Consider the following 57,671-nt stretch of genomic DNA (forward strand, 5'->3'; position numbering starts at 1 on the left):
CTGATTAATTCACACTGCGCGTCCTGACGGAGCTTTTTCCGCCTGGCTGCGTCAGCAAACCTTGAAATAGGGGCCGCTATTCCTGCGGTTTTACTTCCTTGCCAGACGAAAAAATCTCTCGCCAAGCCGACAGGTTCATTTAATCAGTGGTTACCTAGACTATTTTCGTAGTCCAGTCCTCCACGTTCCATACATGGGTAACCCAATCCTCATAAAAGTCAGGTTCGTGCGACACTAACAGCACCGTCCCCTTAAATTCCTTAATTGCCTTTTTCAGTTCCGCTTTGGCCTCCACATCCAAATGGTTGGTCGGTTCGTCCAGCACCAGCCAGTTTACTTCTTTCAGCATCAGCTTGCAGAGCCGTACCTTGGCGCTTTCGCCACCGCTTAGCACCATCATCTGGCTGGTGATGTGCTCATTGGTCAGACCGCAGCGGGCTAATGCGGCCCGCACTTCAAAGTTGGTCATACCGGGGTACTCGTTCCATATTTCCTCCATCGCCGTATTGGTGTTATTGCGGCTGGATTCCTGTTCAAAATAGCCGGGAAAGAGATAGTCCCCCAGTTCCACCTTGCCGGCAATGGATGGAATTTGCCCGAGCAGCGTCTTTAACAGAGTGGATTTGCCCAGCCCGTTTACGCCCCGGATAGCCACCTTCTGTCCCCGTTCCAGGGTAATATCGACCGGCCGGGTTAACGGCTCGTCATAGCCAAGCACCAGACCGGCGGCTTCCACAATAAACCGTCCCGGCGTCCGGGCTTCCCGGAATTGAAAAGAAGGCTTGGGTTTTTCCCGCGGCTTCTCCAGCATCTCCATCTTGTCCAGCCGTTTCTGCCGGCTGTTGGCCATGCCGCGGGTGGCCACCCGCGCTTTATTGCGGGCGATGAAATCCTCCATCCGCTCCACTTCCTGCTGCTGCCGTTCATACGCCTTCTGCTCCTGGCTTTTCTTCATGGCATACATCTGCTGGAACTGCTCATAATCGCCGGTATAGCGGGTCAGTACGGTATTTTCCACATGATAAATCACGTTGACCACTTCATTCAGGAACGGAATATCATGGGATACTAAAATAAAGCTGTTCTCATAATTTTTCAGATACCGCTTCAGCCATTCAATGTGGTCAACATCCAGATAGTTGGTCGGCTCGTCCAGAATCAGAATGGTCGGATTGGTAAGCAGCAATTTGGTGAGCAGCACCTTGGTCCGCTGACCACCGCTCAAATCGGTGACGTCCCGGTCGAGGCCGATATCACCCAGCCCCAGCCCGTTGGCCACCTCTTCAATTTTAGCGTCGATCATATAAAAGCCGCCATGCTCCAGCATGTCCTGAATCTCGCCCACATCGGCCATCATTTTATCCAATTCCTCCGACGAGGCTTCACCCATTTTGTCGTATAGGCCCAGCATCTCCGCCTCCAGGTCGAACATGCCCTGGAAAGCTTCGCGCAGAATATCGCGGATGGTTTTTCCCTTCACCAACACAGCGTGCTGGTCCAGATAGCCCACCGTCACCCGGTTGGACCATTCTACCTTGCCTTCATCGGGCGTAAGCTGACCGGTAATAATATTTAAAAAGCTGGATTTTCCTTCTCCATTGGCTCCGATCAGCCCGACGTGCTCCCCCTTTAACAGCCGGAAAGAAGCATTCGCCAAAATTTGCCGGGCCCCAAAGCCATGGGTAACGTTTTCAACAGTTAATACGCTCATTCACCAAACTCCTGTCTTCTTTTACAATGCTTTTTTCATTTTAGCGCGAGATCCATAAACCTGTCAAAGAAAATAGTTCCTATTCTGCGTCACTTAAATCATTCGGAAAGATGGCAAGAATTCTTTTGTCCTGCCAGGCGGCGAAGCCGCACACATCGGACATAGTAAGCGACGACAACGAAGCGGGGCGAAAAAAGACTGCCCGGTTATCCGTGTATTTAGTTGACGCAGAGTACCGGGCGGTAGGAAAACCGTGCCGCCAGCTAGAATGCCCTTAATAGGATTAACAATAAAAAGGGAGGCATTCTTATGTTGCAGGATTTAATCGAAGCGGGATTTGGCAATAAAGAGGACCTGAACTGCGCAGAAAAAATTTTATACGGTGCCAACGAGGCATACCACCTTGGCCTGAGCCCGGAGGCGCTTAAACTATCCGCCGGCTTTGGCGGCGGCATGGCCATCGGCAGCGTCTGCGGTGCCCTGACGGCATCAATCATGGTGCTGAGCCATTTGTTCGTAAAAAACAATGCCCATGCCAGTCCGGTCATTAAGGACTTGTCCCAGGAGCTGTTTGCCGCCTATGAGCAGGAAATGGGCGATATCCACTGTACGCCCTTAAAGGATAAGCACCGCACGCCGGAATTGAAATGCCATAAGGTCATCGCCAAAGCGGCCGAAATTTTGGATACCATTGTCCGGCGGGAACGGGAAAAAGGAACGATGCAATAAGGGGCCGGACAAAATCCTGTCACCTGTGCTGTTCTCAGTACCGCGGGCCAGTCAGTATAGTAAAAGAGAAGCCTTGCGGTCTATGGCCGACGGCTTCTCTTTCTTTTACGGGGCAAAATCGAACAGTTCTTTGTCAGCCCTGATTCAATGAATACGGGCAGCTTATTTCCTGCTGCTTTAAAACTGACAAGCTGCTAGTTACCCGCTTGCAGGGCAACGGCTTTAATGACTTTGGCCTTATTTACGTTATAATCATACAGAGCTTGCGTGTAATTGGTTTTCGCCTGGGTCAGCGCCACCTGGGCGTCAATCACATCAAGGTTGGTCCCGGCACCGGCACCGTATTTCACTTTGGCAATACTTAAATCTTCCTCTGCTTTGTTGACCGCTACCTGCGAAGTTTCAATCCGCTCTTTGGCCTCTTGCATGGATGAATAGTTTTGCCGCACTTCCAGTTCGATGCTGCTGCGGGTTTGGGCATCCTGTTCCTCGGCTTTGTCCAGCGCCGCCTGGGCACCCTTAACCTGCGCATTAGTCAGACCCGAGTCAAACACATTCCAGTTGGCGGCTACGCCGACCGACCAGTTTTTATTGTCGCCAGGGAAATCCGAACCGCTCCAACCCTGGCTGCCGCTCATGCTGACCGTAGGTCTGTTGCCGCTTTTGGCAATCTCAATCCCGGCTTTGCCGGCAGCTATATTGTACTGCGATTGAATAATCTCCGGCCGTTTAGCCAGAGCCATGGCGATGCTGTCATCCAGTGAGGTGTCGTAGGGCGCATATTGCAGGCTGTCCTTGTATACATGCTCGGTGGCCAGCGGTACGCCAATAATATTGTTCAGACTGGAAACGGCAACGTCGTAATTATTTTTAGCTTTCGTAAGATTTTGTTTGGCATTGGCCAGCTCCACTTCCGAACGCAATACGTCCGCCTTGGCTACCGTACCAACTTCATATTGAGCTTGTACCGTTTTCAGGTGCTCCTCCAGACTGGTCACGGTTTCTTCGTTTACCTGGACCAGATTTTGCGATTGCAATACGGTATAGTAAGCAGTGGCCGCATCGAGCCGCAGCTGTTCCTGGGCCTTGACTACTCCTTGCTGCGCTGATTCGGCGTTAATTTTAGCCTGATCAATCGTGTTTTCCAACTTGCCGCCTGTGTATAACGGCATGCTCAGTTTCAAAGATGTACTAAAGCTGTCGCCCACCTGCCCAGCAGGGGTGTCGCCATGTGTTCCGGAAGTACCTAAACTCAGTGATGGCATTTTGCCTGCTTTGGCTTGATCGATTCCATAACCGGCTTTCTCCTGATCTTTTACGGCCATCTTTATGGAAGGGTTATTCTGTAGAGCCATCGCAATACTGTCATCTAAAGAGAGTTCAGTTGAATCCGCGAATGCAGTGGCGGCAGACAGCATTATAACACTGCTGCTAAGCGCTGCAACCAAATAATTCTTCCAAACCCTTTGCTTTGCCATTTTTCTTGCTCCTTTGCACTATTTTATGACCGACTAGTCAGTCAAATCATATCATATTTTTGTTTTATTGACAACTTGTTCTGTAAACTAAATAGCCCTTTAGGGTTGGCAAAGAATAGAAACGCCGGACATAAAAAAACCGAACCCCGCATTCGCATGCTGGTCCGGTTGATCTGCGGTTTTCTATTAGATTCCATCGCCATACATGCATTCCTCCTCTAAAAATCGAATCATGTGCTCAAACTTGATTACGTTGCCATTCCGGATAGTCATATTTACCTCACTGACCCCTTCCTTACGGGCTTTGCCATAAGGCTCCGGTGTTTCTTTTTTCGCCGCTGCCTGTTTAACCATCTATACAGTCATCCTCCCTGCCCTGCCGGGCAAACACTAAGCGTAAGCCACCCAGCCTAAGCCGCCTTACACGGCTTTAGCTCATCCGCCGCAAACAATCCGCCTGTTACAGCATACAAAAAAAACCCTTTCGAGGAAAGGGTTTTATACTTTCCTCTTATCTTTCAGGATTTCTCCTGCTGGAATTAGCACCACTGCATTGCTGCGGGTTGCCGGGTGTCATCGGGCCAGTCCCTCGACCACTCTGGATAAGAGCTTACGTTTTATTTTGTTGTTATCTATTTTACCGCGAGAACGTTATCCTGTCAATAAAAAATACCGGCGCCAACCGGCGACCGGCAGCAGGAATTTTTCTCTTGGCCTATAATCTTTGTAGCATATGTCTGTTATATCATTATATCCGTTAAGGGGGATCTGATTATGAGTGAATTCAATCAAGTGAGCATAGTAAAAGAAGCCAACATCTATTTTGACGGCAACGTAACCAGCCGCACTGTTTTATTTGCCGACGGCACTAAAAAGACGCTGGGCATCATGCTGCCCGGCGAATATGAATTTGGCACGGCGGCGGCTGAAGTTATGGAAATCCTTGCCGGTGAACTGACCGTCCTGTTGCCCGGCGAAACCGAGTGGAAGCAGTTTACCGCCAACACAACCTTTCAGGTGCCGGCCAATTCCAGCTTCCGCCTGAAAGTGACCCAAGTAACCGACTATTGCTGCTCCTACCTGCCCTAACCGGGAGACGAATATTAAGCAAAATAAACTAAGATAAACGATATGGCTGAACACCACCAGGGTTCAGCCATATCGTTTTACTCGTCCTGTTTTTTCTTATTTTGAGTTTTTTCCTGCTGACATTGATAGATAAACGTATTAAAAGCATCCACCGTCTCCACCGGCGGTTGAGCGGCAGGGTCCATTTTCTTAATTTTATAAGTTAGCTTGCTTTCCTTATTTTCTTTTTTAGTCACACCTAACACCCCAAATATCGCTATCATCTCTCAATAATGGCTAATATTTCTTCTACTATATCGTTTTATGATTATAAATTATATTGCGTTTTCCGCTAAATGTAAACGGTATGTAGTAAGAAAAACAATAAATTCCTCACATTACCTGTCGTAATATGTTAAGTACCATATCTACCCGGTTAAAAGGGGTGATAAAGTAGAAGCCGTCGACGAAAGGCTTAATTTTCCGGGCAAGCTCCATCGCCAGTTGAATACCGGCCGTTTCAGCCTGGGCGCGGTCCATGGCCGGGGTAAACCGCCGGATATGCTCTTCCGGTATGGAAATACCCGGAATCTCGTTATTTAAAAACATGGCATTCCGGTAGCTGACCAGCGGCATAATGCCTCCCAGGATTTTCGTAGCGCCGGCCCGCTTAACCTCCGGCAAAAAGGCAATGACTTCATCGGCGAAAATTGGCTGCGTCAAAAAAAAGGCAGCGCCCCGTTCGGCCTTTTTGGCCATCCTGCCAAGTTCAACCCGCTTATTGGCTACATTCAGATTGAGCGCTCCGCCAACATAAAAGGGATCCTCCTTAAACAGCTCACGGTTCATTTCAGCGATTAGTTCCATAAAGCTAAGGGATGTCCGGTTGAACACACTTTTTATTTCGTTTTTGTCGGCACTGGCAATCGCATCGCCCGTAACCGCCAGAACATTGCGCAGGTTTTCAATATGTCCGGCCAGCAGACTGGATTTTAGAGCATTGACATTCTTATCCCGGCAGCAGATATGGGGCATCGTAGCAATGCCCGCCTCCCGCTGGATTTTGGCGGCCAGCATCACCGAATCCACCCTGGCTTTAGCCATGGGGGAATCGGCCACCGTGATTAGATCAACTCCGGCTTCACGGCAAAGGTGGGCGTTATGCAAAATTTTATCAACTGAGGTGTCAAAGGGCGGGTCCAACTCCACGGCAACTACGAATTCGCCACGCGACAGTTTGTCACGCAACCGGTTAGGCGCAGCCTTGACCGGGAGCACCTCCCGCACCGACACCGGCCTGTCTTCCACCGGCGAAACGGCCGACTGATTCAGCCGCTGAGCCGTCTTTCTAATATGTTCCGGCGTTGTACCGCAGCAGCCGCCTAAAATCCGTACGCCCAAAGCACTGATTTGTTCCATGACTTCGGCAAAGTAATCGGGATTCTGGGCATACACCGTACGTTCATTGACAATCTCCGGATAGCCGGCATTAGGCAGGACTGAGACAATATCGCCGCGATCGCGTCCGGTCAGGTTCTTCAGCGCATTATATAAATGCGTCGGCCCAACGCCGCAGTTAAACCCGTAGGCGTCAATAGCGGCAATCTGTTTAACCTCCCGGACAATCCGTTCGTTACTGATGCCCCGGCGGGTAAAACCGTCCGGCGTAGTGGCAAACTGGGTCCAGATAAAGGCTTCCGGCCGCTGCCGCTTGATATAAGCGGCCACCTCAGCCAGATAGTCGGTGCTGCTAAAGGTCTCAAAGACAAACAGGTCAGCACCTTCCGCTAAAAAGGTATCGGCCAGGAACAGATATTCCGCTAAAATCCGGCTGCGATCCCCCTCGGCCGTGCCGGAAACAATTTCGGGGACCGGACCGATGTCGGCAGCCACCCAGACGTTCTTCCCGGCGGCTGCCTGCCGGGCAATATGATACCCGGCCTTGATGATTTCTTTCACTTCTTCCTGAGGCAATTGCAGCGAAAAAGAATTGGCGGAAAACGTATTGGTCCGGATCAGCCTGGCGCCGGCCTCGATATACTGGCAATGGATAGCTTGAATCTGAGCCGGTTCGGTCAGATTGGCCAGTTCGGCGAAGACGGTATCACGGCCGGTTAGAGCCGCATAGTAGGTTCCCATTGCCCCGTCGACCAGGACGCTGTGTTTCTGTAAATATGCCTTAAACAAATGATACAACCCCTTATTCTAAGTCAACAGCCTGTGGCTAGCCTTCATGCAGCAGCGGCAATACCTTACGGTAAAGCAGCAGGGTAAATACGGCAATCACAAGGCCCTTAATGGCGTTAAACGGCGCAATCGCCAGGGTAACAAAGGTTTTTAAATCAACAATATGCGGATTGGCCGCCGACCCCATGGCGATGACTTGTTCCAGTGGAAAATGCAGCACCGCCTCATACAACGGGATCAAGACAAAATAGTTAAGTAACGAAGCCGCCGCCACCATGGTTACCGAACCGGCCGCCAGCGCCAGCAGGGCTCCCTGGTAGCAGCTATGCCGGCGATAAACCAGTCCGGCCGGGACTAAAAAGGCTACGCCCACCAGAAAGTTGGCCAGTTCGCCGATACCGGCCGTCTGGGTTCCTGCAATGTGGAGCATATTTTTGATCAAATCGACCAGCACACCGGCCACCGGTCCCAGAGAAAAAACAGCAATGACCGCCGGCAATTCGCTGATATCCAGTTTCAAAAAGGCCGGCAACATCGGAACAGGCACCTCAAAAAACATCAGCAAAGTGGCCACCGCTGCCAATAGACCAATCTTTGCCAGATACTGGGTCTTATACATGACAAGTCCTCCCTCTCTCCGGGAAAAGCAAAAGCCCGGAAAATCTCCGGGCTGAAAAGATCCTCTTTTATCTTCTTTCATCCAGACTGTACTGTCGGCCTTGGAATCACACCAAGTCTGCCTTATATTACTCTCCCATGAAAACCATCACGCTTTATGGGAAAGTAGTATTACGGCTCGTGGGCTTGCAGCGAAAAAAACTGCTTACCACCGGTTGGGAATTTCACCCTGCCCCGAAGATATCGTTTTATTTTTTTTATCATATCAGATTTGCCACCAATACTCAAGTAGTCGTTATCCCGTTGCCGGCGCCGGCAACAAAGTAGTTTTCAGTGATTTGCGCAATATCCGGCGGCAGTCCCAGGGCCCCTAAATTATTGACAACAGGGATTCGCAGGATAATGTCGAGGCCGGCAGGCACCACTATCGGCTCATTATTGACAATACTGCTCAAATTACTAAAAACAAACACTCTTAGCACGTCGTTAATATCGTTGGCCAGAGCCACAACCATCACATCCTCCATCCGTGCTTCAACCGCTGTTAAAGGCAGCGGTTCACTGCCAGTATATGCCCTGTTTTTACCAGCGGCTACAAAACTAATCAGCTTCAGCCCGGCGGCCTGTAATAAAGAAAGAAAAGAACGCCCCGCACAAACAAAGAAGGGACAGGGCAAAAAACACATCCTCAAAGGACAATACACTGGCATGTTGCTGCAGCATTTGCCCCAGTAACAGCTTGAATTGAGCGTACTGTTCCGGCAGGAATCCCCGTCCGGTGCTCCAGCCGTGCAAGGCCTCGGACAGCAGTTGGTTATCCATACCCTTATCGCCCCATAACGTCCGCAGCAGCTCATACAGTTGCTGCGACGACCGGACCGCCGGATTCAGGTAGGCGTTCAATACCTGGGAATGGTGGATTTCCCGGTTGGTCAGCAGGGTTTCGACAAAGACAACACCAATACTGCCGCCGATAATTTTGGCCAGATTAAATACGCCCGACCCGACCCCGATCTTGTCCTTGGGCAACGACGCAATGGCACAGTTGCTTAACGGCGACATGGTAAAGCCCAGACCGATTCCCAGCATAACCAGACGGATGAAAAAATTCCGGGATGAAAAATCAGGATTGATCTGGCTCAACAGATAAATGGCCAGCGAGATGAGCAAAATACCGCAAGCGGTAGGCAGCCGTGACCCGAAACGGTCGGCCAGCCGGCCGCCGACCGGGGCGAACACCACCATGGTGGCCGTCATGGGCAGCAGCATAATGCCTGCCGTCATGGAACTGTAATTTAAGATGGTCTTTAAAAAGAACGGCAGCAAAAACATGGCGCCATACATGGCGACAAAGGACAGAAAGCCAATGATATTGGCAATGGCAAAATCTTTGTTCTTAAACAGTGACAGCTCAATCATCGGCTGCTTTACATACAGCTCGACCATGATGAACAGTACCATGGCGGCACCAGCCGTATAGAACAGCGAAACAATATATAAAGAATCCCAGCCTTCCTTCTGTCCCTGATTAAGCGCAATCAGCAGCGAACTGATGCTGAGAATCAAAAAGCCTGCGCCGAGGTAATCGGCCCCCGTCTTTTGATTGCGCTCGAATTTTGGAATGATGATAAAAGCCAGCATAATACAGAGAATACACAGGGGAACCACCGAGAAAAAGATGGACCGCCAGCTAAAATGCTCGATCAAATAGCCGCCGATGGTTGGTCCCATTGCGCTGCCCGCCGCCGCCATGGCGCTCCAGATACCCAGCGCCTGCCCCCGCTCATAGGGTTCAAAGGTAGCCGCCACAATAGCCATTGCGTTGGGCAGCAGCATGCCGGCGCCCACCCCCTGAATGACCCGCACGATAATCATAAAGGTGGAATTGGAGGCAACGCCGCACAGCAGCGACGCTACTGTAAAAATCGTCATTCCCGCAATGTAGGTTTCCTTTGTGCCAAACTGGTCCCCCAGTTTTCCCGTCAGCGGCAGGGTGGAGCCGTAGGGCAAGAGATAGCTCAACGAAACCCACACAATAGAGTCCATATTAAAGTTCAGTTCCTGCATCATATTCGGCAGGGCAATATTGACACAGCTACTGACATACGCGCTGAGCACTGTTCCCAGGCATACGGCAAATAAGACGGAATATTTTTTCATCATAACTGTTTTACCTTCTCCCGGTCAGCGCACATGAATCTCAATGATCGCCGACATGCCCGGTTTTAATTCCCCGTCCGCCGCATTTTCGGCCTGGATTTTTATCGGCAGCCGCTGTGTTACTTTCGTAAAGTTTCCCGAGGTATTCTCGTTAGGCAGCAGGGCAAACTGCGACCCGGCCGCCGGTCCTACTTCCTTTACCTTGCCGGTAAAGGTTTTGCCCGGATAGGCGTCTATCGTAAAGCTGACCTCCTGGCCGGCTTTGACCTTGCCGATGTAGGTTTCCTCAATATTTGCGGCAATCCAGACATCCGACAGATTGGCGATGCTTACCAGCGGCTGACCGGCGGACACCACTTCACCGTCTTCCACCGACTTTAAGGCCAGTGTGCCGCTGACCGGTGCTTTAATGACCGTGTCATCCAATTGCACCTGGGCGCTTTTTACTGCCGCCTGGGCTTGCTGTACCTGGGCCTGCAGCATTTTTATATCTTCCGGCCGGGAGCCCTCATTAGTCACACTGTAAGAGTTCTGTGCCGCCTCACATTGGGCCTTGGCTACTTCCCAGGCTGTTTTTGCCGCATCCCGTTGCTGGGCCGAGATACCGCCCTGACGATAGAGCGCTTCCACCCGTTCATATTCCTTCCGGGCATTTTCCAACGTCGCCTGTGCCTGTGTTACCGAAGCGCCTGCTTCGGCGATTTCCTGCGGCCGGTTACCGGCTTCGGCCAGTGCCAGTTTGGCCTGCGCTGCCGCCAGAGCAGCCTGGGCCTGCTCCAGTTGCGCCTGGAACTCCCGTTGTTCAATGGTGGCAACCACCTGGCCGGCTGTTACGGCATCCCCCTCCTGCACCAGCAGTTTTTCCACCCGGCCGGTCACTTTGGCACTGATATTGACAATTGTCCCTTTCACCCGGGCATCATCTGTCGAGACAATCCGGCTGCTGCGAATCCACCACCATACGCCGCCGCTGACAGCAATTAAAACAATCAGCCCCACGATCATTCCCATCGTTCTTTTACTTAGTCTATTTGTTGCCTGACCCATTGTCCACTCTCCCTAATTACAGTAAATCACTTCGAATAATTTGTATGTTCCGTTCTACTTCGTTCAATCGTGCAGTCACCTTTTTCACCAGCTCGGGAATATAGGCATGCCCATGCTCGGTAATCGAATAAATACGTTTGCTGCGCTTATCGTTATCTTCCCAGTGCCCTACCACATAACCCCGCTCTTCCATGACCCGCAGCAATGGATAGAGCGCATTGGGATTTGGTGTAATCGCCCCCTGGGTTCGCCGTTTGATTTCCTCCGCCATTTTGTTGCCATAAGCCGGTCCCTTGGCTAAGAAGGTAAGCAAATACAACGCCATAATAATCTTGGTCCAGGTTTTCTGCTCACTTTTTTGCACCACTTCTATCACCGCCCAATTTTAACATTAGTAATCAGAACATTATTAATCTTAATATGATTTTTATTAATAAGCAATCCCGCTACGTTGCGATAATTCCAGAAATTAGCCTGTTTTTTTGCAATTATCCGCTATTAAAGCGGACCTCTCTCCCTTTCCATTCTGATCCGCAAAAAAAAACGGTACTCGTCTTCAGTACCGTCGCTGCCAATCCGCCAAAGCATCGCTGCCTATTTATATTGCCAATAGCATAACCGGCGTTCCAGGTAGTCAATCGAGGCAAACAAAAACAGCCCGATCAGGCTAAGCACCACAATGCCGGCGTACATTTCCAGATAATTCACCCGCATCCAGGCGTCCATAATAAAATACCCCATGCCGTATTGGGTACCAAAGGTTTCGGTGAAAAAAAGCACCGAAACGGCTGTCGCCATGGCCACCCGCAGCGAGGTGAAAAACTGCGGCAGCGACGCCGGAACTAAAATGTCCCGCACTACCGCACCAAAACCGGCGCCCAGCGAATAGAGCGGATAGTAGGTCTCCCTGGGAATGCTTTTTACACCGTCCCGCACGGCCACCACCACCTGGAAGACAATGATTAAAAAGATCATTAAAATCTTGGAGGCCTCGCCCAGGCCAAACAGCAGCATCAGAACAGGCAGCAAGGCGATTTTCGGGATGGGATAGGTTAGATAGACCAGAGGCGATAAGGTTCTGTCCCAACGGGAAAAATAGCCCATACATAACCCTAAAGGCATGCCGGCTGCCACCGCCAGCAGAACGCCCGCCAGAATGCGCCACAGACTGTAAAAACCGTGGGCGGCAATTTTTGCCGCAAAAATTTTAATCAGCGTGACCGCCACCAGCGCTGGATAAGGAATGATCGGCAGGTTGACCAAAGCGGCGACAGCCTGCCAGATAATCAGAAAGAGCACTACCCCGTACAGATATCCTAAGCCTGCTCTTTTGCTCTTCATAGCGACCAGTCCTCTTTTATCAGTTTGCGTAAAGTCAGGCACATCCGGAAAAATTCAGCCTGCTCGCGGACTGCCTCCTGCCCGAACAGGGGATTATCCAGCACCTGACTGACCTGGCCGGGACAGCCGGATAAAATGACAATCTTTTTGCCCAAATAGACGGCCTCCTCCACATGATGGGTGACCAGAAAGGTCGACACGGCGTGTGTCTTCCAGACATGAAGAAATACGTGCTGGATTTCCTCCCTGGTCATCGCATCCAGTGCGGAAAAGGGTTCATCCATCAGCAATAAGTCGGGCTGCAACAAAAAGCTGCGGGCCAGCGATACCCGCTGCTGCTGCCCGCCGCTTAGCTCGCCGGGATAGCGTTTTTCCAGTCCGCCAAGCCCCAATTGTCCGATAACCTCCTGGATGGCCTGACCAGACCGGGCCTGCTTTTTTATTTTCGTCCCAAGACAAATATTCTCATAGACATTTTTCCAAGGCAGCAGGCCGTAATTTTGCGGAATAAACCCGATTTGCTGCTCAGCCGGACGCAGCGGCTGGCCGTTCATTTCTACCTGTCCGGTAAAATCGGTAATAATGCCGGCCAGTACTTTGAGGAGCGTAGACTTGCCACAGCCGGAAGGGCCGATGATCGCACAGGTTTCACCGGGAGCAAGCTCCAGATTGATTCCGGCCAGCGCCGTATAGTTTTCCTCCTGTGAGGTATAGCCGACAGTCAGTTCTTTGATCCGAAGCATGACCTGTTACCTGACAAACCGGTCGTTAACCAGTTCCTTATAGGAGTAGCCCTTTTGAATCAGTTGTTTTTGCTGCAGCCAGGCAATGACCGCCTCCACATCGGCGGGAGCGGGAGCGGCGGCTTTTTTATACTGCGGCAGTTCCAGCGAATCTTTCACCGCCGCCGGGAAGCCGGCTTTCTCAATCACCAGGTCAATATAGCTGTCTCTGGGCTCTTTTGCCAGATAATCAATCGCCTTGTTGTAAGCCCGGTACATGGCGGCAATCTCCTTTGCTTTTGTTTCTGTCGCTTTGTTGGTAAATAGCATAACGCCCGGATTAATGCCCAGTTGTTCCGAGCTGCTTACCAGCCTGGCCCCGCTTTTCACGGCCAGAGTTGCCAGCGGATCGGGCAGGGTGGCGGCGGCGATTTTGCCATTTTGCAGCATTTCCAGCCGTGCCGGAATTTGCGGCACAATGACTTTGTTCATATCATCGGCGGCCAGTCCGCCCTTGGTGCCGATCGTATCGGTCACATACTCGATAATGGTGTTTTTGGAAATCGCCACATCTTTTCCCCTTAGGTCCTGCAGGGTCGCCACGGCTTCGCCTTTGCCGGCCACCAGCTTGTAATTGCCTGTCGTGGCCGAAGTAATCACCGTGTCAAAACCGCCGTCCTTGGCAAATGCCTCCGCCAGCACGTCGGAAATCGCCCCGTCCAGGTTGCCGCTCTGCAAGGCGCTGTCCCGGTCGACAGCGCTTTTAAACGACTTGAGCGTGACATTCACGCCTTCTTCCTTAAAAAACCCCTTTTCCTGCGCAATGATAAAGGGGATGGAATCCACATCCGGCATAAGTCCTACCGTAAGCGTCTGACCCGCCTGCTCCCCGGCGGCAGCGCCGCCTGGTCCCGCTCCGCAGCCTGCCAGCGCCAGCATAAGCATAATACTTAGCATAACAACAATCAATTTTCTCATCGTTCAACCTCATTTCCCAGCCGGATACACCGTTCCGGCCGTATTTTACCGCAACGAATAAGGTCAGAAATATATCTCTGACCTTATTCTAAGCCAACGGCCTTTTGTTTATGTTTACAAGTTCTGTGGCCAAAGGCAGAATCCTGCCGCTAAAACAAAGAAAGCACTGTGAACCGGCGGCGCGACCGGCTCACAGTGCTTCTCTCAGTCAATACATATTTTTTAGTGATCAGGTACCGCCGACAGTTCTTCCGAAACTGGTTTGAACACATTGTGGTACACCCAAACGGCATTCATTAGCAATAAGGCGCTGGTCAAATAAAACACATAGTAAATTCCGAAATGGGCGGCGATCTGTCCCCCGGCCAGCGCGCCGGTAAAGGTTCCGAAAAACTGGGCCGCCTGATTGTAGCCAAATACCCGCCCGGCAATTTCATCAGGAATATTCTGCTTTAAGAGCGTGTTAATCGACGGCATCAACGCGGCCGTGGCAATCCCCAGCAAAAAACGCAGCAGCATAAGCTGCCATTCATTTTTGACCAGTGCCTGAGGCACAAACAAACAACCCGCTGCAATTAACGCCACTAAAATAACTTTATGGGCGCCAATCCGGTCGGAAAGCTTACCCAGTGACGAAGCCGCCAGTATACTGGCCATTCCCGACGCTGCAAAGACCAGTCCGGCAATGAGCGCCAGGTGATCATTGCCAGGCGACAGCTCATCAATATACACAGTGATAATCGGCTCAATAGAAAATAGCGCCACCTGCAGCACGAAGGTGGTAAAGAACATGGACAGCAAGAGCCGCTGATCAGGCAGTTTTTGCCAAACTTCCTGGAAACTGAGCACTGCCTTTTTATTGGTCACAACCTTTTCTTTCACAAAAAACAAGGTCAGTACGAAAGCCAGCAGCAGTAAGGCTCCCATCACAAAAAACATGTTCCGGAAGCCCGTTGCTTCTGCCAGGTAGCCTCCCAACAAAGGCCCTAACAGCGTGCCGCCCACCACACCGGTAGAAAGCGTCCCCAGCGCCCAGCCGGCCCGTTCCTTCGGCGTTTGGGTGGCAATCAGCGTAATGGCACCCGAATTAAAACCGGCAATCGTCCCCAGCAGCAGCCGCAGGCCTACCAGTTCGTAAACGTTTTGCACAAAACCCATACAACTGACAATAATGGCCATTCCCAGACTTGCCCTAAGCAGCATGGGCTTGCGGCCATACTGGTCGGCCAGTTTGCCCCAGAGCGGCGAAACCAGGCCCAGGGCCAGTGTCGTACAGCCAAAGGCGATCCCTGACCACAGCTCAATATCCGCCGTGGCGTGCACTCCTAAATGATCAATATATAAAGGCAGGATCGGTGCCACCTGACTTAAGGCTGAAGCCGTCGCAAACGCGCCCAGCCAGCAAATAAACAAATTTCTTTTCCACATTTCCATAAAAAATCCCCACTTTAGCGCCTGCCTGATACTTTGTCAGTCCTAAAACGGCGAGGCTATTTTTCGCAACCCAGGGCAAAGGAAAAAGGCATACCCGAAGTATGCATACTGACAATAACCAAACGTTATAGAACCTAGACCGCCAGTATCCACTGGATTAAGGCTGGTAAGCTACTAATGCCTCAGGCATCTTAACTTTGCTCCTCCCCAGCCAGCCCTTCCAGGCCACGAATAAAGGTGTCCAGCAGTTGCCGGTAGCTTATGTCCCGTTCCACCGGTTGAGCAAACCAGCCGGACGCCTCCAGCGCCACAAATCCGTGCATAACGCTGCGCAAACCGCGTACCGCATGGACAAGCGCCTCGTCCTGCAGCCGGTAGCCGCGCAGCACAGCATAAAGCACTTCCATAAGCTCCTTCGTTGCCGCTTTCACGGCCGGGTCTTCCCGGTCCGACCAGGCCACAATTGCCTGATACAGTCCGGGCCGTTCATGAGCAAACAGACGGTATTCGGCAGCAATGGCCCGGATAGCGTCCTGCCGGGCTTTTCCTACAGCGGCTTCGCTAATCCTTGCTTTAAGCTGACTGCTGCCAAACACCGCCAGACCCTTACGCAAATCAGGCAGCCCCTTAACATGATTATATAGTGACGGCTTTCGAACACTCAGGCGGTCGGACACTTCGGTGAGCGTCACCGCCGCCAGTCCGAGCTCGTCGGCAATTTGCGCCGCCGTTTCAATTAATATCCGGTTATTTAGACCCATCCGTATCCTCAAATAATCCCTGCTTCCCTTATCGCTGACCGGACTGATCAGCAACTTAACTAACCATATTTATACTAATACTAACACCGTTAGTTGTCAAGCGGCGAAAGCCTGCTTTGAAAAGCCTTATCGCCTATTCTCAGCCAAAAAAGCTGCCTCGCTCCTCAGGCAACGAAAAAACAACCGGTAGCTTCGCCGCTCAAGAGACTAATGAACTACTGCTCCGCTTACGCAGCTTCCATAATTCCGGCAGCGCCACTCCGGCCAGAATCAGCACCACACCCAGCCAACGCACTTCGCCGACCGGTTCATGCAGCACCAGCGAAGACATGAGTACCGCCACAGGCAGCTCCGCCGCTCCCAAAATGCCGGCCATGCCTTCACCAACATGAGGCACGCCAATGGCAAACAAAAGTGGTGGCAGGAAAGCGCCAAAAAAGCCGAGCAAAGCGCCAAACAGCAGCAGCGGTCCCCATAATAAACCGTTAAACAAAAAATAAGGCGGAAATAGAATGGCTAAAAGGATGAAGCCGCCGGTAACCATCCAGGCACTTCGGCTTATCGGGTGAGCAGAAGGTACAGCTCTGCCGCTGAACAAAATAAAGCAGGAGTAGCTGACTGCAGCCAGCAGGCCAAACAAAATCCCCCACCGGTTGAAAGGCATCGCTGCTTCCCCCAGTACACCGGCCGCCAGCAAGGTGCCCGCCAAAATAACCAGTAAGGCCAGCATCATGTTTTTTCCCGGTCGCCGGCAGGTAAGGGCCGCCTGAATGGCCACGCCAATCCAGGTAAACTGGAACAACAAAATAATGGCGAGCGAAGCCGGAATATAACGAAGCGACTGATAATACAGCAGCCCGGTAATGACGGTAGGCGCTCCTGCCAACATAAGCAGGCCTCTTTGCCGCCAGGTTAAATTCGTATAAGAGCTGTTGTCAGCCTGATTGCCTCGGCTCCCAGCGGACTTAGCCGATTTTTTTCTTTGGATATAAAACACGGACAGCCAGGAAAGCACCACACCGGTCAGCAGTTGAGTGCCCACAATTTCGCCAAGCTGAAACCCGGACTGATAAGCCAGCACAACAATTGTGGATAATACCCCGTAACTTGCGGCTCCCACAAAAACGGAAACAGAATATTTCATGATCTACCTATCCTCCTGTATAGCTATATCAAACAGTCTCATTGCACAAAAAAATCCTAACCACGGATAAGGATATTCCTTATCATCGTAGTTAGGAAGTATAGGCTCCCTGTAGAGACCCCCACCCTATGATTGCGGGGCTATACGAGAAACATATAAAGTTGCGCAATACATTCTATATGGTACACGGCCAAGAAATTCCTGTCAATAGCCTTACAGACAGTCTAGAAGAAACGGTTCGTTTGAATCACCTCTCTCGGCAGGTAATCCTCTTAATTCCACCCAATTTGACCATTCTGGCACTACAGCACATTAGCCACTTTCTTAGTTCCCATTCCCTGCATGACTCCATTTTCAATAACCAGACAAGGAAAACAACACTTAACAAATACGCGGCTCTTTAATAATATTCAATTATTCTAGTCTGCAGCGGTCCCTCTTTCTTTATATGGCCATTGGGGTATTCATATATTAGCCCACCGCGCAACCAATTACCGTATCGGTCAAAATCACTGTAAGTAATGATGGTACTTGTTTCGCCCCAGGGGCCCCGCTCAAAGCTCCTTGTTCCGGTCTGGCGGTCCTCGTCGTCAAAGCTGACCTGCGTTTGGGACTTAAGGATGCACTCAGCAGAACCAACAACCTCACTTTCATAATGTTTGGATACAATACATCTTCCATGTTGATCATACTCATTTTCAACCCGCTGGGAAACCGACCCGTTCTCCCGATAAGCAGTCTGTACAATACACAATCCACGTTCATCATATTCATAAAGAACCTTCAGAAAATGCCTATCTGTTTTATCGTAATAATTTATTTTCTTAACTAACCCGGTGTCATCGCAGGTGCTGATTGTTTTTCCTTCATAGGTCCCGTCTAAACCAAATTTATAATAATCGATAATTTTTCCGTTCTTATCCAAACTTCCCCTCACTTCGCGGGGATAGCCTGCTTGTTGATAGTGAGTAACATAGGTATGATTCACATCATTATAGACCGTGCCGTCTACTGTCTTCTTGCCATCCGCACCAAATTTCTCAGACTTAATCGACCGGCCAGAGGAATCATAATAAATAATAGACTTTGTTTTCCACTCAATCTCCATCGACGCTATTGTTCCGTCCCGTCTGTACAGTTTGGTCGTTACAACCGGAATACGGTTGGGATCAGAAATGACAACCGTGCGTACCGATTGTACCGGTCCAAGTAAAAACTGCTTATCCTTATCCAAATCATTCGCCGCCAAGACAGGAGCAGACGTAAAAAGCATTATCATATTAAGACAAATTAACACTTGGGCAAGGATCTTGTTTAGCACGCTAATTCCTCAATTCATCCGACTATAAGCTAGCTGTCGCTTTATCCTCCCTAGCAACTATGCTTGTGTTGTTGTACTGTTCAGTCCGGCCAGATAATTTCTCAGAACGCCGACTACCACTTCATGATCTTCTTTTTGCGGCAACCCGGATACGGCAATCGTTCCTACCGGGCCGACATTTTTAACAATCAAAGGAAACGCCCCGCCATGATCGGCATAGTCCCGCAAGGCAAGACCATACTTATTTTCCAGTGTCTTTTCCTGTTGACGCAGCTTGGTTCCCACATGATAAGAGCTTTTGCCAAAATGGTGAACCACGTTGCTTTTGCGCCGTACCCAGTCGTCATTATCTAGCGTAGTGCCTTCCATCGCCAGATGAAACAGGCACTGCTGATTACGGGCAATGTGAATGACCACCGCTTTGCCCCGGCGTTTTACCTCTTCGTACAGCATCATTCCTACGGTTAACGCCATCTTGGAAGTAAAGGCGGAAAATTGAAGCTCCCTTTCCTCCTGTTCCAATACGACCAGTTCTTGTTCATACTCAGTCACCGTCATTTCATCCCCTCCTGCTACGCAATCGTAAACTATTGTCAATTTCCATTATATACCGGAGGGCAGATAAAAATAAAGCCGGCTTTTGCGACAGTTAGCTTTTCTCGTCTGGTTCCCGGAACATCTCGACAAAGCGGGCGGCCACCGGTGACAGGACCCGTTTCTTATGCCAAATAACCGCCCGGGTGGTGGTAATCAGCGGGCTGGTAATCTGTCTGACACACAGCGCCGAGCCAACAAAAATATGTACCGACGACTGGGGCACAATGGCAATGCCAAGCCCCAGCCTGGCCCAGATCAGGAGCGGCGTAATGTCGTCACTGGTACAGAGGATATCCGGTTCGAATCCCATTTGATGGCAATACTCCAGAATGATATTCTCGTGCCGGCGATGAATAAGCAATGCTTCACTCCGCAGTTCATCCAGCCGCACACTGCCGCCACAGGTTTCTCCAAAAACCGGCGGCTTGGCCACCGCCACCATTGGCTCCTCGGGCAAAGCAATAAAATCATAAAGGGTAAAATCAAAGGGAAACCTCACAATCCCCAGCTCAATAATACCTGCCTGGAGCAACTCCAGAATGCTGCGTGTCTCCCCTTGCCGTAAATCAAACGATACTTTGGGGTATAGCTTGTGAAATTCCTGAATGTGCTCCGGCAAAATGGAGCGGCCCGATGAAGTGATAGTGCCGATGATCAGCTTACCGTTCACTCCTCCGGCGACTTCCCTGATTTCGTCCGTCGTAACCCGCATAAGCTCCAGCATCTGTTCCGCCCGCTTGCGCAAAACGTGACCTGCCTCAGTCAGCGTAACCTGTTTCCGGTTGCGCTCCAGCAGCTTAACGCCCAGCTCCCGTTCCAGCAAAATTAATTGCTGACTAAGCGGCGGCTGGGTAATATGCAACCGTTCGGCTGCCTTGGTGATTTGCCCTTCCTCGGCAACCGTCAGGAAATATTTCAATTGACGAAATTCCATCTCGTCGCCTCCCATCCATTCGAAATACGAATATATAACAGATAAAATAAGTATTTTTCATATATGTCATTCTTTGCTATAATTCTACTTGAAAACAAACCAATATGTCAAAGACGTTCCAGCCTCCCTTTGTATACTTAATACTGTATACAGGCTAGACTGCTGCTGTCTGCAAAGCGAGGAGATATCTATGAAAACCCAACCCATGATTATTCATCATATGGTCAAAGGAGCAGACCTTAACCATCATGACACCTTATTCGCCGGCCGGGGTGCCGAATGGCTGGTAGAGGCAGGGTTTATTGCCGCCGCCAGCCTGACCCAGCCGGAACACATCGTTTGCCTGAATATTCACGGCATGATCTTTACCCGCCCGGTGAAAAAGGGCAGTTTGCTGAAATTCGAAACACGCATCGTCTACGCCGGCCGGACCAGTCTGGTGGCTTATGTACGCGTCGTATTCAGTCAGACCGATGAATTCGTCGTCGAAGGGTTTCTCACTTTCATCCATGTCATCGACGGAAAACCCGTCCCGCACGGCATCACCGTTGAACCGGTAACTCCCGATGAATATGCCCTCTATGAAAAAGGCAAGCATTTGAAGGAACAGGGACACCTGAGCACTAAAAAAATCGGGTAAATTCCCTGAATTTGTTGCCAGGCAAGCTATGATATTTTTAACAGCAATATAAACCGGTATAAAAAGAAGCAAGGGACCCTGCGGTTTGATTTCGCATTCCCTTGCCTCTTTTTGTTTGCTTTACGCCCTGGCGATTACGCTTTGGCTGATGCCTGTAAGCCTGGCAATCTGCCGGGTGGAGATACCCTCGATTTGCTTTATTTTCCTTAACACTTCATCCCGGTCCGTTTTTTTCATCGTCTGAAGCTCCAGCGACGTCCTGCTGTTTGCTAATTGCTGGATCAAAGCCCGTGCCTCCTCGTCCCGCAGCAGGACCGGTTCTTTATACACCAGGCTAGGCACAGCGTTGTCAGACGCCTGCATAAACTGCTTGAATTGCCGGCTCGCTTCTTCATCGTCAGACGAAAACATCTTCAATATGTAAAAAGAATCAACCAGAGGATTTGCCTCAAAATAGGCACTGTAGCTGCTGCTCCACCCCTCGGACAGGCTTTGGATCAAGCCGGCCCTGACCGGATTCTGATGGATATGCCGCAGCACCGTCAACAAATAGCTGTCAGTCTCCACCGGTTCACTCTGAAAACGGTCCTGAAACAAATGGCCGCACCGGTAATATTTGCGATTATACCAGGCCACATAACGGACCCCGATGCGCTTCATAATGGCCCCGATATCTGTCCCGTTCTCTTTGATCACCAGATGGATATGATTATCCATCAGACAATACCCGTATACCTCATAATGACAGTCCGCTTTATAAAAACCTACGCATTCCAAAAACTTTTCCTTATCTTCGTCATCCTCAAAAATAACCTGACGGTTAATACCGCGCAGCAGAATGTGGTATATCCCGCTGCTGCTCTTTTGCCGGGCTTGTCGCGCCATGCTCGTCACCTCAAGATCATTGTAGCACTAAAAGCAGCAAGAATCAAGAGAACCGTCCCCCGGAAAAGATGGCTTGACGATTGACTGTTTACCGTACCGCAACCGGTAGTTGCGGCAAATGAAAAGCAAAGTATATAGTGCAACCGGTCCTTTTCTTCTATAATGAAAGTAAAGCAGGTGCTAACAGCATCCCTGCTCAGCCTGTATAAAGGAGCCATGTACAATGAATATGGAGATTGCCAATCAATTGGTCAGTTTACGCAAAAAGAACGGTCTTTCCCAGGAAGCCCTGGCCGAAAAGCTGGGTATCAGCCGCCAGGCTGTCAGCAAGTGGGAACGGGGTGAAGCCTCGCCTGATACCGATAATCTGATCCAACTGGCCAAATTATATCAAATATCACTGGATGAAATGCTGCTGTTAAAGACGCCGGGAGCACCGGATGAAGAAGAAGCTTCACAGACTAAAACAGACGATCCCGCACCCGACGAAACACCTCCCCCGCAAAGGGGCGCCGGAATTCACCTAAAAAGCAAGGACGGCGAAATATATATTGGCCGGGACGGCATTTATGCCACCGATTTCACCGACACCGTCCACAGCCAGGACACAGCCCGGCTTACCATCAACGGCCAGTCCTACACCTGGCGGGAGGCCCGGGCCAAATGGCGGCACAACTATCCCGCCCGGTTCCCCCTAACCCTGCTGGCCCTGCTCATCTATTTGGGCGTCGGCATGCTCTACGACATTTGGCATCCTACCTGGCTGGTTTTTCTGCTTATTCCACTAACCGGCAAAACGCTCGCTGCCATTCAGCATAAAAACTGGCGAAAGCTCCCTTATCCGCTGATCATTACCGTCATTTATCTTTGTCTGGGCTTTTTGTATCATAGCTGGCATCCCGCCTGGGTTCTCTTTTTGACAATCCCCCTATACTATTCCGGAGTCAGCTACTTTACCGCCAAACGAAGTCCGCAAGAACCTTTATAAGACAAAAACAAGCATACGGTTCCCACCTGAAACGCATATATTAGCTCCGGAACAGGGTTACATCCTGCTCGCGGAGCTTTTGTTTTATCATTGCCTATTAAGCCAACTTGCTGCCCTCCAGCGATCGCAGCCGAACGGCTTTGTCCGTCTGCTCCCAGGGTACGGTCACATCGGTCCGGCCAAAATGTCCATAAGCGGCAACCTGGCGGTACAGTGGCTGCCTTAGGGCAAGCTGTTCAATAATCGCCGCCGGCCGCAGGTCAAAGTGGCGTTCCACAATATCCACCAGTTCCCGGTTGCTGACCAGGCCGGTGCCGAAGGAGTCGACAAAGATGGAAACAGGCCGCGCTACACCAATAGCATAGGCAATCTGGATTTCCAGCCGTTTGGCCAGTCCGGCGGCCACCAGATTTTTCGCCACATAACGGGCGGCATAGGCCCCCGACCGGTCCACCTTGGTTGGATCTTTGCCCGAAAAAGCGCCGCCGCCATGCCGGGCAAAACCGCCATAGGTATCGACAATGATTTTACGTCCGGTCAGTCCGGCATCGCCCTGCGGGCCGCCTACGACAAACCGGCCGGTGGGATTGATCAGTACCTTGGTCCTGTCATCCAGCAGATTTTCGGGAATAGTCTCATTAACAACATAGCGCTGAATATCGGCGGCAAGCTGCTCCTGAGAAACTTCCGGATCATGCTGGGCCGAAATCAGCACCGTATCCACCCGGACAGGCTTTAGCCCATCATATTCCACAGTAACCTGGGTCTTGCCGTCGGGACGAAGATAGGCCAGAGTTCCCTCCTTGCGTACGGCGGTCAGCCGCCGCGCCAGCCGGTGCGCCAGAGCAATGGGCGCCGGCAGATATTCCGTCGTCTCATCCGAGGCATAGCCGAACACAATGCCCTGATCACCGGCGCCGATGGCATCCCATTTTTCCTGGCTGCTGCCTGAACGGCTTTCCAGGGCCTGATTGACGCCCTGGGCGATATCCGGCGATTGTTGATCCAGAGCGACCAACACCGCCGCTGTCGCCGCATCCAGCCCGTATTCCGCCCGGACATAGCCAACCTTAGCGATCGTCTCTCTGGCTATGACAGCTATATTGACCTGGGCGCTGGTGGAAATCTCGCCGGTAATGAGTACCAACCCGGTGGTCACGCTTGTCTCGCAGGCCACACGGCCCAGCGGGTCCTGACTCAGCACCGCGTCCACCACACTGTCGGAAATCTGATCGGCCAGCTTGTCAGGATGCCCCTCCGTCACCGATTCGGAAGTAAATAAATACCGTTGTTTCATGATGCACACTCCTTATCCTTATGATCATCTTGCCGCCGGCTCTGCCGGATTTGTCCAACCAGATCCTCCAACAAGGTTACAGCGCCGTCAAAGCCCAAATAACTCCGGCTAAGCCAGAACCGGTCACCGGCCGGAAAGGAAACAGGCAAAAAGGGAAGCTGCTGCTGTTCGGCCCACGCCTGTTCCAGCAAGCTGCCCAGCACCAGTTCTACCTTGTACCGGCTAAGGCTTGTCACGATGTCCTGCCGGTCTTCACTAAAGACCAGTTCGGTTCCCCAAGAGTTCAGTTCCGCCTCCAGTTGTTCTTGTAGACGCCGCTGCTCTTCCTTCGCCAGAGGATCGGTAACTATTAACAATTTGGGGATTAAGCCCGTCGTCCCGGTCAGAAATTCCTGCAGGCCCAGGATAAAAGAGCTTTCCCCGACGGCGGCGAATTCCCGTTGAACACCGGCGGCAAAATACACCTCGGCCAGTTGATTCAGATAATAATTCTGCCGATGTTCTTCCCGGGCATACAGCCCGGCCAGCTGCTGCGCCGGTAGCTCCAGCCTTTCGCCCAGTTGCTGTAAAAAGCGTTGGGTCGCCGTAAAGCCCACCGGCAAGCGGGACACCTCCAGATAGGGAACGCCCGCCTTTTCTTCCAGATACGCTGCCGCCTTCCTGCCCCAGGGCGAAAGCACCAGCGTCAGTTCGGCCGAAGCCGCCGCCGTCCAGTTATCAATGGTCTGCCCCAGGCCAAACAGCCGGTTAACCCGCAGTCCCGCTTGCTGCAGCAGGGTTTCCAGCGCCAGCAGGTTCCCCTGCCAGAATACATCCTGTCCCGGTATGATGCCCAACAAGTTAATCAATCCCCGTTGCGTATGCTTCTGCACCGGAGCAAGACCAACCGCATAAGCCAGGAGACCCTGCACCACCGCTTCATAGCCCTGGTGCACATCGCCCTTAAAGCCCGGCGCCGCCACCTGCAGCACCGGATAGCCCTGCTCCCGCGCTTCTTTGGCCATGGCCGGAATATCGTCGCCGACCAGTTCGGTGGCGCAGCCGGACAACACGACATAAGCGTCGGCTTCTATCGTTTTTACCGTATTCTTTATTTGTTCCCGCAGCCGGGAAGCACCGCCAAACACGATTTGCTTTTCCCGCACATTGGAGGACGGCAGCGCCGCCCGCTGTCCCTGATAACCGCCCTGCTTTCCCAATCCCAGTTCTTCCTGACGGCCGCAGCCGGCCGTGGAATGAACAATGGGCAAAAGCCCCTCTACCGCCCGGACAGTCTGAATGGCGCCCAACAGCGCGCAATGGTTGCGGCAGCTTTCTATGATGCGGCTCATTTATTTCACCTCCAGCTTGATATGCCAGTTGGCTTTCTTTTGATACCAGCCATCCTTATACGCTGTCCCGCGGTAAGTTCCCAGTGTCCGGACAAAGGCAGGATTAGCCAGTGCCTTGCGGGCTTGCCGCTCCAGCGTTACCGCCCCTTGATACCCCAGCAGCGGCGTCCTTTCCAGCGCCACCGCGGCAACTCCCAGCCGGGCTGCCCACTGGGCGCCGTCGGCCCGGCCGATATAAAGCTCGGGAGCATGCCGGTGCAGCAAATTCACCTCTTCAAAGACCTGCCCTGCCCCCACCTGCACCGGCAGGTCCGGCCGGCGTGCCGCCAACGCCGACAATTCCTGGCGGTGCAGTTCATCCACATGCTCCACCGTCAGTCCGGCAAGCCGGCCACCCAGTTCTTCCACCAGCTCGGCCGTACGCCAGGCGATAGCCGGCGGCAGGGAAAGATAGACCGTCTTATGCCGCAAACTGCTGTTATTCACCACCGGCTGCAGGGCTGCCGCTTCCGCCCGGTGCAAAGCTTCTACCGCATCGCTTACGCCAAAGGCCTCCCCCAGCGCTGCCAGCCACCGGTAGGTGCCGTTTATCCCCACAGGCGGCGCTGCCTGCAGATATTTTGTCTGCCAGGCTTCCTGCAGCGCCTGCCCCAGAAAATCCGTCTCATCCCGGTTGAGCGCGATAGCCACCGCGCCGGCGGCCGCTTCCACTCCGGCCCAGCCCCTCTCCTGCGGTACAATCACCGCCGGTATGCCCAGCAGAGCCAGCAACCGCCTGATTTCAGTCAGATCGGCCGGCTGCTCGTCAAGAGCCAATACCTGGACAGTATTTGCTGCAGCCTGCTTATGAGCCGGCGGCAGCTGCTTCAACAAAGCGTATAAAGCGGTATCACTGCCGCCGATGGCCGCCTGCGAACGGAAGCCGTCGGTATAGACCGGAACAATGCGGGCCTCCAGTTCCTCTGACAATTCCAGCGTTACGGCCGCCACATCATCATTGTTAATAGCAACCACCGGTGTGGTAATCACCAGAATGAGCGAAGGGTGATGGCGGTTGTATAGCGCCACGATAGCGTCCCGCAGGCTTTCTTCCCCGCCCATGATGGTATCGCGCTCCGCCAGATTACTGACCACCCAGGGCTGCTTATTTCCACCGTTCAGCAAGGCGGCGGCACAGCCACGGGGGCCGTGGATCACCAGGCCGGTGTCCGGCAAGGCACTAAAGCGTTGCAATACCTGCAGCACATCATCGGCATGGGTTTCCGAAAATATCCGGATTCGCTGCTGCGCCCCCTCCGGCCCGTCAAATTCCCGCAGCAGGTCGGCGGCACTGCCCTGATAGGCGCTGATGGTGTTAAGTCTTTTTTCTCTGATGGGAATAGATTTTTTCTGAAATACTGCCATAGTCAGTTTCCTCCCGCCTATATCGCTTCGCCCTGCCGCACTACGGCTGTCCGGGCGTCCAAAACCCGGTCGCCCCAGTCCCTGGCCCAGCTCCGTAAATCGGCTGAAGCCAGCGGACTGGGTACGCTTAACTCGTCAGTGGTCGCAATGTAGTTCGCCAGATCCCGGTACAACCGGGCATGATCCGACTGCGGCGCGGCTTCGATCACCGTCTGTCCGTACAGCTCGCTTTGCGATACCACCAGCGACCGGGGAATGTAGCCGACCACTTTGGTCGATGTCCGGGCGGCAAAATCATCGACAATAGCCTGGGAATAGGCGGCGGACAACCCATTGGCGATTATGCCGCCCAGCAGGGCGCCGCCGCTGGGTGCATACTTGTTAATGGCTTTAAACAGATTATTGGCGGCATAAATGGCCATAAAATCGGAAGAGCTTACCACAAAGACCCGGTCGGTAATGCCTTCCCGGATGGGAACGGCAAAGCCGCCGCATACCACATCACCCAGTACGTCATACAGAACATAGTCGGGTTTGTATTCTTCGAATAAATTAAATTCCTGCAGCAGGCTCACCGCCGCATTAATGCCCCGACCGGCACAGCCCACCCCCGGCACCGGCCCGCCGGCTTCAATGCACAACACACCGCCAAAGCCGGTTGCCGAAATATCCTCCAGGCGCGGCTGGGACTGATCCCGCATACTGTCCAGTACCGTCGGCAGATACTTGCCGCCGCGCAGCGTATTGGTGGAATCGCTCTTGGGATCACAGCCGATCTGAATAACCCGGTAGCCTGCCTCAGCCAGGGCGGCGCTGATATTGGAGGTGGTGGTCGATTTGCCAATCCCGCCCTTGCCGTAAATCGCTATATGTTTCGCTTTTTTACCTGCCATTTTTCTCTTCCTTTCCTTTAGGGAACCGTTCTCCCGCCAATCAAATAGACCACGCAAAAAAGCCAAGCGAATTCTATTACAGAATGGCTTGGCCTGCAGTCTGTCTGCTCAGCTTCCGGATTATCCCGGAGTGGTTTCAGTATAGCAAATCGGTTCAGGCGCGTAAGTCGCCATTGCGACATAGTCTTTAAAGAAATCCTCTTAAAACAAGCTATTCGCCAAAATTGACCTCATTCCGGACACCGTATTTTTTCAAAGCCAGCGCCCCGCCCCAGCGGAGCAGCTTATCGGAAAGAAAGCCCATAACCCCAAGCACCACCAGACCGGTAAAAATCCAGTCGGTACGAAAATACAGCCGGGAGGTAAAAATCAGATAGCCGATGCCGGCCTTGGCCGCCAGCATTTCCGCCGCGACAATGGACGTAAAAGCCGCTCCCAGCCCAAGGCGGACGCCGGTGAATATGTGCGGTACAACCGAGGGAATCATGACATGAAAAAATATTTGCCCCTCCGAAGCGCCCAGCGAACGGGCCGCCTGGATTTTATCCTTGCCCAGGCTCAGCACGCCGGCCGCCGTATTAATGACCACAATAAAAAAGGTGGAATACAGAATCAGGATAATCTTGGATTCTTCGCCGACGCCAAACCACATAATAAACAGCGTCAGAAAGGCGATGGCCGGAATAGCCCGGAAAAAGTTAACAAAGGGCTCCGCCAGTTCCCGGACAACCTCGCTGCGGCCGATCAAGAGCCCCACCGGCACAGCCAGCAGCGAACCAAGCAACCAGCCGCTGTATACCCGGAGCAGACTAATCAGCATAAACCAGATCAAGGTCCCGTCCTGAATGATCTCCCACGACCCGATTACCGTTTGGCCGATGCCGGGGAAAAAAGACGGGGGATAAAACAGGGCCACCCCATTCCACAAAACCGCCAGCAGCAGCCAGGTCAAAACCCCCTTTTGCCGCAGCAGCCGAATCGTCTGCCGTATTTTTTTCCAGCCTGCGCCTGCCAGTGGCGTTCCTTGTTCTTCCAGAACAGCCAGTTCCACCGGATACTCCTTTGCTCTGCCTAACACCGCTAAATACCTCCTCCGAAATCAAAATACCCCAGCAGCTCCAGATATTGCTGAATAAACGCTTGATCCGTCTCCCGGCGGGGATAGGGAAACTCAACCCAGCAGGTTTTCACAATGCCGGTCTGGGGGAACGCCGCCAGAATGCTGATTTTTTCTCCCAGCAGCAGTGCTTCCTGAATATCGTGGGTGACAAACACAATGGTCTTGGCCGTCTTTTCCCAGATCCGGATCAGCTCCCGCTGCATAATTTTTCTCGTCTGGGCATCCAGAGCCCCGAACGGTTCATCCATAATTAGAATAGCCGAGTCGTTGGCCAGCAGACGGGCCAGTTGGACCCGCTGCTTCATCCCGCCGGAAAGCTCGTGGGGATATTTGCTCCCGTGACTGGACAAACCCACCAGTTGCAGATATTCCTGGGCGATAGTCCGCCGCTTTTCTTTGTCAACGCCCTGCATCCGCAGTCCGAACTCCACGTTTTCGGTTACCGTAAGCCAGGGAAACATGGCCGCATCGGCATTTTGAAAGACTACGCCGCGGTCCCGGCCCGGCCGGACCACTTCCCTGCCGTTCACACTGACCGTGCCGCTTGTTTTGGGCAAAAATCCGGCAATGATATTGAGCAGGGTAGACTTGCCGCAGCCGCTGGAACCCAGCAGTACATGAAACTCTCCCTGCATAATCTCCAGATTGATATTGTCCAGCACCGGCCGGCCAGTCTCCCGGCCGGACCCTTCATAGCTTTTTGACAGGTGCTCAATATGAATGGCTAAGTCCCGCATAACGATCCCTTCACTTTCCGCTGTAAGTAACTGTTTCCGGCAAGGCTTTGCGCAGAGGGTCCAGCGCCAGATAATCCCGGACAGCGTATGAATTTTTTATCAAACCGTTTTGATAGGACCAGGCGGCGATATCCTGAATATGGTCATAATCAGCCTGGGAAAAACGGATATGATAGGTATAGGTTTCCAGCGTCTTCAGCACATCCTCTTTGGGCAGCTTCAAATCCTGATAAGCAATGTCCGCCGTTTCTTTAGGATGCTGGGCAATGTATTCGGAAGCCTCGTTTAGGGCTTTCAGGAAATTCTCCACTTCCTGCGGGTGCGCTTTGACAAACTGGTCTTTAAAGGCCAGATAGCCCTTCATTTCAAAATCAATGAGATGAAAATCGCCAAGCTCTCTGATGCCCGCTATCTCCAGTATTTTGCTTTTGTTTGACTTATCGCCCCAGACCGCATCGGCCTTGCCGGTCTGAACGGCGGCAAGCATCTCGGCATTGGAACCAAAATACTGCATGTGCACCGCTTTGGGATCTACGCCGAACTTTTTGAAGGTTTGCGCCCAAACGTATTCGTTGACCGTCCCTTTTTGAGCGGCGATGTGCTTACCGGTCAAATCGGCCGGGCTTTTAATATCCGGTCCTACCACATATAGCGAGGCCCCATCCAGGGACGGTGTGGCAATATAGGAGACAATCCGCAGATCGCTCTCTTTACCCAGCCGGCTGGCCAGGGCATAGTCCATCGCCTGGCCGCTGTCCACCTGATCAAGAATTAAGGCGTTGATGGTATCAATGCCAAAGGAAAAGGTTTGTACATCGGCGTCAATATTGTATTTTTCAAAAAAACCTTTGGCCTTTGCCACGCGAAACTGAAAGGAAAATGGCGATGAATCGGCGCCAATCCGGATGGCAAACCGGCTGTTGCCCGCCTGTTTATCCAAGGCGCCGCCTGTACCGCCACAGCCGGCCAGACCAATCACGCCCAGTATGATTAATAATACCGCCACCAATATTCGTCCGCTCGTCTCTTTCACTCTCTTTGCCACTTCCTTCACTCTCCATTTATCATATAAGTTGCTTTGATTTCTCTGCCCGCTACTAGGTAACCACTCTTAACTAACCAATTGCCGCAGCCGGTCGGCATCGACAATTTCCAAAGCGTGTTTTTTGATACGAATCAAACCGGCCCGTTTAAAATTCCCCAGCACCGTCGTTACCGTCTGCCGGCAGGAACCAATCATATCGGCCATTTCCTGATGGGTCAGATAAAAACTGACCCGCTGTCCGCCGTCCCGCTCCGGCCTGCGGCCCTCGGCCAGCCGCAGCAGCAGCCAGGCCAGACGGCTGTCGGCACTGGCAACAACCAAGGTCTGCAGCCCGTATTCATAGTTTCGCACCAGTTGACAGTGAATCGCCGCCAGCTTGACGGCTAACTGCGGATACTGATGCAAGAGGCGCAGAAAAACTTCCTGCTCAATCCGCCACAGGGTTCCCGGTTCCAAAGCTTCGGCAAAAACGCCCCGTCTTTGTCCCAGCAAAACCGCCGGTACGCCGATCATCTCGCTCGGCCCGCAAATAGAAACAATGACGACCTTGCCCAGCGAGGTGGTATGATAATGCTTCACATGGCCGCTTTCAATCAGATAGACATGGTCTGTCTCGTCATTCTCCCTGAACAGAATATGACCGGCTTTCACCGTCAGCACCCGGCCGGATTGTTTGAGAAGATTGATTTCCTCTTCGGTAAAATGAGGCACTACATAATTCATTCTCCACCCTCCCGACAATCTTTTATCCTATACATAAGAAAAACTGCAGACTGAATCGCAAAAAATTCAGCCTGCAGTTTTTTCTGCTCAGCAGCGACAGTTTTTTTGTTTTTCCCGCCGTTATATGGCGATCCGGTAATCGGCGATCCGGTCAAGATAGTCGCCGTCGGCGTCATAGAGATAATCAAAAAACCGTCCTTCATCATTGGTCGTATGATAAAATTGCTCGTGGGTAATGCCATAGCGCACTAAAATTTTATAGGCTTTTAGAAATAAATCAATAAACCACTCGGTCGTTGGCGCCCGGTGTCCCTCCAGCGCCGCCCCCGGCTTAGGCATCCAGATCTGGGGCACCGCCACCACGCCCAGCGAAGCCAGGTATTCGATACCCTCCAGCAGTGTTTCCTTGGTTTCGATGCCGGCGACAAAATAAGAACGCACATTGCCTTTGCCGAACACCTCTACTTCATACTTTAACGTGTCCACCCAGTTTTGGTAGCCGCCGCATATTTTATGCTTGCCCGGACAGATTGCCTTAAAGATGTTTTCATCCCAGATCTCCATGTTGGTGGCAATCCGGCTGTAGCCGGCTTCCTTGTATTTATCAATGACCTCCAGATCCAACGGCGCTCCGATGCAGGCCGTGCCGCCGAAATCGTCCAAACCGGTGGTCTCCCGGATGGCTTCGGCCACATCAATATAATATTCCACCTCGCGCCGTTCCGGAATAAAACCGCCGGTAATCGTCAGATGATTACAGCCTTCGGCATAGGCCGCCTTGGTCACTTCGGCAATTTCGGCCGGCGTTTTCCAGGAAATCCCCTGCCGGTCGGCATAGTTGGCCTTGGTGGCGTTAATATTGCAAAACCGGCAGTCCAGATTCTTTTCCTGCAGCGAGCATTCGTTGCTATAGGCCACCGTGATTTTGGAAGACCCCACATACTGGGCGATGGTCGACATTTTCTTGCCGTTGCTGGTGTGTTGGTTGTAGTATTTCGGCCGTTTTTCAAACTTCACCTCGAACAGTCTTGTCTGGCGGTCATGCAGATAAAACCGTCCGTTTTCCCCGGTAATCGAATAGCGCGACTGGGGATCGTAGGAAAAGGCGTACCGGTAGCCGCTGGGCGAGCGGAAAGCCTGCGGCAGATTGGTGTCCTTATAGGCCTGATGATTATTGTAAAAGCATGCCTGCACCTGTTCCAAATATTCGTTTTCAAAATCCAGTTGCTGAAACAGGCTCACCTCGGCATGAATGCCTTCGTTAAAAACGCCTACCCGGATTTCCATTTCTTTTAATAATTTTTCGCGATCCGTTTTGTTTACATGGTTGGCTTGGGCCGTCACCGTCATCACTCCCGTCTTTATTACCCCTGCTCGCTGCTGCCGACGGACAAGCCGGCCGCTGCAATAAAAAAGCCGGATAATTCCTCCTTAGCTTTACGGAGAAATATCCGGCCTGCAGTCGTCTGCTCAACCTTGCGCCCTTGTCTAGGCACCAGCGATGGTATTATTTGTAATGATAAACGAACACCTGCCAACAGTAAGTCGTCTGCACGACATGTTGTAAAATATTTTGTTATTGTAGCTATATACTATACCAGGTTAGCCCTGCAAGTAAATAGTATCTTGTAAATAAATCAGCGGGTTCCTTAGAAAGCTTTCCACGCCCATCCCTTTCGAGCCACCGGTCAGTCCCGTTTTTGCACCGCCTCGATAGCCACTTTTACGGCCGACGTGCTGCCGAAAACGGCGATCATGGTAATATGCTGCGGACAGGAGCCAGCGATTTCGGTAACCATCACGTTGGCCACTTTTTCAGCGATGTCGGCGGCAACCAAAATTTTGGCCAATTGTCCCTGAATTAAGCCCACCGCTTCCACCCGGTGTGTCTCCAGATAGGCGGCAAGTTCCCGGTCATGGATTTTTCGTTTTAAAATTTGAAGGCTGCCCGGCGAAGGATTATGAATCAGTTCACAGTTCAGCACCTGCTGTCTCCCCTCTCTGCCCGAGTGATGGACCGCCCGTCAGCCGCCAACCTGACAGGACAGCCCCGAAAGTCTGGCCACATCCAGCAGCTTGAGCATATCCTGGCTGTTCAGCGGTTCGATGCCGCTGAACTCATAGTCTTGCTCCAATTCCTTATATTTGCTTTCTCCCAGCCGGTGATAGGGCAACAGGTGCAATTCCCTGACACCGGGCAGCGACGCCGCATAGGCGGCAATGCTGGCGATCTCGCCGGGAACATCGTTAAAGGTGGGTACGACCGGCACCCGGATAATCAGCGGTGTACCGGCAAGCGCGATTTTCCGCAAATTCTCCAGGATCAGGTCGTTGGGCCGTCCGGTATAGCGCTGGTGCTTGGCCGGATCGACGTGCTTAAGATCGCACATGGCCAAATCCAGCCAGGGCAGCAGTTCCTGAATAGTAGGATAGGCGGCAAAAGCGCTCGTCTCAATCGCCGTGTGAATATTTTCTGCCTTGCAAGCCTGGAGAATGGCCAGGGCAAATTCGGGTTGAAATAAAACCTCGCCGCCGGACAGCGTCACCCCGCCGCCGGACCGCCGGTAGTAGATAACGTCTTTGCGTATTTCAGCCATCAATTCCCCCACCGACATGCGCCGGCCAATGGTCACTTGTACGCCGCGCCTGGTAACAACCTGCGGCTCAGGCCGGATATTTTCCGGATTGCAGCACCACTTGCAGCGCAAGGGACAGCCTTTTAAAAAGACCAGCGTCCGGATGCCGGGCCCGTCATGTACGGAAAAGCGCTGAATCTCCGCTACAATTCCCGTCATATTATATAGTTCCTGCATAATAGCCTCCATCCATGTATTGCTGATACAAGCGATGCTCAAGTATACAGCGGAAACCGTACTTGAGCATCGGCTTGTTTACAGGATTAGTTAAACATTTGTTCCGTGCGGTTGATGATGTCATCTTGCAGGCTCTTGTCCAGGGAAATGAAGTGGGCGCTGTAGCCGGCTACCCGGACTACCAGATTGCGGTATTGGTCGGGATTCTTTTGCGCGTCCAGCAAGGTTTCCCGGCTGACTACATTGTACTGTACATGCATGCCCTTCTGATCAAAGTAGCCCCGTACGAGAGCAGCCAGTTTTTCCAGACCGGCCCGGCCGCTTAAAGCGGAAGGATGGAATTTCTGGTTAAACAGCGTGCCGTTGGAAGCAATGGCATGATCCAGAGCAGCAACCGAGTTGGCGGCAGCCGTCGGCCCGTTCACATCGCGGCCGGAAACAGGCGATACGCCGTCAGCCAGAGGCTCGCCGTTCTTGCGTCCGTCAGGCGTTGCCCCGGTTTGACCGCCCATCGGCACATTGGCGGATACGGGATACAAGCCGGGCTGGAATTTACCGCCGCGGGTATTTTTGTATTTTTCAACGGCCCGGCAATAGGTCAGAGCGGCATAACGGGCCAGTTCATCGGCTTCGGCCACATCATTGCCGAACTTAGGTACCGTATCAATATCCTGCAGCAGCTTGTCGTATTTACCGCCTGCCGTCGCCGGAGCGGCTGCCGGCAGACCGTTCTTCGCGATTTGCTGCAGTTTGTCGAGTTGTTCCGGCGTAATCTTTTTGCCGTCGGCCAGCATCCGGCGAATGACTTCCTCGATGATATCGGGGCTAACCTGGGCATGGCCGCTGCCGCTAGGGGCACCGCCAAAGTTTTGCTCCACCGCTTCCTTGATCTGCGCCAGGGTATAAAGCTTACGGTTGAAGACCAGTTCTTTGATGCTTAGCAGCGAATCGCCCACATTGGCTACGCCAACGCCCTGCGGACCGGTAAAGTTGTACCAGGCGCCGCCTTCCTGAATGGACTGGCCCCGGCCGATGCAGTCATCGACCATGGAGGAGACAAACGGCAGCGGGCAGCGGGCGCCATGGGCTAAATCGACGGCATTATCCGCATTGGCCAGCAGGCCGACACAATATTCCATTTGCTCGTGATAGGCCTTTTCAATTTGTTCAAAAGAGGTGAAAGAGGTGAACTCACCCGTTTGCGGTCCGACCTGAACACCGTCCAGCCTGCCGTTATACATAACCAGTTCCAGGACTTTTGCCATATTGAAGAATGCGGCGTCATGCCAGCCTTCGGTTTTGCCGCCCTTTTGCGGTTCCACGCAGCCGATAATGCCGTAATCCCGGGCATCTTCCAGGGTAAGTCCCCGGTTGACCAGGGCGGGAATGATAATTTCGTCATTGTAATAGGCCGGCATGCCTAAGCCAAGACGGGAAACCTCCGCCGCTTTAATAAGGAATTCATTGGGCGATTTATTCCAGACCCGGATGGAAATGGACGGCTGCGGCAGTTTGGTGTGAGCGCTGGCTTCCAGGCAGGCAATGCTCAGTTCGTTGGTCGCATCAATCCCTTCCTGGTCCTGGCCGCCGACGATAAGGTTCTGAAACATCGGATAGCCGCCGAAGCCCTTGGTGGAACCGGAATCGCGCACTTTATTGATATCGTTGAATTTGACCCACAGGCAGTCCAAGAGTTCCTGGGCGCTGTCTTTAGTCAGACGGCCCACAGCCATGTCCATTTGGTAATAGGGATACATGTATTGATCAAACCGCATGGGGGAAATGGAATGTCCGTTGGATTCAATCTGGATAATGGCTTGCACAAACCAGAAGGACTGGAGCGCTTCATAAAAGCTGCCGGCCGGATTGGCCGGGACAGTGCGGCAGTTGCGGGCTATCGTCTGCAGTTCCTGGCTCCGTTTACCGCCGGCTTGGTAAGCCATCGACTCGGCCAGATCAGCAAAACGGTTGGCAAACCGGATAGCCGCCTGTGAGGTAATAATCACAGCATCGAGGAAGTTGCGTTTTTTGATAAAATCCGGGCAGGCGCGGTCAGCCTCAGCCAGCGCCTGTTCCGCTTCGCGGATGATTCCGTTAAAGCCGATTTTCAACACTTTTTCATAATCGACGCTGATATGGCCCACACCGTTAAAATAATAGTTGCCAACGGTGAATACGTTATGGCTCATCGCCAGTTTGGTTTCCGGATACATGTATTCGGTAGCCAGTTCGTTAACCGTTTTGCCGCCCCAGTAAGCAAAGACCTGAGTCAGCTTTCGTTTGGTTTCTTCACTGATATTGAACACGTCGCCAGTCCGTTTGGCCAGCGTATCAAATTCTTCGGTAAGCCACTGGAAGGAGAATTCCGGGAAGATCTGCGTCGACCGGGGCGCTACCGTGAGATTGCCCACAATTAATTCATCTTCGCGGATGACAAGAGTCATATGATCCAGGATATGCTCCAGGGCTTTGGCCCGGCGTAAAGTGATCGGCAGCGCTTCCGTCTGCTGGTATGACTCGGTAATCAGGCAGGCGCGTTCCGCCTCCACTTCGGGGTTTCTCGCATACAAGGCGTCGATCAGTTTCTGAACTCTCGGACTTTGATTCACGGGAGAAATATCAAGTACCTGTTTCACCTTTAGAACCTCCTAATATAGTAAAATATGGTCATCCTTTTACCTGGTAGTCAAGACCGTAAAACTTTCCTCAGGCAACCTCGTCCGGCGCCAGGCCGGCATAAGCCTGGGTTAGAAGAATCGCCAGTTCCTGCAAAGAAGGTACCACCGGATTAGTGGCCGTACATTTATCGTCAAGCGCAGCCTGGCACATGGCCGGCAGTTCCCGGAAGAAAGCCTCCCGGTCAATGTCCATTTGCGCCAGACTGCCGGGTATACCGATACTGCCGATCAGGATGCGCACCGCCAGCAGCAGGCGCCGCACTCCGTCCGCCTGGTTGGCGGGCGAAAGTCCCAGCAAGCCGGCCAACCGGAAGCATCGCCGGGCAACCACAGGGCTGGCGGCATTATAGCCGATCACTCCCGGCAGCAGCAGGGCATTGGCCCGGCCGTGGGGAATATGGAAGCTGCCGCCCAAAGCATGGGCCAGAGAATGGTTAATGCCCAAGGAAGCGTTGGTAAAAGCCATCCCCGCCAGGCAGGAGGCATCGTGCATCTGTTCCCTGGCCTCTTTGTCCTTGCCGTTTTTTACCGTCCGCGGCAAATAAGTGAATACCAATTCAATGGCCTTTTCCGCCAGCGCATCGGTATAGTTGGATGCCTGGGTCGAAAAGTACGCTTCCAGCGCATGGGTTAAGACGTCAATTCCCGTATCGGCCGTCACGACCGGCGGCACCGATTCGGTAAAGGCGGCATCCAGAATGGCAATATCCGGCACCAATTGATCATCGACAATGGCCAGCTTTTTTCCGTCCACCGTCACGATGGAAAAATTGGTAACCTCCGAGCCGGTGCCGCTGGTAGTAGGAATAGCAATAAATTTAATAGCTTCCCGGTCCGGCAGCGCCTGTTTCACGCAATACAGGATGCTTTTCGCCGTGTCAATGGTCGATCCGCCACCGACGGCAATCACCAAATCGGGCGAGTAGGCCAGCAGGGCCTCTGTCCCCCGGGCCACCAGCGATACGTCCGGATCGGGGCGTATATCGGCAAACAAACGGTAATCCATTTGGGCCGATAGTCGCTGGAGAATGGACGTCAACAACTCGCTGTCTTTCATAAACGGATCGGTAATGACCAGCGCTTTTTTCGCCCCGCACTGTTCGATCACCTCGGCGGTCGCGACACCATAATACAGCACCGGACGGACCTGAAACACATTGGCAGCCACTCACAGCCCCTCCTTTCTTTATTCAAATTCAATGGTGTCAATAATACCGACAATGGACATATCGCTGACCATACGGGGATCGTTATCCACGCTGCCGCCCCAGTCCACCAGCACGCAGTCTCCCACGCCGGCTCCCACGCAGTCCAGTGCCACATACGGCGGCTCATGGTTCATCAAATTTCTATGCTCATCCACCGATTTAATCACGAGCAGTTTGCCGCCTACCAGTTTTTCCGCTTTTTGCGTGGCGACTACTTTAGCGATCACTTTGGCCAAGTGCATGCTGACACATCCTTTATTTGGTCTGACTGATAATGCTGCGCACCAGCGCTTCGATATCCAGTACGTCCGCCTTGGTGCTCACGGCCGGACCGGCCGGGGCCGGCAACGCCGGAGTGGGGCGGACCCCATAAGCGACACGACGTATATTGATTAAGTTCAGCGGGCCCACATTATCGGAAGTGGAGCTTCGGCCTGCCGCTCCGCAGCCCAGAGTCAACGCCGGTACCAGATTCGTGGTGGCTCCGATGCCGCCCAGCGCCGCCGGAGTGTTGACCAGCAGCCGGGATACGTTTTTCTTGAGTGCGAATTCTCGGATTACCGCTTCATTTTTCGAGTGAATGGTCATGGTATGCCCTTTGCCTTCATTGTGCAACAATTCCAGGCAGCGCAGGCAGGCCCGTTCCCAGGTGGACTCGGTATAAAAAGCCAGTACGGTGGTCAGCTTTTCCCGGCTGTACGGATTATCGTAGGAAACGGTGTCCTGGAACGAAACCAGCACCTTGGCATCGGCCGGCACCGACAAGCCGGCCAGCACAGCCACTTCCTGGGCATTGCGTCCGACAATGGCCGGATTCATCGTTTTATTGGGCCGCAACAGAAGGCGGCCTAACGTCTCCGATTCAGCTTCACTGAGGAAATAAAAGCCCCGCTGTTTCATCTCGGCAATGACCGCATCCCGGATGATTTCCTCAACCACAATGGATTGCTCCGACGCACAAATCACACCATTGTCAAAGGTTTTACTCTCCAGAATCTGCTGTACTGCCTGGGGAATGTCGGCTGACCGCTCGATAAAGGCCGGACCGTTGCCCGGACCTACCCCAATGGCCGGGGTACCGGAACTGTAAGCCGCCCGGACCATCGCCTCGCCGCCTGTGGCGAGAATCAGGCTGACGTCCTTATGTTTCATTAACGCGTTCGTGCCGTCAATCGTCGGAATGGTCAGGCAGCTTAGGATGCCTTCCGGCGCTCCGCTGCGCGTCGCCGCTTCCTGTAAAATCCGCACCGTTTCCCGGATGCACCGTACCGCTGTCGGATGAGGTGAAAAAATAATAGCATTACCCGCTTTCAGCGCGATCAGTGCTTTAAAAATGACGGTCGAAGTGGGATTGGTTGACGGGATAAGCGCGGCAATGACTCCTACCGGCACACCGACCTCCACGATTTTTTTCTCCTGGTCGTCGTGGAGAATGCCTACCGTTTTCAAACCTTGCATGGATTCATACACCGTCCGGGCGGCAAAGGTGTTTTTAACCACCTTGTCTTCCCACTTTCCGTAACCGGTTTCCTCCTTGGCCAGCCTGGCCAAATGCTCGGCATTGTCTAAGGCGGCGGCGCACAGGGCGGCAACAATTTGATCGATTGTCTCCTGCGCATATTCACTGAACCGGACCGCGGCCTGTTTGGCCTGTTTTACTTTAGCTCTGACTTCCTGGATGCTTTGTAAATCTTTATCGAAATCCATCGCTCATAACCTCTTTAGTTTGATTTTGGCTGCTATCCGGCAGGCTGCAGCGTAATGCCCTGCTTCTTGATGTATTCCTGGGCCAACGGCGTCACAATAGCATTTTCCTTGACTGTCACCGTGGTTCCCGGCGCCACGTCGCTAAGCTCCTGCCAGGTAATAACCGGCTGACTGACCAGATTTTTCACCGTCCGACTTGTTTGTGGTTTTGCTGCAGGGCTTTGCGCCGTTTTGTCAAACACACCGGGATACAGTGTCCGCTCCATAACCGGGGTGAATTCGCCGGAATCAACCAGCGTCGCACCCAGCCGGCCAAGCTGTTGCTCATAATTCAGCAACATAGCATTATAGGCCGGATTGGCCTGATAGCCCAGCTCGCGGGTATGGTCATTGTCAGGATGGTAATTGTCCTTGACGCCAATCAGCGGCAGTCCCCGCATCAGTACGGCGGCAATGCCGTTGGTGACCAGATTGTCCTGAATACCCAGCGACGCCTTGGCCAGCGTGTTTCGGGTAAACACCGGCACAACTCCCAGATGAGCCGTCTGGATAAACCGCCGCATGGCGGCTTCTTCAGTCAGGAGCCTTGCCCCCAGCCGCTGAACAAACAGCTCGGGCGCCAGTTGGCCAAAGGCCGGAGACACCACAATTTTCGCTTCCGTAATCAGCAAACGATCAACCAGCTTCAGCCACTCGTCAGCTTTAGCCGCCGCCGCGCCGCCGGTAAAAAAGATAAGGGTGTTTTTATTGAGTACTGGCAGCAAGGCCTGGACGATCCGCTGCAGCAGGTCGGATTCAAGTGGTATAGTCGTCATACCTCACACCTCCACCGAGGGGATGGACAGCGCAATTCCAATAGGGGTCACCAGCAGGGGATTCTCCGGCTTATAGGTCTTGATGCCTGTATATGCCTCGAATACGTCCTGAATTCCTTTTAAACAACTGGCACCGCCGGCTAAATAGAGCGCCCCGACTTTTTCCCGTAAATTGGATTTAGTAATCTCGGCCATTTTCTCGATGACCGGATGAACCATGGTAAACACCCGGGAATAGTTCTCCGGCAGCACTTTGTAGTCTTCCGCCTGGTCAAATTCCAGACCGGTATTGCCGGCGACCACCAGTGTCATATGAGTACCGCCGGTAGGCTCATCCACCGAGTAAACCACCTTACCGGCCCGGAGCAGCGAAATACCGGTTGTACCGCCGCCAATATCGACCACGGCACCATCGGTTACCTGCATCATCAGGGCTGCCGCTTCCGGCTCATCAATGACTTTGACGACGCGGAACCCGACGGCCGACACCACATTGGCAATAACCTTTACATTACCGGGCAGAATGTTCGGCGGAATAGCGGTAGCCGCCTCTGTCAGGGTCAGCCCCAATCGCTTTTCCAGAGCTTCCTTCAGCTCGGCCAGAATGTTCACGGCTTCCATAAAGCCGACGACGATGCCGTCCCGGACCACATGGGCCGGCCACGAGGCGAACGCCACGGGTTGATTCCGGTTATCCAGCACGGTAATCACGATATTAGAGGTGCCCAGATCGACACCTACTTTTAACGGTAATGCCAGGTCAGTCGGTGAAAAGCTCGCGATTTGCTGCGTCGCTTCCATACGGGTCAAATATTCGTTGACAGCCTCCATCGAGGCGGGCGGATAAGCTTTTTTCGCGACGCGCTTCATAGCAGTCTCGCCGTCATGCCGTTTTTCAAATCGGCCGCATTGGCCTCATCCACGTCCAGATGAAATTCCAGCGCAGCCTGATCACTGACCCGGACAACCACCTGCCGGAACACGCACTGCTTTTCCCCGCCCGCTTCCAAAGCAATCAGTTGTCCGTCGGACACCTGAAAACGCTTGGCATCGGCCGGCGTCATATGCAGGTGGCGCTTGGCCACAATGACCTTGCCCTGCATGACCAGCATGCCCTTGGGGCCGCTGACACAAAGGCTGGCACCGCCTGTTAAGTTCCCCGATACCCGGACCGGCGGCTGAATGCCGAGCGCCATGGCGTCATGGCGGCTGATTTCAATCTGGCTCTCTTGCCGGACCGGTCCCAATACCCGCACATTGCTAAAGCAGCCTTTCGGACCGGCAATGCAGACAGTCTCCCGTGCGGCGAACTGTCCTGGCTGGCTAAGCTCCTTAAGCACCGTCAACGGATGCTCCTTGCCAAATAACAGTTCCAGGTCGGCCTGATTCAAATGGATATGCCGGTTGGAAATCCCGATAGGTATGGTTCCGTTGGCTTCCGTTTCTTCCAACCGGGACAAAATCTCTACAACAGCTTCCTCCCGGGTCCATTCCACGTAAAATTCCTCACTTTCCTCGCCCATGTATGCAAAGCTTTACGGACTGCCCCTTTTCCCGCGGGCAAACCGGATCATGACAAATATTGCAGGTAGCCCTGCTGTCAGCCTCCGCTTCTGTTTCAGCCGACAGATAAACCGGTTCCTGCTCTTCTTCCACGGCTTCCTCCGGCGGCTCGTCAGCTTCCGGCACCGGTACGGCAGCCGGTTCCGGCTCCTCCACCGGTAGCAGCGCTTCCTCAGCATTGTCCTGTCTTAAAGGCTCTTCTGCAGGCATGACCGTCGGCTCGTTATGACCGCCTGCCGGCGCTTCCGCCGTCAACAGGGGATAAATTCCGTGGGCCGGCCGCGGCAAGACTTGCGTGGCAATCACTGTTCCCACCCGGCCGACAGCCATCCTGGCGGCGTCTACGGCCGCTTTTACCGCCCCGACGTCGCCGGTCAGCTTGACTGTGATCAGTGCGCCTGTGGCATTTTCCATTCCCAGCAGCGTTACATTGGCAGCCTTTAGCGCCACATCGGCCGCCTCAACGGCTGCCAGTTTTCCCACCACCTCGATCAGGCCCAGCGCGTTGTTAATCATGGCCATCTACCTTTCGCAATGCGTCCGCATTATAAATTAGGCTTGGTCAATGACTGCGGGTCCTGACCCATGCCGCGCAATACGCCAAGGCCCACATCACGGGCAGCCAGCACCGATTGCCGTACCGCGCCGGAATCGCCGCTGAAGGTAATGATGATCTCATTGGAGAAACAGGTGCCGACGGCCGGGCTGGCATAGGTGACAATATCCACATTGGCTGTTTTCATCGCCACATCGGCCATCAACAGTCCCACTGCCGCCGGGGCGCCAACCGTAATGCCGAACGCTTTGCCGATGGGTGCGGAAAATGCCTTGTTTAAAGCGTAGCTGGCGCGGGCGGTATAATGAAGCTCGATATGACCGGCATCACAGCCATATACATCGCCGAAGTTTCTTTCCAGATTGGTCAGCAGAATTTCTACGGCACGCCGCGAGTCCGACACGTCTTCCGAAGCAAAGATAATCGTACTGCCATGGCCGGCGCCGCCCTTGGTGTCACGGCAAAACTCCACCGACACGATTTCGGTATTGGTTGCTTTGACCGCTTCGTCGGCCGACATGACATGCGGTGCGCCGCCGGTCCGGGAGCTGACAATGCCGATAGAACGGAACTTGGGGTCCAGTTTCATTTTTTCGTGCAGGTGATAATCCAGATTGGCAATTACCAGGCCAACCGTATCGCCCATGCCTGAACCGACAAATTCGGTAATGTTGCAGCCTTGCTGCCTGGTCTGGCCAACAGGGGCCGTCTTGGTATCCTCAACAGAGTCGATAATTTTTTTCAAAAGTTCAGAATCCATCTTTCTCTATACCTCCGATTACTCTTTAGTAAATTTGGGGAGCATTTTTTCCACATCGGTATGAGGCCTTGGAATGACATGAACAGAAACGACTTCACCAACCCGTTTGGCAGCGGCGGCGCCAGCATCGGTTGCCGCCTTCACAGCACCTACATCACCGCGGACCATAACCGTAACGAGGCCGGAACCAATCTTTTCGTACCCGATCAGCGATACATTGGCCGCCTTTACCATGGCATCTGCCGCTTCAATGGAGCCGACTAACCCTTTTGTCTCAACTAAACCTAACGCTTCCTGTCCCATTTCTTTACCTCCAAAAATTTTTATTATGCCATTATGCAGCTTGAAACGCTTGCATAAAAAACATCAGCATTCTGCCTGGCGTGCCTGATGTCAGCCGGGCCGGACTATGACAAGTTTACTTTTCCTGCCCGCATTACATAAGGTGTTTAAATTTTCTTACTTTTCTGACTGTATTTTAATTATAAGAAAAATGCTGGGCATCGCTTGTGACTTTTGCAACAAGAAGCGGTAAATTTTCTACTTTTTCTATGGTAAATTGGTACGTTTATTGCACATTTTAAAAGTAGACAGCCGTAAATAATCTGAAATTTCCTACCATTGTTCAAAAATCCCAGGTGGAAATTTTACTATTTCGTAATTTATCAGTAAATTCATACAGCTTTAGCACTGTCCCTGATCTGTGGTATAATAAGCTTGAAATTTTACCGGAATTCAACGGGCTGAATTTTTAAAAGAAAGGCTGTTCAAACCATGGAAAATGCACTTCACGTGTCTATTGAAACCGTCATCAACGTGAAAGAATTTAATGCTCTGCAAAACGAGCTATCCAAAATGGTCGACTTTTCCGTAGTCACGGTAGACGCCAACGGTGTGCCCATCGGCAGTCTTAGCAACTTTACAACCTTTTGCCAGTTAATCCGTTCCTCACCGCTGGGGCGCCAGGGCTGCATCGACTGTGACCGGATCGCCAGCCTGAAAGCGCTGCGCGTCGGCAAACCGCTGCTCTACGAATGCCATTGCGGCCTGAAAGACTGCACGGCACCGATTGTTGTGGACGGCGTATACATTGGCAGCGTGCTGGGCGGTCAGGTCTTCGTCCGCGAGGAAGACCGTTCCAAGGTAAAGCTGGCCCAATTGGCGAAAAAATTTAACCTGCCCCTGGCAGACCTGCAACGGACGGTACAGGAAATCAAACTGGTGTCGGAAGACTATCTGCATCGCTGTCTGCGCTTTTACGCTTTTTTGTCCAATTATCTGGCCGAATCGGGAATCAAAAAGCTGATTCAGGAAAAGCTGACCCGCGAGACCCGGGAACGGCTGCAGCTCCAGAAAATTGCCAAGGAACAGGAGCTGCGCCGTATCCAGGCACAGATGAATCCTCACTTTCTGTTTAACGCGCTAAACTCGATTGCCCGCCTGGCCATTCTGGAAACCGCGCCCCAGACTGAGGCGCTGATCTACGATTTGTCCAATTATCTCCGTTACAGCATAAAAAACAACGAAACGACACCGAAGCTGTCGGTCGAATTGGACAGTCTCCAACACTATTTATCCATTCAGCAAACCCGGTTCGGTGACCGGATGAGTTTTGTCGTTGACATCGACCCGGAACTGTTGGACTGGCGCATCCCCTCCATGACGCTCCAGCCCATCGTCGAAAACGCCATCATCCACGGCCTGGAAGACCTCAAGGACGGCGGCACCGTGAAAATTTACGGGACTAAAATAGCCGGCGGCAATGAAATGCTGCTTAGCGTCTATGACAACGGCGTCGGCTTCCCCCCCGACCTGATCGACCTGTTCAATCGCAAGAAAGAAATGATGCCGTCCCGGCTGGGTTTGGGCCTGCGGAATACGGATGACCGCATTCGCCGGCTTTACGGAGAAAACTATGGTCTGACCATCGAAAGCCAGCCAATGGGATTCACCTGCGTCAGCATCAGACTGCCGAAACAGTAAGGGAGGCCACAATGATGTACAGCCTGCTGATTTGTGAAGATGAAACGCTGGAGCGGGTTACGCTCCGCAAGATGATTGAGCAGCGGTATCCCCATATCATGCTGCTGGAAGACGCCAGGACCGGCAAGGAGGCCGTGCAAAAAGCCCAGCAATTCAAGCCCGATATTCTGCTTATGGACATCAAAATGCCGGAAATGAACGGCCTGGACGCGCAAAAGCAGATTATTGCCTTTCACCCTCAGATCAAAACGATTATTATCACCGCTCATGATGATTTTTCCTATGCTCATGAAGCCATCAAATACCGTATCTTCGACTTTCTCTTAAAGCCGTTTTCCTCCGCTATTTTATACGACTGCATTGACAAGATTCTCAGCACCCCCTCCAGCCGTCCACCGGTTCAGCCGGCCGTCGCTGAAGAAAAAACCACCATTCAGGAAGCTCTGGATTATATAAACTCCCATTACCTGGATAACCTTCAGCTTACCGATGTGGCCAGCCGCGTCCATCTTAGCGAAAAATACTTCAGCCGCTATTTCAAGGAGCAAATCGGCCAGTCCTTTACCGAATATGTCAATCAGCAGAAGGTCTACCGGGCCAAAAGCCTGCTGCTCCACACTTCGGTGCCGATTTATAAAATAGCCATGGATCTCAATTTTTCCGATTCCGCCTATTTTACCAAGGTTTTTCGTAAATACGAACAGTTGTCGCCGCTTGAATTCCGGCAAAAGCACCGGCTTTAACCTGAGACCAAAAGGACGGCTTCCGCAGCAGGCGGAAGCCGTCCTTTTGGTCTTAAGTTTGATGTTCCATTTTACTTTTTGAATAAGTATATGGTAACAGCTTCTCCGTCACATTGGTATTGACACAAAAAAACAATTGGTATATCATGCACTTGTAAGGAGAGTACCAAATTGGTTTTTTCCAGTACAAAACTGATGAGGTGATGATTTGCGTAATCGAATTATTCTGGCAACCGTAGAAGAAATTAACTTACGGGGTTTTAAATTTACAATGAGTGACCTTACTAAACGGCTAAGCATCAGCAAGTCATCGCTGTATGAACATTTTTCCTCCAAAGATGAATTGATTGCCACTATCCTGGATATTGTGTTACAGGATCTGCGCGAGCAAGAGGAAAAAATATATAACTCCGATTTGCCGGTTGTTGAAAAGTTAAAAGCCGCACTACTGATTTCACCGAAGGCGTTCGAGCCGTTTCATGACCGTGTATATGACGATTTGCGCCTAACCTATCCGGAGGAATGGAAAAAGGTGACCCAATTTCGCCAGGAACGGATGAACCGTCTGTCCGACCTCCTCTCGCAAGGAATGGAGACTGCTATTATCCGGCCGGTGAATATAAAGATCGTTCAGCAAATGATCATTAGCACCATGAATGACTTGAACAGTTACCGTTTTCTCAGTGAAAACAACATGACCTATCCGGATGCCATGTCGGCGATGCTGGATGTAATCATTCAAGGAATTTCCGTAAAAAAATAATTTAGATTTTCTAATAATAAGTACATGCGCTGTTGCGGCGCTTTACTTATACCCTGTCAGTACCAAAAATACTATTTCAGTACATAAAAGTACGCAAATCTCTCCGGTCTCTGTTTTTCAGCACCCCGGATATCCTGCGGGAATCCGATTTTATCCAAGATATCAGGTATTATACAAGGAGGAAAGAAAATGTCCCTAATCAACATCAGGCACAACCTTTCTTGGAATTGGCCAATCTATATCCTATTATCAGTTGTATTGATCCCCATGCTGACCGGCTGCGGAAACAGCATGGCAAATACCGAAATATGGGGCAGGGCTGAAGCCAAGGAGGTCGATATTAACTCAAAAATACCGGGCCGCGTCGTCAGCCTGCTTGTAAAAGAAGGCGACAAAGTAAGCCAAGGACAGCTTTTGGCGCGTATTGACAACCGGGATATTGTCGCCCAAGTCGGTCAGGCAAAAGCCAATATCAATGCGTTACAGGCCCAAACAGCCCAGGCAGCCACCGTTACCATACTGCAGGATCAAACATCCAAAGCCGCCCTGCATACCGCACAGGCCCAGTTAGAAAAAGCCCAGTCCGATTTAGCGTTAGCTGAAAGTGATTATGACCGGTACAGTGAACTGCTGGAATCAGGTGCCATTTCCAAGCAATTATTTGATACGTACCGGACTAAATATCAGGTGGCTCAGGCTGCCTACAGTCAGGCCCAGGCCGGTTTAAAGGCGGCTCAGGCCGGACTGTTGCAAACCGATGTAAATACGGCCAACGAAGCCACCATGCACAGCAAAGTGGCCCAGGCGCAAGCTACCTTGCAGCAGGTGGAGGTATCTCTGGACGAAACGGAAATACGGGCTCCCTTTGACGGCATCATAACCGCCAAGTATGTAGAGGAAGGAGCCATGGTATCTCAGGGTATGCCCTTAGTCGCCATCCAGGACCCATTGGACAACTGGGTCAATTTAAAAGTAAAGGAGACTGACCTTTCCCGCTACTCTGTTCAGCAGCAGGTTAAGGTCCAGGGCCGGGACAGCAATCTTATCTTAGACGGGACCGTCGTCGATATTAGCAAAAAGGCAGAATTTGCCACCTACCGGGCCACCAACGAACGCGGCGACAACGATATTATTACCTTTAATGTCAAGATCCAGGTCAATTCCGATAAAATCCGCCCCGGCATGCGCTTCAAATTGATGGACGGTGTCAACTGATGAGACTAAAAGATGTGCTGCTGCTGGAACTGCGCAGGCTCTTTGCTCCTACAGCCCCTACCGCTTTGCTGCTTGTTGGCCTGCCTCTTCTGTATACCATCCTGTTTGGCTTCACTTACAGCAACAATGTCGTTAAATATATCCCCACCGTCATCTACGACCAGGATCAGACAACGGTCAGCCGTTCTTTAACCCAGGCGTATATGGACTCCGAACGTTATAACGTTATTGCCCAGGTTACCACGCAGGAAGAAATGGAACGCTGGCTCCGGGAAGATAAGGCGTTGGTTGCCGTCTCTATTCCAGCCAAGTTCAGCCAGCAAATCAAGCTGGGCATGGCCTCCGAAATTCTCATTGAAACAAACTCGACCAACGTAATGTTTGCCAATGCCGTGATTTCCTCCAGTCAGGAGATTATACAGACCTTGTCGGCAGCCACCGGCCAGAAACTGCAGGAATCACTCAACCAGCTGCCGGCGCCGGCCCTGCGGACTACCGCTCCGGTTAAAATGGGGGTCAGAATTATTAACAACCCGACTACCTCCTACACCAATTTTATGCTTCCCGGTTTAGCGGCTAACGGCTTGCAGATCGCCATCCTGTTGGTGGCAGGCCCGCTTATCGCCCGGGAATATGGCCGGCTCTCACGCTGGCGGCAGACCTCCGCATCAACGCTTGTCCTCGGCAAGCTGTTACCTGTCTGGGGCTGCGCCACAGCAGCCTTTGTCCTCTGCCTGGCTATCATGAATGTAGGCTTCGGGGTGCCTGTTCGCACAAATACGCTAAACCTCCTGCTCCTGGTCAGTGCGTTTACCTTTCTCGTCATTAATCTCAGCTTTTTCTTTTCGGCCATTACCAGCAGTGAAGTTGCCGCTCTGCAGGTACCGCTGCTTTATATCATGCCCGGACTGTTATACAGCGGCCTCAGTTGGCCTTCTTTGGCTATGAATGAGGTGGCGCGATTTTTTTCCTCGCTCATGCCGCTCACTTATATGGCAGATACACTGCGTGATTTATTATTAGCAGGCTACTCACCATTCCTGCTGTCAAACAGTCTTAGCATGTTTGCCGGCGGCCTCGGCCTACAGCTAACCACCCTGCTGGTGTTTACCCTTCGCCGGAAAAAGTTTGAGCTGCAAACCGCAAAGGAGGTTTCCCCATGAATTGGCGGCAGATATGTAAACGGGAAATCGGTCAATTGTTTATTACAGACCGCCGGCGAGCCGTTTTCCTGTTCGGTGCATCCCTGGCCTATCTGATTTTATTCAGTCTATTATATAGTACCCACACGATAAAAGCGGTGCCTTTGATTGTCTGCGATGAAGATCAAACGCAATTCAGTCGCACACTGATTCAGGCTTTTGACGACTCCGAGCGCTTTCAAATCGTCGATTATGCCTCAACGCAGACCGAGATGGAACAGGCACTGCAGGAAAAGGAAGGATACGCTGCCGTACATATACCCAGGAAATTTGCTCAGGATGCCAAAGCCGGGCGCTCTTCCACAGTTCTTCTAATGGCTGACGGCGCCAATATTCTTATCGCCAATACGGTAACCACAGCCGCCCAGGAGATTATTGCGGCCTTTTCCCAGGAAACAGGCACCAGGTTAACGGAAACAAACGCCGGCCAAATGCCTGCTATGGCCGAGAACAAGACCGCTCCGGTTGAGTTCCGGTTACGGGTACTAAACAATCCGACGCAAAGCTATCTCTACTTCTTTGTTCTGGGCCTGTCGATGGCCGCTTTTCAACAAGGTATCTTCCTGGCAATCGGGGCCAGCATCCAGAACGAATACCGTCATTCGGAGGAATTAAGCCAGGCGCACCCGCTAAGTATTCTGACAGGAAAATTATTGCCCTATTGGATTTCAGCCACCCTGACCTTTTTTCTTACCATATTAGCAGCCATATACTTTTTTAGCATTCCCGGCCGAGCCTCCCTTCCCAGTTTATTATTGCTCTCTTCTACTTTTAATTTTGCCGCCGTCTCTTTGGGAGCTTTCCTTGCTTCCCTCTGCCAGTCCGAACTGACCTTTACCAGGCTATCCATCGCTTACACCGTCCCGGCCTTTGTATTATCAGGCTACACCTGGCCGCTGGATGCTATGGATAGAGCCGGAAGGCTTATCTCTTATACCTTCCCCCTATCTTATTTTTCCAACACCCTTCGCGAGCTGCTGCTTGCCGGCTATTCACCGGTTCTTTACCAAAACAGTGTGATTTTACTCCTGATAGGAACCGGCCTCTTCAGTATGACAATCATGTGCTTTTCCCACAAAATAAAAGCTGTCCATAACAAGGCAGGAGTACCTCATCAACCCTAATCCCGTAAATACTGACGGTCAATATACCGGAAGCCTTCGTTGTCGTCAGCCTTCCGGTATATCTCCTTCCTCCGCCCGGTCTTGTGAAAATAGCCTCGCCATTATTCCACAGTTTTAGGCTTGACAAGGTGCTTAAGGATCTTGCCGCAAGTAATACTTTTCTTAAGGAGCGCAGTCGAATGGAAGATGTAAAGCTTTCAATTCTCTCAGCTGCCAAAATTCGCTTCTCCCGCTTCGGCTTTCAAAAAACCACGATAAACGAAATATGTCGTGACTGCCGGATTTCCAAGAGAACACTATATCAACAGTTTCCTAGCAAGGAAGAACTATTTATGTGTTTGATCACTCATGAATTAGAAACGCTTAAGACTAGGGTCTTGACTCAAACACAAAAGCTCGCTCTTCCTGTCTATCAGCTATCGCAACTATTGCAAACTGTCGGTGCTTATTTTTATGAGAACCGGTCTCTATTATCTGCAACTATAAAACAAGAGAATAGCCTTCCTTCCCCCGGACAAACAAACCGGTTTCAAACTGCCGTGGAAAAAGAAATAAGCGCTCTTATCGCCAAAGTAATCCTGGAAGGCAAACAGCAACGTCAGTTTCGTAATATAGACGAACATTTCGTTGCCTGTATCGGATTTAATTTATTGCAATCCTTATTTATCACTAATAAAGTGTTAACTTGCTCTGATAAAACCGCAGTTAACGAATACACCCGTGAGTTTATTGACCTATTTGTTAATGGCATTACAAATGAAGCTCCATTTTCTAAACACGGGCACCCTAAAATCGACAGCAATATATAAAATAAACAAATCCCGCTTCCGGTCAAAAACCGGGATGCGGGATGTATTCGTAAAAAGGGCTGACAAAGTGCTCTTCATCTGATCTTATTTTTCCATATGTAAAATTAAATAGAAATTTAGCTGTATAAAGGAGGATTTTCCCTATATATGTCTAAATTTAGTAAAAAATGAAAACTTATATATAGGAGGGTTTATATGCCTGACGAAATGTCCACGCAGAGAGTGATTGCAATCCCAACCAAGAGTGTGGGAATCTCCTTGTTATTAACATTTATCTTTGGATCAGTTGGCCTGTTTTACTCCACCGTGCTGGGAGCAATTATTATGCTTATTATCGAGGCAATTATTGGCTTTACGACCTTTGGTTTTGGACTTATTTTTACACATCCTATTTGCATGATTTGGGGAGCTCTAGCGGTAAACAGCTATAATAAAAAACTACTGGCAGGAAAAGCTATTTGACCTTGCCTGCTTAAGCAAAGAACAGACGATGAACTGCCATTTGGCCATTTATTTGCAGCCAAAAGACGGCTCCGGCTAGCACCTTATCAATCCCAAAGCTGTAGAATAATGGCGAGGCTATTTTCCACAAGACAAGGCGGAGAAAGGAGGCATACCGTTAGTATGCCGACTGACGACAACGAAGGCTTGCGGAAAATAGACCGTCAGTATTCACAGGATTAGGGTTGATAAGGTAGTATTACCGGTTGCCGTCTTTTTATGTTCAGGAGTGTTTGCTTGCTGCCAAAGAACACAATGTATTGATAAATTCCTGTGGTCCGGCCGCTGCCAGCAGACTTTGCACCCGTTCCTTGTTCTTCAGCGTATAAAACAAATCGGTAATAATGCCGACATCATCGTTTTTGACAGCCGGCAGGCAAATGAGCTTCACCTTGTTTTTGTTCTGATCCCATTCGAGGGCTTGCTGCAGCTTGATGAACACCACCGCCGATTCATTGACCAAGGAAGGCAAGCCATGAGGAATGGCAATCCCATTTTTAAAACAGGTGCTGCTCATCTCCTCCCGGGCCGTCATGGACTGGAGAAACTGCTTTTTCACATAGCCATTATTAAATAATATGCTGCCGAGCGCTTCCAGCACTTCCAATTTGGTCCGGTAATTGCCGTTCAGCAGAATCAGGTCCTCCCGCAAAATGCTTTGCAAGGTATTCCCCTGGTGCTGTCTGATGAGATAGTCTAACAGCATTTTCTGATTTTTGTGAAACTCAAAGTCAAAAGGAATGAAATTAACGCCCTGTAGCTTGGGATTCATCGTCCCGACAACGGCAATCAGGCTGTACTGGCTGCGCAGTGCGGTCATTTTTTGTTTCAGCTCTTCGTCCACGACACTGAGTGTCTCGGTTTTAACCTGGGGGTAATATTCGGTAAGAACATCGCGAATGGTGGTTGCCACCCCGCGACCGGTCAGACACATGCAGACAATAACCGGCGGTTTTCCGGAATTTTCGATCGGCAGTACCGGGTAGGAGTGGCGGGAGTGAATGATTTCATAGTAAATATCATCCAGTGTTTCCTGCGAATCCTGATCGGAGATATACGCCTTACGGACAGCCTCCATGACCGATACCAGATCCACCCGGTCAATGGTGCGGGTCTTTATGCCTGTTCTTTTTTGTACGACTTCACCGATATTAACCAGCGAACCCATGTCGACAAAGAATAAAATGCCCATGTCGGGCTCAAAGGTTTGGGCAATTTCCACAACCTGCTCAAACACTTTGGTCGGATTGGTATTGAAGGGCATGTCAATGGCAATCGGGAAATCCACGCCCATAAGCTGGCGGACAATGGCAATCATTTCCGACGCGATTTTGCCATGACAGACGGTAATGATGGCCACCTTGTTCTTTTTGTTGGTAACCTGCAGCAATTCCTTGATATACATGGCAATGAAGCCGATTTCGCCCTCGGGCAGCTCCATATTCTCCGCCTTTTCCACGTCCTTCGCCAATTGCAGCGCCAAGTTATATTCATTGGCAAAGTTTTGTCTGATATACGACAAATTAGGATTGATAATGTCCTGATTGTATTTGATCCGTTTGATAGCTTCGCCCAAATGAATGGCCAGGTAAATCAGCACCTTGGTATTAAGCTTCAAGGCGGGATACAAAGAGCCGATCCTTAGATAAAAATCTTTTATGATGGTACTGATCGTTTCTCCGACCAAATATTTAAACTCATCAATGACTAATTGCTTGCCTTCCGACCGTTCCGTCCCGATGAGTTTAAATTTGTTTACCACAAAAGTCCAGATGATTTTCTCGATCTCCGGCGCTGAAATGTCCATTTCTTTCAACTCATAATATTTCTCTTCTATCTTTTGATAAATATCCTCAAACACCGGATACTCATGCTGTACTTTGGTAGCCGTAATATGGGGAACAAATAAGGTATCCTGAAAGATAATGGCGCTTTTTCGCGGTTGACCGGCCGGTTGCTTGTCATGGAATAAGGTATTATATAAAAGTTCATTAAACCCGATATTGATTTCATTTTTACCGCTGTTCATTTTCTCCACATACGCATTGGCACAGGTGACCTGGATTTCACTCTTTAACTGACCGATATTGCCGTCATATTTTTTCAAGGCAAAGGCCGATAAAATTTTACTTTTCACCATAATCTTGCACTTGGTGCGGTTGGCTTCATTCTGAAAAAAATCATAAATAAGCTGGGCCTTTTCCTGAAGAGTACGATCCTCCAGCTTAGGCAGCTCAATGATCATGGGAATTCTTCTTCTAAAAGTTAGGAGCAGCGAAGACTCGATGCTTTCCGTCGTAGCTCCGATAAAATATACCCGTGACTCCCGCTCCGTATCCACTTCGCCCAACCGGCGAAACCTGCCCTTATCAAGCAGGGAAAAAAGCATTTCCTGTCCTTTCGGTGGCAGCCGGTGGATTTCATCCAAAAATAAAATGCCGCCGTCGGCCCGTTCCACCAGGCCCGCCGTATCCTGATCGGCACCGGTAAAGGCGCCTTTTTTATGTCCGTACAAAATGGAAAGCAGCAGTTGGGGATTGTCGCCATAGTCGGCACAGTTTAAAGCGACAAAAGGCGACGTATCGGCTAGGATGTGATTGTTTTTGGCATGCTGGTACATGCACTCGGCAAATTTCGATTTCCCGGTGCCGCTGTCACCGACAATCAAGGTTGGTAAACCATAAGGAGGATACAAAATAGCCGCTTTGGCCTGTTGGATATTTTTAACCAAACTGCCATTATGACCAACCAGCGTGGAAAAATCCTCCGGCCGCGGCGCAGGGGCCGCCGGTTCTTCGCTGCCCGGATCAGAAACAGACGGCATTTTCTCATTAATTACATCAGCCACATAGTTTCGCGTGACCTCAAACCCCTGATCGTTGAGCAAGTGGACAAGCTGGCTGATGGAAACAGCAGTCCGCTTTGTTCTTACGGCCTGAATGGCTTCTTTTATATTCCTTTTGCGCCGTTCCCTTGAACTCGGAATTTGCAGCTCTTTTCTGATGCCTGTTACCGTTTCCCGCAGCACCGCTACCGTCCGGGCAATTTCTTCATCGGTCAAAGGATGATACACACTTTCCGACATAATTAACTGCTTGATTGTATCTTTTACCTCTTCAGACAAGATAGTTCTTCCTCTCTTGCTCCTGCATATGCTGATATTAACTTAAGAAAGGGGAATATGCCGTTGTGTCCTGCACGGTGAGCATATTCCCCTGAAGCTGCCAACAAGCAAGCTAAACAATTATACGCGCTGTTGGGAACCGAACAATTCCATATAGTAACCCAGCTTTGCAGCATAGCCGGCGGTCATGGCGGCTTCCGCCTGTAGCATATTGGCCGCTTTTCCCTGAATGAAAGACTGGTCCAATACCGCATAGCCTGCCTGATCCAGATCGGTGTACAGATTCAGCTTGGTGATGCCATATTGGATGGCCTTTTGCAAATTCTCATCGCCCGTTCCCGAACAGCCGTGCAATACCAGCGGCACCGGCACCACCTGACTGAGCCTGGCGAGAAGGTCGAAATGGATTTCCGGCGTTCCCGAATAAAGCCCGTGCGAAGTTCCCACGGCCACAGCCAGGCAATCAATTCCCGTTGCCGCTACAAACCGTTCCGCTTCACCGGGATCGGTCAGGCCGTCATTCTTGGTTCTGTGATACTCGCTGCCCTTGCCTACATGGCCCAGTTCGGCTTCTACGCTCATGTCCAGCGTGTGGGCGATCTTAACGATTTCCCTTACCTCCGCCACATTCTGCTCAAAGGGGCAGGTCGACCGGTCTACCATAAGAGAGGTAAATCCGGCGCGCACCGCTTTTACGGCGTCGGCAAACTCCTGTCCATGGTCCAGATGAACGACCACAGGCACCTGCGCCCGGCTGGCATGAGGAATGGCGATAGCGCCAAATTCCAGAATATCCGCCATAGCCGGATAAAGCGCCAGAATGAGCGGTGAACGCCGGGCCTCCGCTGTGGCAATGGCAGCTTTCACCGTGCTTTCATTCCAGGCATTGGCAGCCGGTATCCCATATTGATTTTTTTTAGCGTCCTGTAACAGGGTCTTCATATTTACAAGCATGGCTTTACCCTCATCCTATCACGTTTTTTTCCACAACTCCAGTGGCCTGTTATTTTATCTTGTCTTTATTAAAGCAAGTGTCGGGACAATTACTTTGGAAAAATGGCTGCATCATCTCCCGCAAAATGTCCGCCGAACCTTCCGATAGATCCTTGCGCTGCCCGGCCAGGTGTGGTGTCAGAATCACATTATCCAGCGAAGTCAGCGGACTTTCCTGGGGGAGCGGCTCGGTATAGTAGACATCCAGAGCGGCACCGGCAATTTTCTTCTGCTGAAGCGCTTCAATCAGCGCGTTTTCATCAATAATTTCGCCGCGGGCAATATTGATAAAATAAGCGGTAGGTTTCATCAGGCTAAACAGTTTTTTGTTGATCAGCCCTTTATTGGACGGCAAAGGCGGCACGTGAATAGAAATAAAATCGCAGACGGTAAACAGTTCTTCCAGCGATGTGATTCTGGTATATCCCGCGAAGGCTTCCTCCTTGGCAAAAGGATCGTACACCAGCACCTGAAGACCGATACCCTTGGCCTTTTCCGCCACCCGCTTACCGATTTTGCCCAAGCCAACCAGTCCGAACTTTTTATTTTTAAACGTAATACCACGGAAGGTAACAAACTCATCCCAGACCGGCACGTCCCGGTTGATGTCGGCAGCCCAACGGCCGGCTTTAACATACTGGTCCGCCTTGAGAATATTTCTGCCCAGAAGCAGCGCGAAGGCAATGGTCAAATCGGATACCGGTTCCACCGAACGGCCGGGAGCGTTAAAGAAGTAGATTCCCCTTGCCGATGCGGCCTCAATATTGATATTAACGGCGTCCGACCGGCAGCAGCCGATAGCGAGCAGGTCTTTTCCGGCGGCAATCACCTGCTTGGTAACCGGCGCCGTATGAACGATCAGCACCTGGACGCCGGCAATCCGGTCGATGAGCTGCTGCGGGTGGCCGCAATATTCGGTAACCGTATCGTCACCAATATCATCGCTTCTATCCCGGCTCATCGGTTTATCCATGATCACATCAAACGAATCCAATTCATAGTCATAGCCCTGCAGCACGTCCTGGGCTATATGGATCAAGTCCTTAGTATGCACCCATTCATCACCGACTACCAGGACTTTTAGCTTTTTACTTTTATCCACGTTCTGATTCCTCCATTCCGTTTTGGCTATTCCCTGGGGCCAGGCAAAATTTCCTCCTGGAAAATCCGGTAGGCTTCTTCCCTCGCCGGCACCTGATATAGCCTGGTCACATTGCTTTCCTGCTTGCAAAAATTTATGATGTGTTTCAGGAAATTCAAATGTCTGTTTTCTCCCTGCAGCGCCAGCATAAACACAATTCCTACCTGCAGGCTTGCACCGGCATTGCCCATTTCTCCAAACTCCACCAGCTTTCTTGAGATGGCCATAACGATCGCCGGCCTGATCACATTTTCCGTTTTGGAATGAGGTACGGCAACGCCAATGGGCTTGGTCGGCAGCCCCGTAGGATATTCCAGCTCCCGCTCCAGCGTAGCCGCCTGGTACTGTTCATTGACATATCCCTTCTGCTGCAAATAGTTGGCCAGGCAACTGATGATTTCTTCTTTGCTGTTCATATCTTCTAAAATAACCGCATCGTAATAGATGCTTTCTGCTGTTGACTCCATGCGTCTACCCCTCTTAGCCGTGCAGTTGCCTCACGGCTGTATTTTAAAAACCGAAAACCAGCGAGAACAGTTTATATACCAGCACCAGACCCGGCGTACCGGCGGCATCCCAGTTGGACACCATGCCCTTAGCCACATCGTACCCCATCGTGCCGGCCAGTTGGGTCATCGGGCCAGCCATAAAGGTGGCTCCCCAGCAGAACAGGCAGACAA

At 51.6% G+C, this 57,671-nt stretch carries 59 protein-coding genes and 3 riboswitches (1 of these 62 running past the window's edge); of the genes, 12 read left to right on the plus strand and 47 right to left on the minus strand.

Translation table 11 applies throughout. From position 1 onward, the window contains the following. Window positions 1–154: 154 nt before the first annotated feature. Window positions 155–1,711 (minus strand): ABC-F family ATP-binding cassette domain-containing protein, encoded by a 1,557-nt coding sequence (locus F3H20_RS12500; protein WP_149735256.1) that lies wholly within the window; start codon window positions 1,709–1,711, stop codon window positions 155–157. 309 nt (window positions 1,712–2,020) lie between these two features. Between F3H20_RS12500 and F3H20_RS12505 the strand changes: the two genes are divergently transcribed. Then, entirely contained in the window at window positions 2,021–2,440 is a 420-nt protein-coding gene (locus F3H20_RS12505) for a C-GCAxxG-C-C family (seleno)protein (protein WP_149735257.1), read from the plus strand. Between the two features lie 194 nt (window positions 2,441–2,634). Here F3H20_RS12505 and F3H20_RS12510 read toward each other — a convergent pair whose 3' ends face one another. From F3H20_RS12510 to F3H20_RS19945, 3 genes are read right to left on the minus strand one after another with little or no spacing between them, the layout of a single operon-like run. Beyond that, window positions 2,635–3,918 (minus strand): TolC family protein, encoded by a 1,284-nt coding sequence (locus tag F3H20_RS12510; protein ID WP_149735258.1) that lies wholly within the window; start codon window positions 3,916–3,918, stop codon window positions 2,635–2,637. Between the two features lie 41 nt (window positions 3,919–3,959). Next, window positions 3,960–4,121, minus strand: coding sequence for a hypothetical protein (locus F3H20_RS19940; protein WP_188128316.1), 162 nt, complete (start codon window positions 4,119–4,121; stop codon window positions 3,960–3,962). Beyond that, a complete protein-coding gene (locus F3H20_RS19945; protein ID WP_188128317.1) occupies window positions 4,105–4,272 on the minus strand; it encodes a hypothetical protein in 168 nt (55 codons plus the stop codon). The genes F3H20_RS19940 and F3H20_RS19945 overlap by 17 nt, the downstream gene beginning before the upstream one ends. Window positions 4,273–4,426: 154 nt before the next feature. Further along, window positions 4,427–4,527, minus strand: a riboswitch (SAM riboswitch). A gap of 165 nt (window positions 4,528–4,692) precedes the next feature. Here F3H20_RS19945 and ppnP point away from each other — a divergent pair. Next, window positions 4,693–5,007 carry a pyrimidine/purine nucleoside phosphorylase gene (gene ppnP / locus F3H20_RS12515; protein ID WP_149735259.1) on the plus strand — a complete coding sequence of 105 codons (315 nt, stop codon included), beginning with the start codon at window positions 4,693–4,695 and terminating at the stop codon, window positions 5,005–5,007. Window positions 5,008–5,084: 77 nt separating this feature from the next. Here the strand turns inward: ppnP and F3H20_RS19950 are convergent, their stop codons facing one another. The 16 genes from F3H20_RS19950 to F3H20_RS12590 form a co-directional block, all read right to left on the minus strand. Continuing rightward, entirely contained in the window at window positions 5,085–5,243 is a 159-nt protein-coding gene (locus F3H20_RS19950) for a hypothetical protein (RefSeq protein WP_188128318.1), read from the minus strand. A gap of 136 nt (window positions 5,244–5,379) precedes the next feature. Next, window positions 5,380–7,173 (minus strand): bifunctional homocysteine S-methyltransferase/methylenetetrahydrofolate reductase, encoded by a 1,794-nt coding sequence (locus F3H20_RS12520; protein WP_149735260.1) that lies wholly within the window; start codon window positions 7,171–7,173, stop codon window positions 5,380–5,382. A gap of 37 nt (window positions 7,174–7,210) precedes the next feature. Continuing rightward, on the minus strand, window positions 7,211–7,792 hold the full coding sequence (locus F3H20_RS12525) for an ECF transporter S component (protein WP_188128319.1): 582 nt from the start codon (window positions 7,790–7,792) through the stop codon (window positions 7,211–7,213). Window positions 7,793–7,857: 65 nt separating this feature from the next. Continuing rightward, window positions 7,858–8,037, minus strand: a riboswitch (FMN riboswitch). A gap of 38 nt (window positions 8,038–8,075) precedes the next feature. Then, window positions 8,076–8,318 (minus strand): hypothetical protein, encoded by a 243-nt coding sequence (locus F3H20_RS19955; RefSeq protein ID WP_188128320.1) that lies wholly within the window; start codon window positions 8,316–8,318, stop codon window positions 8,076–8,078. 73 nt (window positions 8,319–8,391) lie between these two features. Then, window positions 8,392–9,954, minus strand: a complete 1,563-nt coding sequence (locus F3H20_RS12535; RefSeq protein WP_149735263.1) for a DHA2 family efflux MFS transporter permease subunit — start codon at window positions 9,952–9,954, stop codon at window positions 8,392–8,394. 21 nt (window positions 9,955–9,975) lie between these two features. Further along, a complete protein-coding gene (locus F3H20_RS12540; RefSeq protein ID WP_149735264.1) occupies window positions 9,976–10,998 on the minus strand; it encodes an HlyD family secretion protein in 1,023 nt (340 codons plus the stop codon). A 16-nt stretch (window positions 10,999–11,014) separates the two neighbouring features. Continuing rightward, a complete protein-coding gene (locus F3H20_RS12545; protein WP_223191750.1) occupies window positions 11,015–11,365 on the minus strand; it encodes a PadR family transcriptional regulator in 351 nt (116 codons plus the stop codon). Window positions 11,366–11,592: 227 nt separating this feature from the next. Then, on the minus strand, window positions 11,593–12,339 hold the full coding sequence (locus F3H20_RS12550) for an ABC transporter permease (protein ID WP_149735265.1): 747 nt from the start codon (window positions 12,337–12,339) through the stop codon (window positions 11,593–11,595). Continuing rightward, a complete protein-coding gene (locus F3H20_RS12555; RefSeq protein ID WP_149735266.1) occupies window positions 12,336–13,082 on the minus strand; it encodes an ABC transporter ATP-binding protein in 747 nt (248 codons plus the stop codon). The genes F3H20_RS12550 and F3H20_RS12555 overlap by 4 nt, the downstream gene beginning before the upstream one ends. Window positions 13,083–13,088: 6 nt before the next feature. Further along, entirely contained in the window at window positions 13,089–14,039 is a 951-nt protein-coding gene (locus tag F3H20_RS12560; RefSeq protein WP_149735267.1) for an ABC transporter substrate-binding protein, read from the minus strand. 222 nt (window positions 14,040–14,261) lie between these two features. After that, window positions 14,262–15,473 (minus strand): multidrug efflux MFS transporter, encoded by a 1,212-nt coding sequence (locus F3H20_RS12565; protein ID WP_149735268.1) that lies wholly within the window; start codon window positions 15,471–15,473, stop codon window positions 14,262–14,264. Window positions 15,474–15,664: 191 nt separating this feature from the next. Then, the gene (locus F3H20_RS12570; protein WP_149735269.1) at window positions 15,665–16,234 is read right to left on the minus strand and encodes a TetR-like C-terminal domain-containing protein; all 570 of its coding nucleotides are present in this window, start codon (window positions 16,232–16,234) and stop codon (window positions 15,665–15,667) included. A gap of 199 nt (window positions 16,235–16,433) precedes the next feature. Further along, window positions 16,434–17,378 (minus strand): EamA family transporter, encoded by a 945-nt coding sequence (locus F3H20_RS12575; protein ID WP_149735270.1) that lies wholly within the window; start codon window positions 17,376–17,378, stop codon window positions 16,434–16,436. A 68-nt stretch (window positions 17,379–17,446) separates the two neighbouring features. Next, a riboswitch (purine riboswitch) is annotated at window positions 17,447–17,546 on the minus strand. A gap of 232 nt (window positions 17,547–17,778) precedes the next feature. Continuing rightward, window positions 17,779–18,699 (minus strand): hypothetical protein, encoded by a 921-nt coding sequence (locus F3H20_RS12580; RefSeq protein ID WP_149735271.1) that lies wholly within the window; start codon window positions 18,697–18,699, stop codon window positions 17,779–17,781. A 57-nt stretch (window positions 18,700–18,756) separates the two neighbouring features. After that, on the minus strand, window positions 18,757–19,257 hold the full coding sequence (locus tag F3H20_RS12585) for a heme-degrading domain-containing protein (protein ID WP_149735272.1): 501 nt from the start codon (window positions 19,255–19,257) through the stop codon (window positions 18,757–18,759). Between the two features lie 91 nt (window positions 19,258–19,348). Further along, on the minus strand, window positions 19,349–20,230 hold the full coding sequence (locus F3H20_RS12590; RefSeq protein WP_188128321.1) for a LysR family transcriptional regulator: 882 nt from the start codon (window positions 20,228–20,230) through the stop codon (window positions 19,349–19,351). A gap of 190 nt (window positions 20,231–20,420) precedes the next feature. On the opposite strand from F3H20_RS12590, the gene F3H20_RS12595 reads away from it, so the two are divergent. Then, window positions 20,421–20,870, plus strand: a complete 450-nt coding sequence (locus F3H20_RS12595) for an acyl-CoA thioesterase (protein WP_149735274.1) — start codon at window positions 20,421–20,423, stop codon at window positions 20,868–20,870. Window positions 20,871–20,990: 120 nt separating this feature from the next. On the opposite strand, the gene F3H20_RS12600 is transcribed toward F3H20_RS12595, so the two are convergent. Beyond that, window positions 20,991–21,755 carry a transposase gene (locus F3H20_RS12600; RefSeq protein WP_149735275.1) on the minus strand — a complete coding sequence of 255 codons (765 nt, stop codon included), beginning with the start codon at window positions 21,753–21,755 and terminating at the stop codon, window positions 20,991–20,993. A gap of 223 nt (window positions 21,756–21,978) precedes the next feature. Here F3H20_RS12600 and F3H20_RS12605 point away from each other — a divergent pair, with 223 nt between their 5' ends. Then, window positions 21,979–22,743 carry a helix-turn-helix transcriptional regulator gene (locus F3H20_RS12605; protein WP_149735276.1) on the plus strand — a complete coding sequence of 255 codons (765 nt, stop codon included), beginning with the start codon at window positions 21,979–21,981 and terminating at the stop codon, window positions 22,741–22,743. A gap of 97 nt (window positions 22,744–22,840) precedes the next feature. On the opposite strand, the gene metK is transcribed toward F3H20_RS12605, so the two are convergent. The 21 genes from metK to eutM form a co-directional block, all read right to left on the minus strand. Next, window positions 22,841–24,040 carry a methionine adenosyltransferase gene (gene metK, locus F3H20_RS12610; protein ID WP_223191751.1) on the minus strand — a complete coding sequence of 400 codons (1,200 nt, stop codon included), beginning with the start codon at window positions 24,038–24,040 and terminating at the stop codon, window positions 22,841–22,843. Beyond that, on the minus strand, window positions 24,037–25,371 hold the full coding sequence (locus F3H20_RS12615) for a nitrogenase component 1 (RefSeq protein WP_149735277.1): 1,335 nt from the start codon (window positions 25,369–25,371) through the stop codon (window positions 24,037–24,039). The genes metK and F3H20_RS12615 overlap by 4 nt, the downstream gene beginning before the upstream one ends. Beyond that, window positions 25,372–26,775 (minus strand): nitrogenase component 1, encoded by a 1,404-nt coding sequence (locus F3H20_RS12620; protein ID WP_149735278.1) that lies wholly within the window; start codon window positions 26,773–26,775, stop codon window positions 25,372–25,374. A gap of 17 nt (window positions 26,776–26,792) precedes the next feature. After that, window positions 26,793–27,668, minus strand: coding sequence for a nucleotide-binding protein (locus F3H20_RS12625; protein WP_149735279.1), 876 nt, complete (start codon window positions 27,666–27,668; stop codon window positions 26,793–26,795). Window positions 27,669–27,879: 211 nt separating this feature from the next. After that, window positions 27,880–28,746 (minus strand): ABC transporter permease, encoded by an 867-nt coding sequence (locus F3H20_RS12630; RefSeq protein WP_223191752.1) that lies wholly within the window; start codon window positions 28,744–28,746, stop codon window positions 27,880–27,882. Between the two features lie 2 nt (window positions 28,747–28,748). Next, complete coding sequence (locus F3H20_RS12635; protein ID WP_149735280.1) at window positions 28,749–29,525, minus strand: ABC transporter ATP-binding protein; 777 nt, start codon at window positions 29,523–29,525, stop codon at window positions 28,749–28,751. A gap of 10 nt (window positions 29,526–29,535) precedes the next feature. Next, complete coding sequence (locus F3H20_RS12640) at window positions 29,536–30,570, minus strand: ABC transporter substrate-binding protein (RefSeq protein ID WP_188128322.1); 1,035 nt, start codon at window positions 30,568–30,570, stop codon at window positions 29,536–29,538. Window positions 30,571–30,636: 66 nt separating this feature from the next. Further along, window positions 30,637–31,293 carry a Crp/Fnr family transcriptional regulator gene (locus tag F3H20_RS12645; protein WP_149735282.1) on the minus strand — a complete coding sequence of 219 codons (657 nt, stop codon included), beginning with the start codon at window positions 31,291–31,293 and terminating at the stop codon, window positions 30,637–30,639. 120 nt (window positions 31,294–31,413) lie between these two features. Continuing rightward, window positions 31,414–32,637, minus strand: coding sequence for a radical SAM protein (locus F3H20_RS12650; protein ID WP_223191753.1), 1,224 nt, complete (start codon window positions 32,635–32,637; stop codon window positions 31,414–31,416). Window positions 32,638–32,981: 344 nt separating this feature from the next. After that, entirely contained in the window at window positions 32,982–33,278 is a 297-nt protein-coding gene (locus F3H20_RS12655) for a BMC domain-containing protein (protein WP_149735283.1), read from the minus strand. Window positions 33,279–33,317: 39 nt separating this feature from the next. After that, complete coding sequence (locus F3H20_RS12660) at window positions 33,318–34,106, minus strand: glycyl-radical enzyme activating protein (protein ID WP_149735284.1); 789 nt, start codon at window positions 34,104–34,106, stop codon at window positions 33,318–33,320. Window positions 34,107–34,192: 86 nt separating this feature from the next. Then, a complete protein-coding gene (locus F3H20_RS12665) occupies window positions 34,193–36,742 on the minus strand; it encodes a glycyl radical protein (RefSeq protein WP_149735285.1) in 2,550 nt (849 codons plus the stop codon). A 70-nt stretch (window positions 36,743–36,812) separates the two neighbouring features. Then, window positions 36,813–37,952, minus strand: a complete 1,140-nt coding sequence (locus F3H20_RS12670; protein WP_149735286.1) for a 1-propanol dehydrogenase PduQ — start codon at window positions 37,950–37,952, stop codon at window positions 36,813–36,815. Between the two features lie 18 nt (window positions 37,953–37,970). Next, the gene (locus F3H20_RS12675; RefSeq protein ID WP_149735287.1) at window positions 37,971–38,234 is read right to left on the minus strand and encodes a EutN/CcmL family microcompartment protein; all 264 of its coding nucleotides are present in this window, start codon (window positions 38,232–38,234) and stop codon (window positions 37,971–37,973) included. A gap of 13 nt (window positions 38,235–38,247) precedes the next feature. Continuing rightward, window positions 38,248–39,699, minus strand: coding sequence for an acetaldehyde dehydrogenase (acetylating) (locus F3H20_RS12680; RefSeq protein WP_149735288.1), 1,452 nt, complete (start codon window positions 39,697–39,699; stop codon window positions 38,248–38,250). Between the two features lie 32 nt (window positions 39,700–39,731). Continuing rightward, entirely contained in the window at window positions 39,732–40,514 is a 783-nt protein-coding gene (locus F3H20_RS12685; RefSeq protein ID WP_149735289.1) for a flavoprotein, read from the minus strand. 3 nt (window positions 40,515–40,517) lie between these two features. After that, window positions 40,518–41,384, minus strand: a complete 867-nt coding sequence (gene eutJ, locus F3H20_RS12690; protein WP_223191754.1) for an ethanolamine utilization protein EutJ — start codon at window positions 41,382–41,384, stop codon at window positions 40,518–40,520. Beyond that, complete coding sequence (locus F3H20_RS12695) at window positions 41,381–42,010, minus strand: phosphate propanoyltransferase (protein WP_223191755.1); 630 nt, start codon at window positions 42,008–42,010, stop codon at window positions 41,381–41,383. Before F3H20_RS12695 ends, eutJ begins: the two co-directional genes overlap by 4 nt. Before the next feature lie 10 nt (window positions 42,011–42,020). Continuing rightward, on the minus strand, window positions 42,021–42,593 hold the full coding sequence (locus F3H20_RS20370; protein ID WP_149735291.1) for a BMC domain-containing protein: 573 nt from the start codon (window positions 42,591–42,593) through the stop codon (window positions 42,021–42,023). A gap of 29 nt (window positions 42,594–42,622) precedes the next feature. Beyond that, window positions 42,623–43,393 carry a propanediol utilization microcompartment protein PduB gene (gene pduB / locus F3H20_RS12705; RefSeq protein ID WP_149735292.1) on the minus strand — a complete coding sequence of 257 codons (771 nt, stop codon included), beginning with the start codon at window positions 43,391–43,393 and terminating at the stop codon, window positions 42,623–42,625. 18 nt (window positions 43,394–43,411) lie between these two features. Further along, a complete protein-coding gene (eutM, locus tag F3H20_RS12710) occupies window positions 43,412–43,696 on the minus strand; it encodes an ethanolamine utilization microcompartment protein EutM (protein WP_091750975.1) in 285 nt (94 codons plus the stop codon). 471 nt (window positions 43,697–44,167) lie between these two features. On the opposite strand from eutM, the gene F3H20_RS12715 reads away from it, so the two are divergent. From F3H20_RS12715 to F3H20_RS12750, 8 genes are all read left to right on the plus strand, one after another. Further along, a complete protein-coding gene (locus F3H20_RS12715) occupies window positions 44,168–45,376 on the plus strand; it encodes a sensor histidine kinase (protein WP_149735293.1) in 1,209 nt (402 codons plus the stop codon). An 11-nt stretch (window positions 45,377–45,387) separates the two neighbouring features. After that, entirely contained in the window at window positions 45,388–46,119 is a 732-nt protein-coding gene (locus F3H20_RS12720) for a response regulator transcription factor (protein WP_149735294.1), read from the plus strand. A gap of 208 nt (window positions 46,120–46,327) precedes the next feature. After that, window positions 46,328–46,882: a TetR/AcrR family transcriptional regulator gene (locus tag F3H20_RS12725; RefSeq protein ID WP_149735295.1), complete on the plus strand. Its 555-nt coding sequence runs from the start codon at window positions 46,328–46,330 to the stop codon at window positions 46,880–46,882. A 189-nt stretch (window positions 46,883–47,071) separates the two neighbouring features. Further along, window positions 47,072–48,097 (plus strand): HlyD family secretion protein, encoded by a 1,026-nt coding sequence (locus F3H20_RS12730; RefSeq protein WP_149735296.1) that lies wholly within the window; start codon window positions 47,072–47,074, stop codon window positions 48,095–48,097. Beyond that, window positions 48,097–49,260: an ABC transporter permease gene (locus F3H20_RS12735; RefSeq protein WP_149735297.1), complete on the plus strand. Its 1,164-nt coding sequence runs from the start codon at window positions 48,097–48,099 to the stop codon at window positions 49,258–49,260. Before F3H20_RS12730 ends, F3H20_RS12735 begins: the two co-directional genes overlap by 1 nt. After that, window positions 49,257–50,423, plus strand: a complete 1,167-nt coding sequence (locus F3H20_RS12740; RefSeq protein WP_149735298.1) for an ABC transporter permease — start codon at window positions 49,257–49,259, stop codon at window positions 50,421–50,423. Before F3H20_RS12735 ends, F3H20_RS12740 begins: the two co-directional genes overlap by 4 nt. A gap of 179 nt (window positions 50,424–50,602) precedes the next feature. Continuing rightward, window positions 50,603–51,232, plus strand: a complete 630-nt coding sequence (locus F3H20_RS12745; RefSeq protein WP_149735299.1) for a TetR/AcrR family transcriptional regulator — start codon at window positions 50,603–50,605, stop codon at window positions 51,230–51,232. Between the two features lie 195 nt (window positions 51,233–51,427). Beyond that, window positions 51,428–51,694 (plus strand): hypothetical protein, encoded by a 267-nt coding sequence (locus F3H20_RS12750; RefSeq protein WP_223191756.1) that lies wholly within the window; start codon window positions 51,428–51,430, stop codon window positions 51,692–51,694. 262 nt (window positions 51,695–51,956) lie between these two features. Here the strand turns inward: F3H20_RS12750 and F3H20_RS12755 are convergent, their stop codons facing one another. The 5 genes from F3H20_RS12755 to F3H20_RS12775 all read right to left on the minus strand — a co-directional run. Continuing rightward, window positions 51,957–54,893 carry a sigma 54-interacting transcriptional regulator gene (locus tag F3H20_RS12755; protein ID WP_316843071.1) on the minus strand — a complete coding sequence of 979 codons (2,937 nt, stop codon included), beginning with the start codon at window positions 54,891–54,893 and terminating at the stop codon, window positions 51,957–51,959. 84 nt (window positions 54,894–54,977) lie between these two features. Next, window positions 54,978–55,811 (minus strand): class II fructose-bisphosphate aldolase, encoded by an 834-nt coding sequence (locus tag F3H20_RS12760; RefSeq protein ID WP_149735301.1) that lies wholly within the window; start codon window positions 55,809–55,811, stop codon window positions 54,978–54,980. Between the two features lie 49 nt (window positions 55,812–55,860). After that, window positions 55,861–56,952 (minus strand): NAD(P)-dependent oxidoreductase, encoded by a 1,092-nt coding sequence (locus tag F3H20_RS12765; RefSeq protein ID WP_149735302.1) that lies wholly within the window; start codon window positions 56,950–56,952, stop codon window positions 55,861–55,863. Between the two features lie 26 nt (window positions 56,953–56,978). After that, on the minus strand, window positions 56,979–57,458 hold the full coding sequence (locus F3H20_RS12770; protein WP_149735303.1) for a PTS sugar transporter subunit IIA: 480 nt from the start codon (window positions 57,456–57,458) through the stop codon (window positions 56,979–56,981). Between the two features lie 43 nt (window positions 57,459–57,501). Next, window positions 57,502–57,671: the end of a PTS transporter subunit IIC gene (locus tag F3H20_RS12775; RefSeq protein WP_149735304.1), read on the minus strand. The gene runs 1,105 nt beyond the window's last position; only the last 170 of its 1,275 coding nucleotides appear in the window; the start codon falls outside the window, past its right edge — the gene reads right to left on this strand; the stop codon is at window positions 57,502–57,504.

This window comes from Propionispora hippei DSM 15287, assembly GCF_900141835.1.
In the GTDB taxonomy this organism is placed as follows: Bacteria; Bacillota; Negativicutes; order Propionisporales; family Propionisporaceae; genus Propionispora; species Propionispora hippei.

Bases quoted from the DNA above. Each gene is read 5' to 3' on its own strand.
- F3H20_RS12565 (WP_149735268.1), bottom strand. From the start codon at position 15,473: ATGGAAATGTGGAAAAGAAATTTGTTTATTTGCTGGCTGGGCGCGTTT.
- eutM (WP_091750975.1), bottom strand. From the start codon at position 43,696: ATGGGACAGGAAGCGTTAGGTTTAGTTGAGACAAAAGGGTTAGTCGGC.
- F3H20_RS12645 (WP_149735282.1), bottom strand. From the start codon at position 31,293: ATGAATTATGTAGTGCCTCATTTTACCGAAGAGGAAATCAATCTTCTC.
- F3H20_RS12525 (WP_188128319.1), bottom strand. From the start codon at position 7,792: ATGTATAAGACCCAGTATCTGGCAAAGATTGGTCTATTGGCAGCGGTG.
- F3H20_RS12585 (WP_149735272.1), bottom strand. From the start codon at position 19,257: ATGACGGTGACTGAGTATGAACAAGAACTGGTCGTATTGGAACAGGAG.
- F3H20_RS12510 (WP_149735258.1), bottom strand. From the start codon at position 3,918: ATGGCAAAGCAAAGGGTTTGGAAGAATTATTTGGTTGCAGCGCTTAGC.
- F3H20_RS12635 (WP_149735280.1), bottom strand. From the start codon at position 29,525: ATGCGGGACTTAGCCATTCATATTGAGCACCTGTCAAAAAGCTATGAA.
- F3H20_RS12735 (WP_149735297.1), top strand. From the start codon at position 48,097: ATGAGACTAAAAGATGTGCTGCTGCTGGAACTGCGCAGGCTCTTTGCT.
- F3H20_RS12620 (WP_149735278.1), bottom strand. From the start codon at position 26,775: ATGGCAGTATTTCAGAAAAAATCTATTCCCATCAGAGAAAAAAGACTT.
- F3H20_RS12625 (WP_149735279.1), bottom strand. From the start codon at position 27,668: ATGGCAGGTAAAAAAGCGAAACATATAGCGATTTACGGCAAGGGCGGG.
- F3H20_RS12770 (WP_149735303.1), bottom strand. From the start codon at position 57,458: ATGGAGTCAACAGCAGAAAGCATCTATTACGATGCGGTTATTTTAGAA.
- F3H20_RS12500 (WP_149735256.1), bottom strand. From the start codon at position 1,711: ATGAGCGTATTAACTGTTGAAAACGTTACCCATGGCTTTGGGGCCCGG.
- F3H20_RS12505 (WP_149735257.1), top strand. From the start codon at position 2,021: ATGTTGCAGGATTTAATCGAAGCGGGATTTGGCAATAAAGAGGACCTG.
- F3H20_RS12595 (WP_149735274.1), top strand. From the start codon at position 20,421: ATGAAAACCCAACCCATGATTATTCATCATATGGTCAAAGGAGCAGAC.
- F3H20_RS19955 (WP_188128320.1), bottom strand. From the start codon at position 8,318: ATGGAGGATGTGATGGTTGTGGCTCTGGCCAACGATATTAACGACGTG.
- F3H20_RS12590 (WP_188128321.1), bottom strand. From the start codon at position 20,230: ATGGAATTTCGTCAATTGAAATATTTCCTGACGGTTGCCGAGGAAGGG.
- F3H20_RS12715 (WP_149735293.1), top strand. From the start codon at position 44,168: ATGGAAAATGCACTTCACGTGTCTATTGAAACCGTCATCAACGTGAAA.
- F3H20_RS12720 (WP_149735294.1), top strand. From the start codon at position 45,388: ATGATGTACAGCCTGCTGATTTGTGAAGATGAAACGCTGGAGCGGGTT.
- F3H20_RS19940 (WP_188128316.1), bottom strand. From the start codon at position 4,121: ATGGCGATGGAATCTAATAGAAAACCGCAGATCAACCGGACCAGCATG.
- F3H20_RS12660 (WP_149735284.1), bottom strand. From the start codon at position 34,106: ATGCAGGAACTATATAATATGACGGGAATTGTAGCGGAGATTCAGCGC.
- F3H20_RS12575 (WP_149735270.1), bottom strand. From the start codon at position 17,378: ATGAAATATTCTGTTTCCGTTTTTGTGGGAGCCGCAAGTTACGGGGTA.
- F3H20_RS12740 (WP_149735298.1), top strand. From the start codon at position 49,257: ATGAATTGGCGGCAGATATGTAAACGGGAAATCGGTCAATTGTTTATT.
- eutJ (WP_223191754.1), bottom strand. From the start codon at position 41,384: ATGAAGCGCGTCGCGAAAAAAGCTTATCCGCCCGCCTCGATGGAGGCT.
- F3H20_RS12730 (WP_149735296.1), top strand. From the start codon at position 47,072: ATGTCCCTAATCAACATCAGGCACAACCTTTCTTGGAATTGGCCAATC.
- F3H20_RS12540 (WP_149735264.1), bottom strand. From the start codon at position 10,998: ATGGGTCAGGCAACAAATAGACTAAGTAAAAGAACGATGGGAATGATC.
- F3H20_RS19945 (WP_188128317.1), bottom strand. From the start codon at position 4,272: ATGGTTAAACAGGCAGCGGCGAAAAAAGAAACACCGGAGCCTTATGGC.
- F3H20_RS12750 (WP_223191756.1), top strand. From the start codon at position 51,428: ATGCCTGACGAAATGTCCACGCAGAGAGTGATTGCAATCCCAACCAAG.
- pduB (WP_149735292.1), bottom strand. From the start codon at position 43,393: ATGGATTCTGAACTTTTGAAAAAAATTATCGACTCTGTTGAGGATACC.
- F3H20_RS12555 (WP_149735266.1), bottom strand. From the start codon at position 13,082: ATGCTTCGGATCAAAGAACTGACTGTCGGCTATACCTCACAGGAGGAA.
- F3H20_RS12560 (WP_149735267.1), bottom strand. From the start codon at position 14,039: ATGAGAAAATTGATTGTTGTTATGCTAAGTATTATGCTTATGCTGGCG.
- F3H20_RS12600 (WP_149735275.1), bottom strand. From the start codon at position 21,755: ATGGCGCGACAAGCCCGGCAAAAGAGCAGCAGCGGGATATACCACATT.
- F3H20_RS12745 (WP_149735299.1), top strand. From the start codon at position 50,603: ATGGAAGATGTAAAGCTTTCAATTCTCTCAGCTGCCAAAATTCGCTTC.
- F3H20_RS12570 (WP_149735269.1), bottom strand. From the start codon at position 16,234: ATGGGTCTAAATAACCGGATATTAATTGAAACGGCGGCGCAAATTGCC.
- F3H20_RS12675 (WP_149735287.1), bottom strand. From the start codon at position 38,234: ATGCACTTGGCCAAAGTGATCGCTAAAGTAGTCGCCACGCAAAAAGCG.
- F3H20_RS12550 (WP_149735265.1), bottom strand. From the start codon at position 12,339: ATGAAGAGCAAAAGAGCAGGCTTAGGATATCTGTACGGGGTAGTGCTC.
- metK (WP_223191751.1), bottom strand. From the start codon at position 24,040: ATGAAACAACGGTATTTATTTACTTCCGAATCGGTGACGGAGGGGCAT.
- F3H20_RS12760 (WP_149735301.1), bottom strand. From the start codon at position 55,811: ATGCTTGTAAATATGAAGACCCTGTTACAGGACGCTAAAAAAAATCAA.
- F3H20_RS12605 (WP_149735276.1), top strand. From the start codon at position 21,979: ATGAATATGGAGATTGCCAATCAATTGGTCAGTTTACGCAAAAAGAAC.
- F3H20_RS12680 (WP_149735288.1), bottom strand. From the start codon at position 39,699: ATGGATTTCGATAAAGATTTACAAAGCATCCAGGAAGTCAGAGCTAAA.
- F3H20_RS12535 (WP_149735263.1), bottom strand. From the start codon at position 9,954: ATGATGAAAAAATATTCCGTCTTATTTGCCGTATGCCTGGGAACAGTG.
- F3H20_RS20370 (WP_149735291.1), bottom strand. From the start codon at position 42,593: ATGATTAACAACGCGCTGGGCCTGATCGAGGTGGTGGGAAAACTGGCA.
- F3H20_RS12685 (WP_149735289.1), bottom strand. From the start codon at position 40,514: ATGACGACTATACCACTTGAATCCGACCTGCTGCAGCGGATCGTCCAG.
- F3H20_RS12615 (WP_149735277.1), bottom strand. From the start codon at position 25,371: ATGAGCCGCATCATAGAAAGCTGCCGCAACCATTGCGCGCTGTTGGGC.
- ppnP (WP_149735259.1), top strand. From the start codon at position 4,693: ATGAGTGAATTCAATCAAGTGAGCATAGTAAAAGAAGCCAACATCTAT.